Raw genomic sequence first — 57,671 nt, forward strand, 5'->3', positions numbered from 1 at the left:
GTTGTAAGATATATAAAGTTTCCCTTTTTGCAAGAACAAAAACCGAACTTGGCACCATATCCCTGTTCAATCCCCAGAATCCCGAGACCCAGACGGAGAACTCGTCCGATTTATGTCTTCGCGTTAACTTCCGATATCCACTTTGTTATGGCATCTATCGAATCTTTGGGATTCTCTACGCAGTCGTGTTTCGCCCCCGGTATATAGCGTAACGTCACATCTTCGTTGCCCGACTGATTCATTGTGTTCTTAAGTTCCTTGGGTTCCCACACATCAACGATGTCGTCATCTTCTCCGTGGATAAAGAGAACGGGAACCTTCACATTTTCTATAATTTCACAGGTTTTTGCATAGTAGGCCTGGGGTCCCCTCATATACCACCAAGTCCTGTAAGTAAACATCTCCCCGTCAACCGGGTTAAAAGAATCTCCCCAGGCTCTGTAGACGATAAATACCTGGTCGTTTTTCTTTTTCTCCGGATTCGGACCCAAAACCTCCCTGGCTTTCAGATAAATATCATCATAGGATGGAATACTCCTGTTTTTCTCAAGTCTTCTTTGCTGTGAATACGGCAGAGAATAGGAACACCCTTCCAGTATAAGGCCTTTTATCCCGAAAGAATCGGTCTGGGACGCATAGTAGACAGCCATGTTAGCCCCTAGACTGTAGCCCAGCATGAAAATGTTGCGAAACCCTTCTTTTTGAAGAATATCCACCGATTCTTTCATCTCATGAATCGTGTCAGGAAAAATCCCCTCGCCCATTATCTGGCCCATAAACGCCATACGGGTATTTACAGAAAGCGTGCTTATATTTTTTTCCCTGAGAAGAGGGGGAAGTCTAAGGGGGGTTCCTCTCGTGAGAAAATGCCCCAATACTCCGTAGAGATTTATTATTATGGGAGATTCGTAAAGGTCTTCTTCCGACGCAAACTCAGGGGTGACAAGGAGAGAGTTCACCTCGAATCCGTCTTCAGTCTTATAGGTAAGGAGACTCTTCTGTTCGTTTCCCATCGCAGAATCAGATGAATCTTCTGTCAAGCCATCTTATTATAATATCGCCCATTTCCTCTTCCTTTCCGTCGAGAGTATGGCCGGTATTGAGATAATATGCGGAAACATCGTCATTTCCGTTATCTATGGCTATTTGTGCAAGATTATGGGTCTCATCGGGTTTTACGAATTCATCGTTCCATCCCTGCATGAGAAGAATCGGCAGTTTTATGTTCTTTATCTGCTCGTGGCTTTTTACGGCCCCCGCCTCCGGACCGGCGAGAAACCACCACGTCTTGTAAGTATATATTTCGGTGTGCTCCGGCCGGTAGGAATTTCCTCTGGCCCTGAAAATAAGAATCGTTCTATCCTGCTTTGAATCATGGGGATTATCGCCAAGTATCATCTTCGCTTCCTCGTATACCTCATCGTAGGAAGGCTGGCTTTCCCACTTATTCCATCTCCTTCTTATCGAGTCCGGGATAGAATAAGGAGTAGCGAGGGCAATCACACCCTTTAGCAGCTCCGACTCGTCGGAATCCTGTTGGCCGCTTTTTACGGAGAGATACCTGAGAATCACTCCTCCACCCAGGCTGTAACCGGAAACAATGATTTTCTCGTAACCGATTTCTCCCAAATATCTCACTACGCCGTCTATCTGCGAAATAGTGTCGTCCACTATTCCAAAGCCGAAGAAAAGCCCGAAATTGGCCAGTCTGGTATTTATTGCAATAGACGAATAGCCTGCCTTGGCGAGGATCGGCGGTAAGAATCTCTGGCTTCCGTCAAGAAAGTTCCCCAAAAACCCATGAACATGGATAATTATAGTCTTTCTTTTTTCGGAGTCGTTATTAAGCGCTCTGTAGTAGAGGGCGTTAACCTTTCCTTTCCCGACCGGTACGGAAATCAGTTCCTGCTCTACATATTTCATTATTAGACACGGTTTTTTTAAGAAGTACTGATATTATAAAAGTCCTGCGGGCAAGTCAATAGCGGTGGCAATGAACTCCGATGATTGGTAAGAGCCTTAGCACTCGGAGATACCTCGAATCGTTTGCCTGAAATCGGTAAATTCAGCAATCCGCAGTTTCCATTGTGACTGAATCAGGGTTCCGCATCAGAAAATCAGCTTTTTTCTTTGCCTCCGCCCAGTCCGGAGCCTCTCCAATCTTTACGAGCGTGTTTTTTGTGGTGGCTTTGAGGAAAAGATGCCCCGTTTTCTTACTCCAGAAAATCTGCCAGTTATCCCCTTGGAAGTCTCTTAGCCATCCGAAAGGGAAAAATCCAGAATAATCACTGCTGGACTTCATGTGTTTTTTCTCCCCCTGCGTTCCGTAATTATTTTGAAAACCGGGTGGAAATACCCGGCGGTTTTGCGCACAAAGCGCTTTCCAAAAACCTCTTTAACGCTAACAGCTCTCACGATGCGTAAAGCTCCTCGAAATACAGGCATACATGGGATATTCCGCACTTCGAACATACGGGCTTTCTAGCCTTGCAGACATTTCTCCCGTGATCGCCCAGGGAATTTGAAAAAAATGTCCAGTCTTTTTCCGGAATGCACTTTCTAAGATCAAATTCAATCTTAACGGGATCGGAATTCGAGGTAAGACCAAGTCGGCGGCTTAACCTCATTATATGGGTGTCAACTATTATTCCGGGTTTTCTGAAATAATTGCCGATTACAACATTTGCCGTCTTCCTTCCGACTCCCGGAAGTTTGACTAGCTTTTCCATCTCACAAGGGACTTCCCCCTCGTGTTTTTCTATTATCTCCCTGGAACAGTTTATTATCGCTTTTGCCTTATTTCTGTAAAAACCCGTTGATCTCACATCGTTTTGGAGTTCTTCCTCTGATGCACAGGAAAATGCCCCTAGGTCCGGGTACTTCTTGAAAAGTCCCGGGGTTATCATATTTACTCGTTTATCCGTACACTGGGCGGAGAGAATAGATCCGACCAGAAGCTCCGATGCGTTCTTAAAAGCTAGATGACATTTTGCGTCCGGATAGGTTTTCTTCAGAAACTGAAGAATCTTCCGTGCTTTCTTTTTTACATCTTGGGTATTCATCCTGAATAACAAAATATATACGTGAAACTTTTTAAGCTACAAGCTGATGCAGTCTGAAGGGTAAGGGAGTCTCTTTTTAGCTTTTTCCACACTGCCATCTTGTCCGCATAAAAGTGCTTTCTCGAAGACATAAAAAAAGGGGGAAATGAAGCTCTCAAGTCCCCCTTTTTTCTCTTCAAAATACGTTCTTACTGAATTTTAGTCATTTCTGGCCGGTTCAAGACCCTCTTTGCCCTCGAAAAAGTCTTTGTTTATGTCAATGAACTTCTGCCATTTCTCGGGCAATTCATCTTCGTGAAATATGGCATCCACCGGACAGGGGTCTACGCACGCTCCGCAATCTATACATTCATCAGGATGTATGATCAGCTGATCATCTCCCTCATATATGCAATCGACCGGGCACGCTTCAACACAAGCCTTGTCCTTCACTCCGATACATGGTTCGGCAATTATGTATGCCATCTTTGAACCCTCCGAATTGGCACGCTACTACTTTACTAACTTATCATTTCTATACTAACTAAAGCACTTTCAAATAAAAGGCGTCCGGACAACTGACCCTTTATATTCATTCTCCTTCCTGAGAAGGTTCCAAAGGTTCTTCAACAGGCGGAGAGGTTTCTTCAAACATTTCAATCGGCGATTTCTCCACCACCGAACCCGATATTGATTTTACGGAAGTGTAACCGAGAAAAAGCGAGGTAATTACGAATATGAGCCCAAAGAGCCTGGTCATCTTCACAAGAAAAGGCATTGCACCGCTCGAACCAAAGAGCGACTCCGAACTTCCGCCTCCAAACATTGAACCTATGTCCGCGGACTTGCTCGGCTGAAGCAGTATGATCAGTACAAGAAGGATGCTGACAACAATATGAATAATTTTCACCGACGGTATTAAGAACTCCAATTTCTAACCCCCCACGGACTTTATTATTCTAAAAAAAGAGTCAGCTGAAAGACTTGCTCCTCCAACCAGAACCCCGTCAACTTCATCAACAGACATTATCTCTTCTATATTACCCGTTTTGACGCTTCCGCCATATAAAATTTTCACACTACCGCCTAAATCGGGGAACATCTCGGTTAAAAGCTCCCGTATATATCCGTGAACCTCAGCTATTTCCGAAGAAGTGGCATTTTTCCCCGTTCCTATGGCCCAAACCGGCTCGTATGCTATGACGATATCTGAAATCCGTTCCTCGTCCAGATCATGCAGCGCATTTTCTATCTGGGTCTTTGTCGGCGAGAAAAGCAGTTCTTTTCTCGACGAAATGTCTTCACTTCCACGGATTGCTTCTTCCCTCTGGACTTCGGTTTCTCCCACGCAGAGAATTATTTTCAACCCGCAGGAGATTGATAGCAGAAGTTTTTCACGGATTTGTTCATCAGTTTCCCCGAGGATGTGCCTTCTCTCCGAATGGCCAATAATAACCCAATTGCATCCGGCGTCTAAAAGCATCGGCGCGGAAATCTCACCAGTGAACGCCCCGCTTATCCTGCCGAAAACGTTTTGAGCCCCAAGATCTATGTTTGAACCCGAGATGCGTCTCCCTACCACGTCGAGAACCGTATAGGGAGGCACAAGCACTACCTGACATGCGTCGTAGTCTTCTCCAAGCAGGCTGACTATTGCACCGGATAACTCCAGTGCTTCCTCCCGAAGCAAATTCATTTTCCAGTTTCCAACGACAAGCTTTTTATCCATTTAATACCCCGTGACGAAAATTTCTCTTATCCAGAAAAAGCGAGAAAGCTACTTCCCGATCACAAGTAATGCAAGCTTTTCTCTCTCCAAAGAATACTGTATTTACTCACCCACCCATAAATCAGTTCCGTGTTCTCCATCATCATGGCTTTGAACTGATAAACTTTTTCCCTGAGTTCAGTATTTTCTCTTAGGCCTACAATCTTATTTACAGTAAACTACCGGCAGGAAAACTCATCTGGAAAATTTTCGTTCAAGTGTTTCTTTGTAGTTCCGGTGATCTTCCAAGAAGCGGTCCCTGAATTCTTCATCGTTTATAGAACTTGCGTGCACTTCTCCAGACTGCGCTCCTTTCTCTATGTTGTGACCATCATGAAGTACTTGCAGATTGTCCAAATCATTATAGATGGCAAGTTGTTCTTCTCGTGGGAGATCGTAGATTTCCGGATAGGATTCCACAATCTTGTTAAACGGCATGCGGTGATCTATGTCAAAATCCGCAGGATCAGAAGAAGTAAAGCCCGTGTGGGGATCTACCCAATTGCCGCTGAGAATCTTTCCTGAAGAATCTTTTTCAACCGGAACCTGAGAATGCTGTTCCAACAACCAATCCCGCGTGCTCTGTCCAGTATCCCCAACCTCGGTCCAGTACATCTCTTCACGAAAGGCGGTGTAATCCAAAGCGGATGAAGACAATCCGTTGTCAAGCTGTCCCGATTTCGGAGGGGTAGTCTCATCTGCTACCTCCCCCGTATCTGAATCGTCCAACAAGACGCTACCGGCTTCCCAGAGATCAACCAGATCGTCAATCACGGGAAGCTCGCGAAGAAAATCCCAAAGGCCCATAACCAGTTTCCCCCAAGTCTATTTTTTCCAGATATGATCGTAAAGTTTTTTCGCGCCATAGCCTCCGGCAACCCCTATTCCAGCAAGCACTATAACTCCTCCGGCTACTCCAAATCCCCCAGCAGCTAAGGCTCCCCCTCCAAGCCAAGCCAGAGTCGCATTCGTAGCCGCCGCACCGCTCAGAGTTGAGATCGCCGTGCCGGTGCTCGCAGCGCCAAATGTACTCACTAATCCTGTAGTCGCTCCAACTGCGCCAGCAGTTCCGGCACCTTTTGCCAAAATTCTACCCACAGGTCTAGCCAATGCTTTGCTCTTTCTGCCATGCTTGTTCATAAGTATCTCCTCCTTTTAAGGCAACCTGTCCCGCTTATCGTGGCGTTTGCTCTTCATCCTTGTCTTTTTGGTTTTCCTTTACTCCCCAATCATAATTTTACCCCTTCGTTGTATCCGTTTGCATATCCTTCCAACATAACTCTTCATCCTCGTAAAATACATTTTTACGGGGATGGGGGTGAGTAATTACAAAATACCTAACCCAAAAATTCACCCAGCCTTCTTATTCCCTCCCGTATGGAGTCAACCGACGTCGTATAGGAAAACCTGAGATAATCCCTTCCCCTGTCGCTGAAATCTATTCCGGGAGTTACGCCCACGTGGCAGTTCTCAAGAATATCAAATGCGAGGCTCCAGGAGTCTCGGCTCCATCGAGAGGAATTCACGAAAACGTAGAACGCCCCCTTGGGCTCAACCGAAATATCAAATCCAACCGAGGAAAGCCCTTTTATCATCTCCTTCCTTCTTCTGTCAAACTCAGTCACCATAGCCTCGCTTCGCCCACCCCTCTTCACTTCCTCAATAGCGGCAACTCCTGCTTTCTGAACAAAAGATCCGGCGGAAATAAAGAGATTCTGCTGAAGCTTCTGCACGTACCTTACAAGGTCTTCCGGAACTATCATGTAACCGAGGCGCCAGCCTGTCATGGAGTAGAATTTGGCGAAGCCGTTTATCGCTATGGCGTTTTCAGTGAATTCCAGAATGGAGTTAACGCACGCGCCATAGACAAGACCGTGGTAGATTTCATCTGAAATCACAAAAAGACCCATCTCGGACAGTTCCCGGAGAACTTCTCTGTCCATAACCGCCCCGGTGGGATTCGCGGGAGAATTTACCAGGATAGCCTTTGTCTTTTTGCCGATATTCTTTCTGATTTCCGCAGGGTCAACCTGATAACCGTCCCTTTCGTAAACAGGTATTTTCTTTGCGACTCCTCTCGCAACGCTTATTATCTGCGGATAACACGCGTAATGCGGATCCGTTATCAATATTTCATCCCCGGGGTTAAGAACGGTCAGCATTGCCAGCAAGAGCGCCGGGGAGCTGCCTATAGTTATTATTACCCTTTTATACCCCACTTCTATTCCATAAGTACGGCTGTAATCCTCCGCAACGCTCTGGCGGAGCTCATCAATCCCAAGACTGCTTGTGTACTTCGTGTAACCTTTTTCTATCCATTTCGCGGCGGCCGAACATATTTCATCGGGAGTATTGAAATCAGGTTCTCCAACCTCGAAATGTATCACGTCTCGACCTTCATCCTCAAGGCGCTTTGCCCTCTCGAGGATGTCCATTACGTAGAAAGGTTCTATGTTTTTAACCAAATCTGAAATCATGTTGTGAAATCGCTCTTGGAATCAAGCAAAACAAAAAATTAATCCTGTGTGGAGGCGAACCGCTGGTTGATCTGTTTTACAAGAAGTTCTCTTTTAAGTCGTCTTAGCCTGTCAAAAAACAATATACCATTAAGATGGTCAATTTCATGCTGAAGTACCCTTGACAACATTCCGTCCGCATCAATCGTGAAACGCTTTCCTTTTCTATTGAGGGCAGATACACGAACGCGGTTTTTTCTTCTTACGTCCGCAAAAAATCCAGGTACACTGAGACAACCTTCCTCTCCCACTTGGAATCCTTGAGAGGAAACAATCTCGGGATTTATAAGCTCGTAGAACTCCCTTTCTTCACTCTCAGGTAAAGGTACATCAACTACCAGGGCCCGGATATTCCTACCGACCTGTGGAGCCGCAAGTCCGACGCCATCTGCATCGTGGAGCGTCTCCGTCATATCATCCAAAAGACGTTCAAGGTCCTCACCTAGCTCCTCCACGGGCAGGGATTTTCTCTTTAACTCAGGGGCGGGATAAACAAGGATATCAAGCAAAGGCATCTGCGACGCTTATAATAGAAGGGTTGTTAGCAGACCTACGCCGTGGTCTGTCATTCATCACTGCTTTTTTCCGTAAGTTTCGGGGCAAGCCAGCTACTTACCCTAAACAGTGGAAGGGTTTTTTCGCCGATGTCTATTTTTTCGCCTGTTCTGGGATTTCTTCCTTCATAAGGCTCGTAATTTTTTGTAAAGAAACTTCCGAAATGTCTTATCTCTATTCTTTCCCCATCCCGAAGCATCTCGGTCATGGCGTTAATTATGGCGTCCAGAACCTTTCTAGATTCTACGGAATTAAGGTCAAATTTCCGCGAAAGCTCCTTTTCAATGTCCGATTTTTTCATGACGTTTTAAAAATCAGTAAGGTTAGGACCTGATTTCTCACTCTAGATATTTTAAAGCCGTTTGTCAAGTAAGCCCTCGATTTTGCGAAAAAAATTCTCAGTACCCGAGATTCGGCCGGAGCCATTTCTCCGCCTCTTCAAGAGCGATTCTCTTTCTTTCCGCGTAATCCAGGATCTGGTCTTCGAGTATTTTGCCAAGAAAGAAATATCTTGATTCGGGATGAGCCATGTAGAACCCTGAAACCGAACTTGGCGGAGTCATGGCGAAGCTCTCAGTAAGCGATACACCCGTGTGTTTCTCCGCCTCGAGAAGATCCCAGAGAATCTTTTTTTCCGTGTGGTCCGGACATGAAGGGTAGCCGGGAGCAGGTCTTATGCCTCTGTATTTTTCGTTTATCAGGTCTTCGGAACTGAGCTTTTCATCTTTTCCGTAACCCCAGAGATCCCTTACTTTTTTATGAATCATCTCGGCAAGAGCTTCAGCTATCCTGTCTCCGAGTGCGCTTGTCATAATCGAATTGTAATCATCCCCTTTTCGCTTGAAATCCTCGGAGAACTGCTCAACCCCCTCCCCTGCAGTCACCACAAATCCCCCCATATAATCTTTTCTTCCCGAGACTTTTGGCGCTATAAAATCTGAAAGACAGTAATAGCGACCCTCTTTAGAACGCATCTCCTGCTGTCTTAGAAAATGAAACGTTGCCAGAGCCTGTCTTTCTTCTCCATAGACTTCAACATCGTCTCCGACACTGTTTGCGCGGAAGATTCCGACAACAGCGCGGGGGGTGAAGACCTTTTCCAAGATTATCCGTTTAAGGAGTGTTTGACCGTCCCGGTAAAGTTTTTTTGCCTGATCTCCTCTTTCGGGGTGCTCAAGTATTTTCGGAAAAACTCCTTTAAGTTCCCATGCCCAGAAAAAAGGAGACCAGTCGATGTAACCGGCGACTTCTTCAAGAGAGATGCTGTCGAAGACAAAAACTCCAAGCCGCCCGGGGCACTCTATCGCAATATTATCCCAGTCGGTCGGAAACGCCTTTTCCCTGGCCTCTTCTATGGAAGCATATTCCGTCTGGCCGCGGGCTTTTTCAAAGCGCCTCTTCTGCTCCAAGTTGCTTTTTTTCAGTTTCTCCATGTAAAGCTGGGCTTTTTCCGGGTCCAGCATCTCGTTGCAGGCACCTACCACGAGCGAAGCATCAGCTACGTGATCAACTATGCCGCTGTATCCCGGAGCTATTTTTATCGCAGTATGAGCCCTGCTTGTGGTCGCCCCGCCAATAAGAAGGGGGATGGAAAACCCTTCCCGTTCCATCTCTTTCGCGTTATACACCATTTCGTCAAGAGAAGGTGTAATCAGTCCGCTTAATCCTATGAAATCCGCGCGATGCTCTTTTGCAACGTTGAGTATTTTCTCGCAGGGAACCATTACCCCGAGGTCTATCACTTCGTAGTTGTTACAGCCAAGAACCACAGACACTATGTTTTTTCCTATATCGTGGACGTCTCCCTTTACCGTCGCTATAACGAATTTCCCCTTGCCTCCCCCGCTTCCTTTTTTTTCCTCTTCCATAAAAGGCTGAAGGTGCGCAACGGCTCTTTTCATGACTCTGGCGCTTTTCACCACTTGGGGAAGGAACATTTTGCCGTCGCCGAAAAGATCTCCGACCACTTTCATGCCATCCATAAGAGGCCCCTCGATAACCTCAAGCGGGGCCCCGTACTTAACCCTTGCTTCTTCCGTGTCATCCTCGATGAAGTCCGCTATGCCGTTTACAAGGGAGTGCTCAAGACGTTTTTCAACCCCAAGCTCTCTCCATTGCTTGGTATCCCTCTCCGCGCTCCCGGACTTTACCCCTTCAAAATGTTTCGCGTATTCAACAAGCCGCTCCGTGGCGTCAGGGCGACGGTTAAGAAGCACGTCTTCCACTTTTTCGAGAAGTTCAGGTTCTATGTCGTCGTAAACGGCTAGCATTCCAGCGTTTACTATTCCCATGTCAAGCCCGGCTTTTACGGCGTGGTAAAGAAACGCGCTGTGCATGGCTTCACGCACTACGTTGTTTCCCCTGAAGGAGAAGGATATGTTGCTTACTCCACCGCTTGTGAGTGCTTCGGGACAGGATTTCTTTATCTCCCTAACGGCCTCGATGAAATTCACGGCGTAGGAGTTGTGTTCTTCGATCCCGGTTCCGACAGTAAGTATGTTCGGGTCAAAGATTATGTCGCAGGGGTCCATGCCTATTTTCTCAGTTAATATGCGGTAGGCCCTTTTGCAGATTTTGACCTTGTCCTCTTTCGAGGTCGCCTGGCCTTTTTCATCAAAAGCCATTACCACGACTGAAGCGCCGTAGCGCATTGCCGCTTTTGCCTGCTCACAGAACACTTCCTCGCCTTCCTTAAGACTTATGGAATTTACAATGCACTTGCCCTGAATACATTTAAGTCCCTCCTCAATAACGGACCACTTGGAGCTGTCTATCATCACTGGAACCTTGGTCACCTCGGGTTCCGAAGCGATAAGGTTGAGGAAACGCTTCATGCAGGCTTCAGAGTCAAGAAGCCCCTCATCGAAATTAACGTCTATTATGTTCGCCCCGTTCTCCACCTGTTGAAGAGCTACCGAAACAGCTCCTTCATAGTCTTCTTCCTTTACGAGTCTTGCGAACTTTGGAGAACCCGTAACATTGGTCCTCTCCCCAACCATTATGAAAGGTCCCTCGGCATCAGAGGTTATGGCAAGGGGTTCAAGGCCGCTTAGCCTGGTTGCGTCTTCGCGAACTGGGATTTCTCTCGGCGGAACATCCCTTAGTTTTTCAACCACCATTCCTATATGCTCCGGAGTGGTGCCGCAGCATCCGCCCACTATGTTGACAAAACCGCTTTCCGCGAAATCCAGAAGAAGAGTGGAAGTGATCTCCGGCGTTTCGTCGTATCCCGTCTCGCTCAACGGGTTGGGAAGTCCGGCGTTCGGGTAGCAGCTTATGCGGCAGTCGGCTATTCGAGAGAGCTCCTCTATGTAAGGACGCATGTCCTCAGCCCCAAGCGCGCAGTTTATACCAACGCTGAAAGGTTTTGCGTGGCGAACGGAGTTCCAAAAAGCCTCCACAGTCTGTCCCGAAAGAGTGCGTCCGGATCGATCCGTTATGGTAACGGAGATCATGACCGGAATCCTTTCCCCTCCACGCGAATCGAAAAAGCTCTCAATGGCGTATATGGCCGCTTTTAAGTTAAGGGTGTCAAAAGTGGTCTCAGGCAGAAGTATATCCACCCCTCCCTCGACAAGAGCTTCAGTTTGCTCGCGGTAAGCCTCAACCAGTTCTTCAAAAGAAACCGCCCTGTACGACGGATCGTTTACGTCAGGGGACATTGACGCTGTCTTATTGGTCGGACCCAGCGCTCCGGCAACAAAGCAAGCCCTCCCGGGATTTTTCTCCATAAAATCAGAAGCTGCTTTCTTTGCGAGTTTCGCCGACTCGACATTAAGGGCTCTCACCCAGTTCTCAAGGCCATAATCGGCCTGAGCTATTGAGGTTGAGCTAAAAGTGTTGGTCTCAACTATGTCGCAGCCAGCCTCAAAGTATTCTCTGTGGATTTCATATATAACGTCGGGTCTCGTGAGGGAAAGCAGATCGTTATTGCCCTTTAGATCCACAGGATGATCAGAGAACAGATCTCCCCTGAAGTCCTCTTCTTCGAGGTCGTGCCTTTGGATCATCGTGCCCATGGCGCCGTCGAGGAAAACTATCTTCTTTTTCGAAAGAGCCTCGAGCTGCGCGGAGATTTTTATGTCCTTATATTCCGTATTCATCACTCCCTAACCTTGTTGAGAGGCCTTGTCTTTTTCTTTTTCCCTGATGGCAAATACCGCTTTACGGGAACAAGGAAAAACACGGAGTCTACCATATGTTTCTGAGTTCTCTTAACTTTATAAAAACCGCCATCGGATCATCTTCCAAAGACGGGTCCTTTTTCCTGAGCGAGTCCAGAATGTGCGGATCATTCGTTCTCATAAAGGGATTATAAGTTCTCTCCTCCCCCAGAGTTGAACGGGGGAACTTGTCCTCGGGGACTTCCTTGAGCTTTTTCTTTGCGTCTTTGTTCTCCGGTGCAAGTTCAAGGGCGAACCTGAGGTTAGTCTCCGCGTAGTCATGACCACAGAACATCTTGAGGCTGTCGGGAAGACCGGAGAGCTTAAAGGCAAAGGTTTCGTATAGATCTTCGACTTTCCCCCTGAACTTTACGTTTCCACACCCTGAAACAAATACCGTATCGCCCAGAAAAATATTGTTCCCGACTACAAAGGAGACATGTTCCGGGCAGTGTCCCGGGGTATGAATCACCTGGAGTCGCTGCTTTCCGAAGTCTATCTCGTCTCCTTCCTCTATGCCTTCGCTTCTTGGGGCAACATAGTCAAGGGCCGTCGGATGAATAAGTATCTTCGAAGAGAGAAAAACCTTTATTATGGGGTTGTTTCCGTAAATGTGGTCTGGGTGCGCGTGGGTGTTCAGGACGTATTTAACCCTGTAATCCCTCTTTCTTATGATTTCAAGAAGAGTGATCGGATCAAGAGGGTCTATTACCACGCATTGCCCGGTTTCCTCGCACGCCACCAGGTAATTGTAGTTGCTGTCGCTCTCACCGACTTTGAAGCCATGTATTGAGAATCCATCCTCGCTAATTACGTCCATCGGGGTCTCCTTTTTGCGTGAAAGTGTACCTGAAAGGCTTATGGCGAATAAAAGACCGAAGATAGAAACTACGGGTTTGCTAAGCAAAAACCTTCTCAATATCTGTTGTGCGAATCACGAGGCCTTTACTCAGTTTCATTAAGGTGATTTCGTTCCACATCCAAAATTCCTTTCCATTATTCCAAGAAAATTTCACACTTGGGATAATCGATAGTCACTATATATATTCCTTCAGAATTAAGACGAATAGAAATCTAAATTATTCGGGAGGAGAGATATTTAGTCTTGCTTCCCTTCAACTTGATTTTTTAGTTAAACCACTTTCCCAGCTATATTTGACGCCTAGGTTTAGCCCTAACAGCAATCTCAAGGCTCAGAACCTGTTCAAGATCATCGGTCGTCCTCAGAATTTGAGGAACTAGATCTTAAGGTCTAAGCGGTTTATTTGATATAGCAATATCCAGTAAGAAGCAGAACTTATGGCTGGAGAACAAAAAGAAACAAAGCTCGACCATAATTCCCCGCAGGTCAAACTAACTTGGCTTGCAAAATTGCTGTTCGCATTCTTTCGTCGAAAAGATGTCAAAGCTGCCGTGTTGGGTGAGGACATCCTAACACTAATCTCTCTATCGGGGTCTATGAAGATCCCCTTTCAGGAAATTGAAACAGTTGAAGTAGAGAACGGATGGTTCTGGGCTGACATACGGGTTCGTTATACCTCAGGAGAAGAAGTCGTATCGGGACTATCGCGGCACAAAGCGCGGGCATTTGCTGATGCGTTGGAGTCTTTGAGAATCAACTGGTGGAGAAAGGTACTGGCTGAACATGTCGGGACGCTTAATTCCGTCCAGGATGATTTGGCACAGCTTGCAGACCCGCCCATGTACATGGCACGTAGTATCTTTTCGACCCTAGAGCGCAAGGCCAGAGACGTAGTTGCGCAATTTCCATCCCAGTGGCCCGACAAGCTTTCCGGCGTTGCGGAAATCCAGATGCTGAAGACGATACAGGACTTCTTGAAAGACCCCGAAGCTCATAGGACTCGAGCCAACGATATCTTTGTGGTCAACGAGCTGGGCCGTTCGCGGGAATTTTTCGACAAGATTGAGACAAGGCCACTCACAGACGAGCAAAGGAGATCAGTTGTTGTTAACGAGGATCGTAACCTAGTTGTTGCAGCCGCAGGTAGTGGCAAGACATCTGTCATTGTGGCAAAGGCTGGCTGGCTTCTGCATAAAAATTATTGGCGCCCGTCGGAATTGCTGTTGCTTGCCTTTGCAAGTGATGCTCAGAAGGAAATGCAGCAGAGAATCCGCGAACGCCTGGGCGACGAGGTGGTGGAAAAACTCACCGTTCGAACTTTCCACAGTCTAGGCATGTCGATTATTGGTGAGGTGGAGGGCAAACTCCCAACATTGGCCAAGGTGGCCACGGACGATAAAGCCTTGCGCAAACTGCTCAAGGACATTATTGCCGATCTGTTCGACGACTCAAAGTTCTCGAAAATCATGTCTACGTGGTTTCAGGAACATTCCACTCCTTACAAGAGCGAATATGAATTTAAAACCCAAGGCGAATACTGGGATTACATACGAGCGAACGAAATAAGGTCGTTGAAGGGTGACAGGGTCAAGAGCTTCGAGGAATGCGAAATCGCCAATTTTCTCTATCTCAATGGCGTGCCCTACGAATACGAGCGCGACTACGAGCACGACACTGCGACATCAGAGAGGAGGCAATACCAGCCCGATTTCTATCTCTCTGATTCCGGGATTTATATCGAACATTTTGCGCTCAATGAGTTAGGGGACACCCCTCCATTCATAGATAGAGAAGAGTATCTCCAATCAATGCTATGGAAGCAGCAAACTCATTCTAGATATGGCACCGTCCTCATTGAGACCTTTAGCCATGAGAAGGGTGCTGGCAAGTTGACTGAGAATTTGGCTGCTAAACTGGCCGACTATAATGTGACGTTATCTCCGATCTCCTCTGCCGAAGTCTTCGCGGCCTTGCAGGAGCAAGGTCGAATTGATCCATTCACACAATTGATTGCGACCTTCCTGCATCACTACAAGGAAGCGCAACTTTCTGCTGAGGAAATAGCCCGACGGGTTGCAAAGATTGAGGATTGCCCAAGGGCCGAAGCTTTTATTACAGTGTTTAAGCGAATATTTGAATGTTACCAAGAGCGGCTAGCTAAACTGCAGCAGATTGACTTCCACGACATGATTGGCAAAGCTACGGAACATGTGGAAAACCAACGTTACCATAACCCGTTCGGCTACATCCTAGTTGATGAGTTCCAAGACATTTCGCCAGGACGGGCACGCTTGTTGAAGGCGCTGCTGGACAGGTACGTAACCACCCAATTGTTTGCCGTCGGTGACGACTGGCAGGCAATTTATCGATTTGCCGGTTCAGATATCGCTATCATGCGCGAGTTCCGAGAACGCTTCGGCGAGAGCAAGCGTATCAATATGCAAACAACATTCCGGTGTGCCGATCGTATTGCCACCGTCGCAACGAAATTCGTCCTCAGAAACCCTGCGCAGATTCCCAAAGATGTCTCTTCCACACTCCAGTTGAAAGAACCTTGTGTACATGTTGGTCTAGGAGGGGAATCCCCCGATCTTTTGAGAGAAGTCATGAAAACGATTGCCGACGACACCGGCAAGAACAATGGAACTTCTACTGTTTTGCTGCTGGGCCGGTACAGACACTTGCAGCCGGAGAACATGTATCAGTTAAGCAATGAATACCCCGATTTACATCTCTCCTACAAGACCGTGCATAGCTCAAAAGGACTTGAGGCTGACTATGTTGTGGTGCTTGGCTTATGCTCCTGAAAACACGGTTTTCCCACCGAGATCGTCGATGATCCGTTGCTTAATATCGTCCTCGCGTCGCCCGAAGAGTACCCGAACGCTGAGGAGCGCCGTTTACTCTATGTTGCTATAACCCGTGCCAGACGTCGTGTCTTTCTCCTTAACGACAGCGAATTACTCTCCCCTTTTGTCAAAGAATTGATGGAGGAGGGCTATGACGTCACCATTTTTGGTCGGCTGCCGGAAAACAACGTTCTCTGTCCAGAATGCACCGAAGGACACCTAAAGCGCAGAAAAAGCAACCAAGGTATGTTTTACGGCTGTTCTTACTTTCCATTTTGCAGACATACCCAGTCCACTTGTCCCGATTGCGGAACTGGATTGCCAGTCAAGACCGATGGAGCCTTTCGTTGTCGTAACTGCGGGCAGTCAGTAGAGGAATGTCCTAGGTGTGACGGATGGATGCAAACCAAGAAGGGCAAACATGGTGAGTTCTTGGGTTGCTCGAACTGGCCTAACTGTAGCTACACTAGAAACATTATCGAACGAAAGAAATGAAACTTAAGAGTCTCTTAAAACAGTATTTGATACGGATTTGAAAAAGTATTAAACCTTTTGTGAAAAACTATTTGATCAAACCGTTTTTGCAACCACGATAGTCCGTGTATTCGAAAAAGAGTGCCAGATCGATATTTTCATCCTAGCTATCACTACCACCGCAATAACTTCCGGCAAGCTCGAAACAGAATATTCCTAATGCTCTTGACATGATGAAAAGCTCCTTTGCTCCGCACGATTGGTTCAGTAAGCTGCATTCTCCCCTCCTCTAATTCGCCGTTTGCTGACAGCAGCTTCGGCTGTTTTCCTTTTTCTTCCTCGGTTCTCGCTTTCTCTAACTTACCGTCTGTTGACAACAGGACCTGGACGATTTTAAACACTTCTGGGTGCGAGGAGCCTTGGATAACATCCCTAGCCTCGGCTTCCGAATAGCAGAGTCTCGCCTCGTTAAGTTCCGCAGATTCACCGTCAATCGTGGTGTAATTTCCGGCTTGATGCCGGATGACAAAGCATGTTTTGCCCTCTCTACTTAACGCGAAAAGCAAACTAATATCCCCTGCCCTAGCATCCTTTATATCTGTTACCGGATTGTATTCCTTCTCCGTCGAATCACTGTATTTCCATAACTCCCATTTATCCGAATCGCTCTCCCAAGCTTCCAACGCTTCGAGTGCCTCTAGTCTATCTCTTACCGGCTTTTTTCCTCGTCGTGTATCCTGATCCTTTTTTTCCCACCTATCAAAATAGAGAAGGTCGTACTTGCCGTTGAATGCTCTGTTTAAATCTGAAACTCCCATAATGCCTTTGCACTCCCCTTTGTGCTACACACAAGTTTGAATTATATCAAACCGTACAAGAGATTACAGTGCTAATGCTTCGTTAGAGAATTTCTTTGACATCAAAAGCCGTTAGGGTAATTTTTACTCCCAATTGATTTTTTGGAGACACCATGGGTTTCGTAGAATCTCTTAAATGCAAGGAATGCGGTGATCTTTATCCCAAGGAACCGAAGTATGTTTGTGAGATGTGCTTCGGTCCTCTGGAAGCGGTATACAACTACGACGAGATAAAAAAGCATATCTCAAGAGAAAAAATAGCTTCCCGTCCGCAGAACATATGGAGATACAAGGAGCTTCTTCCGATTGACTCAGAACCCACCCTCGGAACCCAGGTGGGGTACACTCCGCTTGTGCGGGCAAAAAACCTTGCAAAAGAGCTCGGGGTTTCGGAGATCTATGTGAAAAACGATGCGGTCTGCTACCCCACCCTCTCTTTTAAGGACAGGGTTGTATCCGTAGCCCTCTCGAAAGCAAAAGAGTTCGGATTCGATACGACCGGCTGCGCATCCACGGGAAACCTGGCAAACTCCGTGTCGGCGATTTCCGCTTCCGGGAATCTGAAAAGCATCATACTGATTCCCTACGACCTTGAACAGTCGAAAATACTCAACACCATAGTCTACGGGGCGAATCTCATAGGTGTAGAAGGCGGTTACGACGAGGTTAACAAGCTCTGCAGCGAAATTGCCAGCAAATACAACTGGGCTTTTGTGAACATAAACATGAGACCTTACTACTCCGAAGGTTCCAAGTCATACGCGTTTGAGGTGATGGAGCAACTCGGATGGAAAGCCCCAAAGCACATAGTGGTCCCTATGGCAAGCGGTTCTCTTCTCACCAAGGTCTGGAAAGCCATAAAGGAGTTTGAGTTGCTCGGGATCGTGGAGCCTCAGGGTTCGAAAGTATACGGGGCTCAGGCAACGGGATGTTCACCCATATCTACCGCATTTAAAAACGACTGGGAGATGTTCAAGCCCGTAAAACCGGATACCATAGCGAAATCCCTTGCTATTGGCACTCCGGCCGATGGTTACTACGCGATGAACATAATAAGGGAAAGCGGCGGAGCGGCCGAGGACGTAAGCGATGCCGAAATAGTGGACGCGATAAAACTTCTCGCAAGAACCGAAGGCATTTACACCGAAACCGCTGGTGGAGTAACCCTTGGAGTAACGAAAAAACTCATAGATCAAGAAAAAATTCCCCGCGACGAGCCTATCGTGGTATCGATAACGGGAAACGGTCTTAAGACCCAGGATGCTGTCGAGGGAACTCTTGGAAAGCCCGTGGTGATAAGACCTTCCCTCGAGGACTTCGAAGAGCTATACAACAATAAAAAACTCTAGCGTTACGTGTTATAGTCATAGTATCCGGTTAGAAGCAGATTTCGGATAAACCTAGGAAAAAACGGGAGAAAAACATGGTATCGGTAAGAATTCCAACCCCTCTTAGAAAGCTCTCAGGAGACAGGGACGAGCTTGACATAGAAGCATCCACGGTATCCGCACTCATAGAGGAACTTGAGAGCGAATGTCCGGGAATAAAGAACAGGCTCTGCGATGAGAGCGGAGACGTGAGGAGATTCATAAATCTCTACGTTAATGATGAAGATATAAGGTTTCTTGACGGAGTAGGGACAAAGCTTAGCGAAGGGGATGTCGTCTCAATCATCCCGGCGATAGCCGGAGGATAAGTCGGGCGTATACGGCAAAAGCTTTAAAGATATCAGATAATACTTCAGTTTAGTGAATTAAGTCTCTTATTTTATTGAAGTATTTTTCGATCAAAGGTTCTTTTTCTTTCTTGTAGCTTCCGGCAAACTCCATTAAAACCTCTTTTTGTTTTTTGGTAAGCTTTTGAGGTATTATCACTTTTACCACGACATACTGATCGCCAAGGCTCCCGGATTCCACATCCACGAGTCCTTTTCCTCTAAGCCTGAAAGTCTGCCCCGGCTGGGTTCCGGCCGGAATTTTCATTTTGGTAGTGCCCTTTAGAATCGGGACTTCCACCTCGTCTCCAAGAGCTGCCTGGGTGAAACTTACAGGAAACTCACATACGATGTCATTTCCCTCCCGCGTGAAAATAGGGTGTTCCCGCACCATCACCTGTATGTAGAGATCTCCCGGCGGACCTCCTTGTGCCCCGGGTTCCCCCTCCCCCCTTATCACAAGCCTCATTCCGCTGGAGATTCCGGCGGGTATGTTGACCTGTACCATCTTTTCGGTATAGGAAAGCCCGGACCCCCTGCAGCTCACGCAGGGTTTCGTTATAACCTTCCCGCTTCCCCCGCACGAAGGACATCCCTGACTTATTGAAAACGGACCCTGGGAGAAAGCAACCGACCCCCTGCCTCCGCAACGGTCACAAATCGATTCTCCCCCGACTGCGGCCCCGGAACCGGAGCAGTCATCACAGAGTTTTCTTTTCCTGACCTTTATTTCTTTCTGTGTTCCAAACGCAGCTTCGTCAAAATCCACTTCAAGATCATATCGAAGACTCTCCCCTTGCCGGACTCTGCCCCTTCTGCCCATACCTCCAGTGAAAACATCGTCGAAGAGATCGCCAAAAAGGTCCCCGAATCCGGAGAAACCGCCCATTCCATCACCCGACATATGGCCGAAACTGTCATAACGGGCCCTTTTTTCCCTATCGTTAAGCACTTGGTAGGCCTCGTTTATTTCCTTGAACTTCTCTTCGGCATCCTTATCCCCGGGATTGCGGTCAGGATGGTACTTGAAGGCAAGATCCTTGTAGGAACTCTTTATGTCTTCAGGGGAAGCGTTTCTTTCAACGCCTAGTATTTCGTAGTAATCCTTAGCCATTTGGGAATTGGGGGACGGGAGCTTTAGTCAGCTTCTTCTTCAGAATCTTTTTCAGGGGTTTTCTCCGGACCTTGGGACACCGATACCATAGAGGGTCGAAGCAGTCTTCCGTTTAGAAGGTAACCCTTCTGTACCTCCGAGATTATAGTCCCGCTTTCGTAAGTTTCCGAGTGCTCCTTGTAAACGGCTTCGTGGTAGCTGGGGTCGAAAACAGTTCCCTCGCCCGAATCTATTCCAGTAACGCCGAAGTTTTCAAGACCCGCAAGAAATTGCGCGTGAACAATCCTTATTCCGTCAAGAAAAGCTACGAAGTCCGTTTTTTCGCCGTGTGATTCTTCAGAAAGTTCGATGGCTCTTTCAATATTATCTAGAACGAAAAGCAGTTCCTTTAGCCTGTGCGCGTTTCCGAAATCAAGTATTTCCTGCTTTTCCTTCGCAAGCCTTTTCTTATAGTTATCAAAATCCGCTGAAAGTCTCAGGTATTTCTCCCTCAGGGCTTCAAGCTCGGCGGAAGTATCCCCTTCGGTTTCCTCCTCCCCCGCTTCAGCGCCGGAGATTCCAGGCTCTTCTGAGTCTTCCGCACCGTTTTTCTTGTTCTCTTCAATGTCTGCTGCTGTGTTCTCACTCATTCCGTAATTTCTCCGTTAACCCTCTTTGTAACCATTTTCGCCGTGTAGTTCACAAGCGGGATGATTTTTGAATAGTTCATTCGCGTGGGACCAAACACACCTAAGCTCCCGTAGCTGTTTCCCTTGTAATAAGGTGCCGCCACGAGGCTGAAACCGCGGGGCATTCCTTTCTCTGAACCTATAAAGACCTTTGAGTGGCCATCTTTTACAACCGACTTCAGAAAATTGGAAAGAAGCTCCTGATCCTCAAGTATCTCTATTATGGTCCTATAGAGGCTGGAATCTCCGAAATTCAAAGATTCGATAACCGAAACCTTCCCCTCTATGAATATCCCCGCTTTTCTTTCCTTCTCGAAAAGCTCGCTGCTTATCCTGAGCACCTTTTCGAGGATTTCATTGTATTCGGTCGTGGTTCTCTTTATTCTCTCAAGCACTACTTTGCGCACCTGCTCAATCGTCAGGCCCAGAATAAGGCGATTAAGGTAGCCCCCTATCCTCTCGACCTGGGAATCCCTAATGGGTTTGGCAAGCCTGATGTAGGTTTTTTCCGTAAGCCCGCCCTCAAACACGAGAAAGATAAGACATTCCCTCTCCCCCATCTTAATAAGCTTCGTGGATTTAACTCTGAGAGTGTTCCTCTGGGGAAGCATCGCAAGACCCGCAAGCTTAGTGAAATCGGAAAGTATCGAACTTGCAGCACTTATCACGTGATCAAGCGTGCCGTCAATACCTTCATATTTGTTCTCAAGGAACTGCAGACCGAAGTCCGGCGAGTTTTCCACGTTGAGAATGTTCTCCACGTAATAATTTATTCCCTTCTCCGTGGGAAATCTGCCGGAAGAAACATGACTTTGGGTGAGAAAACCCGCTTCCATGAGCGAATTAAGCTCTTGGCGAACGGTGGCCGGGGACCATTTTATATTATATTTCGATATAAGAGTCGAAGAACCTATAGGACTCCCTGTCTCAATAAAGTGGTCCACTACAAAGCTCAGAAAAGCCTCATTTCTTGGAGAGATTGGCTGTGTCATATATTTCTGAAATATAATTTCCGCCTCCTATATTGTCAACGGAGTTATAAGTAAACTCTGCACCCTGCAAACTACCCATTGACAATGCTAAATTAACTAGTTCGTAATTACCGGAATACAACTCCGGTAGTTTACGTAAATTAAGGAACAATGCTCTTATTTCAAATTGAGGCAACCTTTGACGATACGTCGATTATAAATATAATTACCCCGAAATGGAAAAATTTGACCTCACAGTTATAGGATCCGGTCCCGGGGGATACATCTCGGCAATAAGGGCTGCGCAGATGGGGATGAAAGTTGCCGTCATCGAGCGAGACAAACCAGGTGGCGTATGCCTTAACTGGGGATGCATACCTTCAAAAGCAATTCTCAAGTGTGCAGAGATGTACTCGCACTTTCTTGACTCGAAACGTTACGGAATCACTCACAAGGGGTTATCCTTTGACTACTCAGAAGTAATAAAAAGCAGCAGGAAAGCCTCAACCTCTCTTAACAAAGGTGTGGAGGGACTTTTCAAGAAAAACAAGATCACCCTTATAAGCGGCACGGGAAGACTCACCTCAAAACATGGAATTTCCGTTATCGGAAAAGAATCACAGGATATAGAGAGTGAACGCATACTTCTCGCCACGGGATCTGTCCCTAGGACGCTTCCCGGCCTTAAGATTGACGGAAAAGTTGTGATGACAAGCGACGAAGCGATAATGCATCCAGAGGTTCCCCGCTCTGTCGTGATAATAGGCGGAGGATACATAGGAATGGAATTTGCCTATGTCTACAACTCTTTCGGCAGCAAGGTAACCATAGTGGAAATGGAAAAACAGGTCCTGCCGGGGGCTGACGAAGAAGTAGCGAAAGAGGCAAAGAAGATATTCACGAAGCAGGGAATGACTATCCTAAACGAGACTGTGTACAAATCCCTTAAGAAAACCTCGGGTTCCGCGACCGTGACAGTGGAGAGCACGGTTTCGGGTGAACAGAGCACTCTTAAGGCCGACATGGTGCTTGTGTCAGTTGGAAGAAAAGCCATAGCGAATGCGGCACCGACCTCTTTTGCCTTCTACGGCACGGGCGACAGCATGGGCCTTGAAGATGTGGGAGTAGAACTTGATGAAAGAGGATTTATAAAGACAGACGAGAACTACATGACCACCTGCGCCAATATCTACGCGATCGGGGACGTGATCGGAGGTCCCATGCTTGCGCATAAGGCTTCAGAGGAGGGAGTGGTTGCTGTTGAAAGAATGAACGGCCTTAACTCTAAAGTCCATTATGACTCAATTCCCGGATGCGTTTACTGTCAGCCGGAAGTTGCCATGATCGGCCTTACGGAAAAGCAGGCAAGAGACCAGGGATATGATGTGGATATAGGAAAATTTCCTTTCAGGGCTGCCGGAAAAGCGGTCGCCGTCGGAGAAACAGACGGTTTTGTAAAAATGATTTTCGACTCGAGGACAAAAGAACTTCTCGGAAGCCACATAATAGGCCACGGGGCAACCGAGATGATTGCGGAAATCGGAGTGGCGAAAACCTTAGAGACGACACCTTATGAAATAGCCACCACCCAGCACGCTCACCCCACACTCTCCGAAGCCGTAATGGAAGCAGCCCTTGACGCGCTTGGAAGAGTAAGGAACTTCTGAGGTACAAGACAGAACACTTGGCCACTGCTCCAATGAGCACCCTAGATATATACGAACTCGGGACTGTCCCCTACGAAAAGGCACTTGAATATCAAGAGAATCTTCTCGCCAAAAGAATCGCGGAAGAAATACAGGATTCCCTTATTCTGCTTGAACACCCGCCGACGATCACCACTGGAAGAAAGGGGAACACTGGGAACCTGCTTGTAAGAGAGGAGTATCTTAAAAAACACGGAATCTCCTTCGTACACGCATCGAGGGGCGGAGACATAACCTTTCACGGTCCGGGACAGATCGTGGGCTATCCCATACTGAACCTTAAAAATCACGGGATGGATATTCGCAAGCACCTAAGAATGATCGAAGAAATGATCATCCGGACGCTTCGTGATTTTGAGATTGAGGGCAGAAGAATAGACGGGGTGACCGGAGTCTGGGTAAAAAGAAGCAAGATAGCCTCCATAGGGATAGCCATCAGGAAATGGGTGACCTACCATGGGTTTGCCCTTAACGTCAGCACTAATCTCGATTATTTCGAGCTGATACTCTCGTGTGGAATAACGGATGTGAGAATAACGTCTATCGGAAGCTGGCTTGGAAACGAAGAGGAAGTTAAAATGGATGACGTCACACGCTCTGTCATAAAGAACTTCATGGGTGTCTTCGGTTTCGAAGACTTCATCCTGAGAGACGAAAAAGGTATAGGTTAGAAATTTTCAAAATCGGAATTCCCAGTTAAAAATGTCAGAAGAAAGAATTCAAAAGTTTAAGAAGTTACTTGAGAAAAATCCCGCAAACCCCCTTGTTCACTATAGTCTTGCAAATGAATACTTCAAGCTTAACCGCTACGAAGAAACCATAGAGACAATTAACACCTACCTCAAACTTAAAGACGATGAAGGGGCCGCTTATAGAATACTTGGCCATTGCTACACTGAACTTGAGATGCCATATCAAGCAAAGGATACCTATGAAAAGGGCATCCAGGCGGCATCAAGACATGGACATCCGGACATGGCTGAAGAGTTCCGCAATTACATAGAATCCTTGGACATCTAGGCACCTCAGTCCGCAAGCAGATTCCACTCAATCAGGATAGAACCGATAACTATAAAAGCGATTCCCGTAATCCTCATAGGTCCTGGGGCTTCTCCCAGAAAAAGATAGGCGTAGATGGCCGTAAACATGGGAAAGGTGGCCACTATCGCAACAATTTTTGAAGTATCGGCCATCTGAAGAGCCGTGAAATAGAGAAAAAGACCGATCAATCCCCCGATCAGTCCCGAAAGAAGTATCCAGAAAAGCGTCCGGCCGTCGACATCAATGACCTGAGCGAATTTACCCGTTGCCAGCACTAAACACACAAGACACAGTGAAGTAAAAATAAACCTTATAGTGATCACCGAAAGCGGGGAAGCATCCTTCAGACTCAGTTTTTCAAAGATCGGGTTAATACCGAATATCATAGCCACGAGAAAAGCAATCAAGGTAGCTTTCATCTTATTCTCCTTACGGTTTTTGGATTCCTCTATTATAACCTACACCATGCGTATTCAGCTTTATTCAGAGTTCGTAGGATCAATAACATCTACAAAAACTGTTAAAATTTAAGGAATTGATATACTTATTTACACTAATCCCTTGATGCTATAGTTGAAATCGTGTAGCAGATGTCCTATGGAAAAGTGGATATTAGGTTTAGGGTTTTTAGCGTTCTTCATAGTGTTAGCACTCGGCATAGAATCGAAAAACGAGAGGTTTATGCGCCTGTCCGTTTTTCTTTCGTTTGGCTACATTCTCTTTTTCTTTGTGGGGACGATCGTCTTGCTGACATACTTTATCTTCTTTCGGGGGTAAATGATGGAAAAGATAAAAAAGGCTTTGGAGTTGTTTTTGATGAGCAAGCTTGAAGACATCGAAGACTATGAAGAAGCCTACAGATCTTACAGGGAATTCATCGCTTCCGGAGAAAAATTAATTCCTTTTTCCGAAATAAAGAAGGAATATGACCTCTAGGCGTATGTGGGAAGTGAGGTTTACGGGTAAAGCCAATCACCACCATAGATGACTGCCACGAAGCCGGATTGGAATCCGCCAATCTTTCTTTCATGCAATGAGAAACTCGCGAAAAACAATTTGTGTAGTAGCTGACGACATCTTTTTCTCGTCAAAAATTGAGAACACGGCCAAAGACCTTGATATAGGTGTGATAAAAGTAAAAAGCTGCGAGGAACTTCTAGACAAAATCGAAGGAAAAACAGTTGACCTCGTAATTATTGATCTCGCCTCAAAGAGAATTGATGCCGAAGATATCTTCACCAAGCTTAAAAGCTTTCCAGAACATCAGGGAACTTTTTGCATAGGATATCTGCCACACGTAGAACGGGAGCTTGCCAGCAAATTCAGGGAAAAGGGGTGGATCTCGTCATTCCAAGATCGAAATTCTCTCGGGAAATGGGACAGATAATTGAAGAACATCTAGAGTCAAAGTGAAAACACAGATCTCCAGCCCTGAAAATATTCTTCTAGTTTAAGCGGTAGCGACTCGTACTCACGCAAAAATCCGCGGAAACTCATATCACGTCTGTAACCAAACCCCAATCATAACCTGGCTTGACAATGAAAAGGGGAATAATAATAATGTTTCCAAAGTTTTTTCCCCAACACCTTGGTAGCAACTTATGTCAGACGACCAATCCAAAATATGGTTTAACGGAAAAACAGTGCCTTGGGATGAGGCGAACGTGCACGTACTCACCCACACTCTTCACTACGGCCTAGGCGCCTTTGAAGGCATAAGAGCCTATAAATGCTCTAACGGAAAATCAGCCGTCTTAAAGCTTGCCGAACACATGGAAAGGCTTTATACCTCGGCGCACGTGGCCGGCATAGAGATTCCATATGAAATGCAGACCCTTTGCGACGCGGTGGTGGACCTTCTGCGTGAAAACGGACTTGATGAAGCTTACATTAGGCCAATAGCCTTCATCGGACCGGGGAAAAAAGGGATACTTCCCGGAGACAACGCCGTGAACGTGGCTATAGCTGTATGGCCCTGGGGAACATATCTGGGAGATGATGCTATTGCCAACGGAATCAGGGTAAAAATATCCTCCTACACGAGAATGCACGTTAACTCCTTTATGACCAAGGCCAAGATATGCGGGAATTACGTAAATTCAGTAATGGCCAGGCAAGAAGCCGCCGACCTCGGTTTTGATGAGGCAATATTGCTCGACTCAGAAGGTTACGTGGCCGAAGGAAGCGGGGAGAACATCTTCATCGTAAGAAACGGGATTCTCAAAACTCCCCCTCTAACCTCTATACTGGAGGGAATAACCAGAAAATGCGTTCTTGATCTCGCCGACGACGAAGGTCTTTCGGTAAAGGAGCAGCGTTTCACAAGAGACGAGCTATACATCGCTGATGAAGCTTTTTTCACAGGCACCGCCGCCGAAGTAACGCCTATAAAGGAAGTTGACGGTAAGAAAATAGGTTCCGGAAAACCTGGAGAAATAACAAAAAGACTCCAAGAAAGGTATTTCGCCGTGATAAAAGGAGAGGATGAGAAATTCAGGCACTGGCTTGATTACATCCCTTGAACCGGCCTCCCAGACTGAAACTATAGTTTGCTTGCCTCGTCCATGGCTATGAATCCAGGAATATTCTCAACGCGCTTAATCCAGGCACGGATTGCGGGATATCCGTCTAGAGCGAATCCGCCTTCCTCGGCAACATGAGTGTATGCGTAGAGCGCAATATCAGCAATTGAGAAACTCTCGGCGACCAGAAAGACATGAGAAGTCAGGCGCTTTTCCATAAGCGCCAGCGCGGCTTCACCGGGCACCTTTTTGGCTTCCAGCATAGCCAGCACGTCCTCTGTCAGCTCACGGTGCTGACGCAGAAAACGTGAGGTGGCGATATTTGGCTCATGGCTGTATTGCTCCCAGAATAACCACTGCAGAACCTGAGCTCGCCTAAAGGGCTCGGACGGCAAATAATCGGTTCCCTCGGCAAAGTGAAAAAGAATTGCGTTTGATTCCGAGAGCACGCGACCATCCTCAAACACCAAGGTCGGGATCTTTCCATTCGGGTTGATCGCCAGGAATTCTGGGGTTCGGGTCTCACCATTCAGGATGTCTAGATTGATTACTTGAAAAACCTTCCCAGTTAGCAGAAGGATCAACCGGACCTTGTAGCCATTGCCGGAAATCGGGTCATCGTAAAGTGTCAACATAGATATTCCTCAGTACATTCAGGATTGGGGAAGATATGCTAGCACAACAAATGGTTGGGCACAATAATAAGGGGAGACAAGATGCCTGATTACATCCCCTATATCGTCTTTTTCCTTCAAGAAAACGGTAACTGGCGAAGAACCTAATCTTTTAGAACTTATATATATAACTAGACAAAAGGAATTTGATTTGTGGCTGAGCTTACCGAAGGACTATTTCTTTCTTAATTTAAAGGTTGTGAGTTTGGAATAGCCACGCATCAATAGTTTCAGTTACCTGTTTAAGACCAACGACATTTAAACTAAAAATTATTGGAAGAAGATTGTTGCGAAGGTAAAGAATTTCTTGGACTCCTCCCTCTTTCCTTGCGATATTTTCGAGAATTTTCTCAGTGATAATCTTTCTGCTTTCAGGCAGAAGCAGTTCTTGATACAGTAGGTTTAAAAACTGCGCCGCAAGCATGACCACTTGCGTTAAGTCAACAGGCTCTTCGGCAAGAAACGAAAGTACTTGCGAGAAAGGCCATTTGTCTATCTTCCACTCCGCAATAATTCCAGCTTGTCTGATAATATTCGGGTTCAGTCTGGTGAAAAAATATCCATACCCGAAAAGTTTTGCGCTTGCATCAAAGAACACCTCTGGTTCAACTATGCTCAATTCAACACATTTTTCTATGACGACCTGTGTCCATACACGCGATACGCCGTATTTACTTTTAGCTAGCTTGGCTTGCACGAGATCGTCGGTCCAAAGCACCGCTCCCGGCATACGGGCCAACAAGACCGCTTCCGCTCCATAGCGACCAAATACCTGAAGCAGTTCATCTCTTTCTTCCGGTTCTAGTTCCGCAAGAGCTATGCAAGATTCGACCCTGCAGGTGGTCTCCAGGGTATCAACAAGATTACGCAGTTTCTCAACAAAGAACTTTTTTTCCTCACTGCTGCTTTCCGAAAGTGCGTGTCCAGTATCTGTTTTTAGCAGCGTTGCTGATTCCCAGCTCCCAAGTGGTGCTTTGTTTGCTATCATACGACGGAGTTCGTTCACGGTGTTTGTGGAAACCACAAAGTCAATTGACCAGTTTTTCAGGATGTCGAGTTCGTCAAGCAGAAGCAACGAAGAAATTGCACTCATGTCTAAAACGACTGTACTGCACGACCCGAGTGTTTCTGCTGCACTGTTATACTCTTCCCTAGAACCTTCACAACACTTCACTAGACCACTCGGAGATGTAGCCAGATTCAGAACTGCTTCGAACGCATTGCCGCCGAAATGTTCGCCGAAAACATGGAGCGGGAGCGGACCCTCTTTATATGCCTGTTCAAACTTGAGCATTTCTTCATGGAGCTTGTCTACAAGATCCAAGATCGTGCTAATGTCCAGCTCCGGTTCATCTGATCCAGTCTCCTTGGGCACCATCCTTATAAGCTGTACATCCGTCAATCCCGGAAATCTCACCTGCCTTTGCTCTATACAGTCCTGAAAACGATAGACATACTTGTTCTGGATTTTCTTGATTTCACCAATACGATCTTGGATGCCTTCGGCAAGGACGAAAGTGTCTCCCTCTTTTTTCCCCATCATAGCACTGCATATTTTGTTATCGGGTGAGAGTTCGCGTTCAGGGAACTGTGAACTTGAATCTGGAATATCTTTGACAACAATTTGGTGAGTGGTAGGGTTTCCCTGTTCAACGTAACATACAACGGCTCCAACTTCGACGCAGTCCGGATCTTCCAACTCCGGCTTCTTTTCATTGAGATATAGTGAAGCTCTTATGAACGCCATATGTGCATCAGGATCCTGAAAATTACGGCGAAGGACACGGTAGGCGTACTGGATTCCCAGCAGTTTTTGGTTTATCGCCTTTAGAACATGGACGACCATGAGAGCCGTTTGCGGACTTGCTTGATCGGCTTCCGGTATGCTTGAAGGATCATCATCTATCAGTTCGGGTCGGTCAAGTTCCACTCCTAGGAAGGAGCGCCTGAGACTGAGTTCCTTGTCCTCTGGACACCGCTTGATTTCCTTGTCAAGAATTTCTATCGCTTTCTCAATGTCGTATTCTATAAGGAAAGAGAACTCTGCTTCAAACAGAGTCTTGTTGACTACTCCTGCTTGGCGCAGTTCTTCGAAAATGCTGAGCATAATGTCATGTCTTTCCAAGCGATTTGCGCATTCCAAAAGATATTTTGTGTCGGAACCATACGTAGTTGGATCGGCAACCCGCTTCCAGAGCGGGAGAGCATCTGAAAAACGCTTCAGCTTGAAAAGCAGTAACGCGAGCCGCCGAATTTCAAATACCGTCGTCGCATCATTCGTGAGCGCAAGCGCGTCATCCGCACAATCTGAAGCTTTATCATTTTGTTCTTCCAGCAAATGGAGTTTTGCGGTAAGTGTCTTGAGATTGACATCCGATACACTTCCGGCAGGAATTTCATTCAGAAGTTTATAGCAGGCATCGAATTGTTTTTCCTTTGCAAACACCTGCAGTCCGAGTTCAATTGCATTTTCCCGAAAATCCTCCCGCAGTTTTGCCTTGCTTTTTGCTAACTGCGAGAACAGCTCTCCTGCGTCAGAATAATCGCCAGGGTCTCCGCGGTCTATGAGCATCATGCCAAAGATCATTTGACCTTGGTCCGACAATACCTCCAACGGTATGCGACGCATCAAGTCAATTGCTTCGTCAAGTTTTCCCTCAATACGGAGCGACCCGCTATAGGCTTCAATGACTAAAGTATTCTGAGGGGCAATTCTCTTTGCCTCTTCCAAATCCTCACGGGCCTCCACATTTTTTCTAAGAGCCGTTCTCACTCTTTGTCTGGTAAGCAGAGCTTCTGCTTCTCCCGAAACAAAATGATTTTCTTTGGCAAACGCAATCGCTTTGCATAGGGCGTCTTCGGCTTCCAAGAGTTTTTCCTCATCACAGAAAAGGTCTTTGGTTCCATATCGCTCAATGCTTCTTGAAATTTCCATCTGAAGGACGATTTGTCCCAGATACAACCAAGTTTCTGACGCGCGGCTCTCGGCGTCTACTGCGACTTTGATAAATTCCTCGGCTTTCTGCAAGTCACCACAGTTCAGTGCTCTACGAGTCAAAGGAACCGCTACCTCATCTTTTTCAAGCAAATCTTTGGGTATGGAATCTTTTAGTTGCTCAAGAGTTACCGAATCCGGCGCACTTTGAATAAAAATCAACAGCACACGTTCTGAGCGGGGAAATTCTTGCTTTAGTTCGCAGGCCAGTTCGTAAGCCCGTTCGCGCTGTCCAATCATAAGATAGCCTAGCGCTTCGTTGGTCCGGGCTACTTCGTCATCCGACTGGTACTCTTTTGCTTTCAGATACAAATCGGCTGACCCCTTAGGGTTGTCGGTCGATACTTCAACATCACCGAGAGATGTAAGCAATCTGAACTTCTGCCGCGCTGTGAGTCTGTCCCAACTCCTCCTCCTTATTCGCCGGAGCAGAAATCTCGCTATTTGATAATCGTGTTTTTCCAGAGAACTTCGTGCATCATCAATCTCGGCATCAAGTTCATTCTGATTGTCCCTACCGAGGCTTTGCACGAGAGATCGCTGTATCTTAAGAGACTCGTCAAGTTTCGAGTCAATTTTTTGGAAATAAGAGGCCGACGCTCCGTCTTCGTACCAATCACGGACATCCGTATGCTTGTCCAGAAGCTGCTCGATACGACTCCAACCAAAGATCTCTACTTTAAACAAATTTTTTTTCTTATGTTCACGATTTATCTTTACCAGAAAGTCCTGCACTTCACTGCCCACTTTATCCGTCGTCATGATTACGTACCGGTTAATGGGAAGTTTGAATTTCTTCGCTTTCTCGATTTCGGTTTCTACTTCGGTTGGAGTAATCCTTTTTCCTTCTTCTCGCAGTTTGCACTGCGCAGCACGTAGTAGATATTCCCCGCTTAAGTCAAGGATATCCACTCCTTTCTGGGCCTGTCCCCTGAGTGCGTACAGGTCTAATTCCGGGCATTCCCAATGAACTTTTAGCAGTTCTAAACAGAGAATTTCGAAATCTTCTGAGTTCTTCGGTTTTTTGTAACTCTTGCGCATGTTTTTCTGGTTGACGGTTAAGATAATTTAAATTAGCTAAACTCAGCCTTCATTTTGTCAACACCCGGTTTTTATCTTAACACCGCATAACGTTCTTCCTCTACTCTCTCCGCCTGCCCAAGCGCTTCTAGGCTTTCCAATAGCGGCTTCACACTCGTCACCCGTGCGCGTTTGAAGCAGCGGGCGATTTGTTCAGGGGTGGCTTCGCCCAATTCAGACAGTGCCTCGCGGACGGCAGCAATCTGATCGGGTAAGGCCTTGGGCCAAGGGAGCTTTTCCCCTTTGGCTTCTACACCTAGGTCCATCTCTATAGTCTTTCTTATCGCTGCTTGTTTGTCCTCGGGGGTTTGATATTCGGGGCGGAGCCAACGGATTTGACCCGCTGTTTCTTCCTCGGCACGTTCCTTGTTAAGGGCCACAAGGCGAATCAATATCTCTTCATCACTCAGGCTCGCGGACCAACCATAAGCCTCTGCCACGGCGACGTCGATCTGGTCGTGCAAATCTTTGAGTATGCTGACCAAACCCTGATCATATATTTCGCGGTCTTTACCCTTGATTGTCTCACCAGCGCGGAGCTTTTCTAGTACGTTGTACACTTGGTTTAGGGTTAGCTTAGGATATGTTTCCTGCTGGCGTTTGCGGTGGGTATCCAGCTTCTCCCCCAGTTCACAGAGATGAGCTTTTTGGGTTTCGGTTTGGTCGGGAAAGGGGAAGGGATCAAAACAGCGGGATTTGTTGTAACGGGGGACAGCCCCCAAGCGTCCTCCTGCCGCGAATGACCAAACCATATGTACCCTACTCGAAAGCACAGCAAGATGGTTTCCATCGGCAAGAGCTATGGCAATCAACATGTGATCGGGTCGCGTACCGACATCCAAATACTGGAACACTCGGTGCTTGGATGTCTCTATGGTCGCGACAAATCTTGGGAGTCCATGGAGAGCCGGTCGAATCTCGCTGCGAACCCGTCCAAATAGCCACCATTTTTCCCTAAACGCCTTTTCTTTCTTCACCGAGCGTTCGGGCCACACATTGTCAAACAGATACTGGTAAGCCTCTGGAAAGCGGTTCTTGACTTCATCCTCCGTCAGGTCACAGAAGTCCAGCACCCAATTGTCGCCGCGTATTTGGTTGAATTCTTGGCCCTTCACATATGGGCCGACGAATTTGTCAAGATCCTTCCTTACACCGTAGCCTAGCTTAGTCAGTTGCTCCTTTGAGACGACAAATCCTTGCCCGGCCAACATCATTCCGTTTGAAGAAAGGCCAGAATTTGCCAAGAGCGGGCGAGCACCAACAACATCAATGCCAATTTTTAGATCTGAAAAGATCTTTCCAATTTGGCGATTGAAGGTCACAACCTGCCCATCCATTGCGCTGTTCACCTTGCTCTCGGTAGCTATGGTCAGCAGCAGCCCAGTTCGGTTACCCGCTGCCGCTACTGTAATTGCAATTCGAACCGCCGCACTATGGAGTGTGTCCACCCAAGGGTGGTCTGGAATGGCGAAGAGGAGCGAGAGTGGCTTTTTTTGATCGTTCAGATGTGGCTCCAGCACGCGGCGGTTGAATGTCTGGCGTAAGCTGTTTGTGGTGATCAGGCCAAAGCGGCGCGTGCCAATACCCTTTTTAGGATTATAGGCACGGGTCATCAATGCCGCCTTTTCCCACCAAAACATCACAAAGTCGGCGCTTTTTGGCATCTTGGGATAGGCTTTCCAAAGTGCTTCAACATAACCGTCCCCCAAAGCATCCCTAAGGATTGATCCTTTTCCAATGAAGGGCGGGTTACCTACAATGAAATCGGCCTCCGGCCATTTTGTCGGCCGCGGATTCGTATAGCTATAGACCTGTTCACGATATGACGGATCAGGGACTTCTTTACCTGTTACTGGATGCGTGTAAGTCGTGATCTTGTCCCAAACTGTCACTGGCTGGCCGTTCTCGTCCAGAAGAGGTTTTCGTTCTTCCCATTCCAGCACGGCGTCGGCGTTCCGGATGTTCTTGAAGTCTCGCAGTACAGGTTCAGAGGGTGCGGCCTGCCCGTGGGTGCGGAAGTGCCATTGCAAATAGCCAATCCAGAGGACCAATTCGGCTACATTTGCGGCCCATGGGTTTAGCTCGATACCCTGAAACTGGTGCGGGTCTACGGTGATGAAGCTGATCTGCGTCTCGCCCAGTTCGGTAAGCAGTGCTATCACTTCCCCCTCAAGCCGTTTCATCATCTCCAATGCGACATAAAGGAAGTTGCCCGAACCGCAAGCAGGATCGAGCACACGAATTTCACAGAGCTTACGGCGGAAGTTACGAACCAAATCGCGAGCTTTTTCCTCTTTTCCATCGGCAGTTAGACGCTGCACAGCGGTCTGCACATCGCGCCAGTCTTCGCGAAGGGGCTCCATAATCGTCGGTGTGACCAACCGTTCGACATAAGCACGCGGAGTGTAATGGGCACCGAGCTTGCGGCGCTGACGCTTATCAAGTGCGCGCTCAAGGAGTGTGCCGAAGATGGCCGGTTCGACCTGTTTCCAGTCTGCCTCGGCAGCTTCAATCAGAAGGTTGAGTTGGAGTTCGTTGAGTGGCAACGCATCGGCATCCTTGAAGAGCCCACCGTTGAAGTGCATGAGGTCTTGCATTAGTACCTGAGAAAAGCCGCCGGTATTCATTACCTCCCAGAGGCCCTTGAGCATGGGTTCAGCGTATTCGGTATGGCCACGAAGTTTGACGAGAAGTTCGGTGAAGCTGTTTTTAGGAATCAACTCTACATCTTCGGCAAACATGGAAAATAGACAGCGCATGAGGAAGCGGGCAACAGTTTCGCTGTCGTGGTCTTGATCTTCGAAGCTTTTACCTAGTTCGGCCAGATGAACGGCAATGTCCCGCGTGACTTCGGCCGCTGTGAGTGCCGGGTCGAGGCTGAAAGGATCGGACCAGATGGTACGCAAAAGGTTGCGGGTTTCTTCGTTACGCAGGTCGTCGAGAAAGATTCGGTAGCTGTTGCCATCTGGAAACTGGTTGTAGCCCTGCCCCTGCCGCGAGAAATCAGCATAAAGTCTATCACATGTCCTATGTCCACGATCAAGAGGAAGGGCGGCCAGCCGTCTTCCTTGGATACCGCGCGGGCATAATTATCAGCTTGGTTGCGGGCCTTGAGCATGGTGCCGTCCCAGCCGGCAGTACCCCGCACCCCGTGGCCGGTGCGCTTTTGCTTGCGGTCAGGAATCCCCTTGGTCAGATCGCCCTGGCGATTTTTCTTTTGGTCTACGCCCTGCTTTGTCTCCAGCACGAAATGACCGCTGCGATAGACGTCGATGAAGCCAGTGCTAGGCTTGTGGGTGTGGGTAAAGGTAACGGGTCGTTCAAATCGATAATGGTCGTTTGCGTCATCGTCCGTTGCAGGGAATGGGCGATCCAGCCCAAGCATGTCGGTCAGCTCGATCACGAAAAGCTGGTAGTTGGCTTGCTCACTGCCACCGGATGGCTTCCAGCGTGCAATGAACTCGTTGATTTGTGTGTCAGTTGTCATTTAGAAGTCGATTTTTCTAAGCAGGAAATTGTGTTGTTAAAAAAGGTTTAGAACATACTGTTTATTGCCATTATAACGAAAGAAATGGAGAACGCTAATTAAAGAAAAGGGGATTATATACAAGGTGAGTATCCATGGACTGATAGAAGCCCCCTTTCCTTCTACTGAAGATGTCTTAAAAGGTCAAGGTATCTAATCGCCTACCTGTTCATCAGGTAGTTAACCATGGTTCTCACGCCGAATCCGCTCGCCCCGTACTGATACCAGTCAGAAGATTTCTCCACGTACGAGGGACCGGCTATATCTATATGGACCCACGGAACATCCGAAACGAAATTCTCAAGGAAAAGCGCCGCGGTTATCGCCCCGCCCCACCTGCTCCCGACATTCTTAACGTCTGCAACGCGACTTCTTATTTCCTCTCTTAGCTCCGCATCAAGAGGAAGTTCCCACATCTTCTCGCCGACATCGTCCGCGGAACCTAAAATCGATTTCACGAGATTCGCGTTATTACCCATAACCCCGGCGTTATGGAGGCCAAGTCCAACTATGCAGGCACCGGTAAGGGTTGCGAGATCCACTATCTCGGAAACTCCAAGGCGGACTGCGTAACTGAGTGCATCAGAAAGCGCCACCCTGCCCTCCGCGTCGGTGTTTATAATTTCTATTGTCTTTCCGTTAAGAGCTGTTACCACATCATCCGGTTTGTAGGCAGAAGCGCCGGTCATATTTTCGGTGGCCGGGACAATTCCGTGAACGTTAACGCTGGGAGTCAGTTCCCCGAGCGCTTTCATGGTCCCTAGTACTACCGCCGCACCCGCCATATCCATTTTCATCGTTCTCATACTGTCTGCGGGCTTAAGGCACAGACCTCCCGAATCAAAAGTTATACCCTTGCCCACGATAGCAACTTTTTTGCGGGATTTTACGGGAGGTGAGTAGGAAAGGTGTATGAACCTCGGGGGCTCACTACTTCCAAAGGAAACCGCTGAGAGTCCTCCCATTCCCATTTGCCTTATCTCATCCCTATCAAGGACCTTGCAGCTGATGTGTTCTGATCCTTCGGAAATCGAAAAAGCATGTTCTGCGAGAATCGAGGGGGTAAGGATATTCGGAGGATCGTTAACAAGATCCCTTGAAAAAGCTACGCTACTTGAAACAGCGCTGGCATATGCGGCCTCACCGCTGAAATAATTGGCCGAAATCTTCCTTGACGCTATGCACACTTTCTCTATCCGGTTTTTCCTTCTTCCTGAAGACTTAAACTTCCCGTATTCATAGGTGCCGCAAGCCATGCCCTCGAGAAAAATCTTAAGAAACTCCCTATCCACGTTGGAAAAATCAACGGAGACGGTGCGGGAATGCTGGCCGGTTCTTGCAACCGCAATATTTGCGGCGCGAAAAGCCTCAAGTGCCCCGAAATTTTCTTTTTTCCCAAGCCCAAGGAGAACGACTGTTTTCGTATTGAAATCGCCCGGGGTATCAACTACAACCGTTTTTCCGAAAGCGCCTTTAAAATCAGACGACTTCACTTTGTCTGAAAGGAATCCTCCGAGTTTACTATCGATTTTTCTAGCGGCAGCTGGAAGCCTCTGCCCCTCATAACAGAAAAAAACAACTGAATCCGACTCGACGTCGGCGATATTATCCTTTATCAGAAAAAACTCCATTTCTTCACCATTCAATCCAGATTTAAAAATACAGCCCAAATACAGATGTTTAACAAGAAGGTAATTCTACACTACCAACACCCGGTAAAACAAAAAGAATCTTTTAATATGGGGGTTTTTCAAATATGATTTAACCGTCTAATCCAACTAAAAAGAGAAAATCACCCATGATTCAAGAAGAAAGAATGACCCGTCATCTGATGGATATCATACAAATAGACAGTCCATCAAAAAAGGAAAAAGATGTAGCCCTAAGGCTTGAGGAAGAAATGAGGGACCTAGGCGCTGATTGTTTCTACGACGATGCAGGAGACAAGGTCGAGGGAAACATTGGCAACCTGATAGTAAAACTTCCCGGAACGAAAAAAGACGTCCCGCCGTTTTTTCTCTGCTCTCACATGGACACCGTAAGTCCCGGAGAGGGAATAAAACCAAGAGTGGAAGACGGTGTAATGAGAAGCGATGGTACAACGATACTAGGAAGCGACGATAAAAGCGGCGTATCCATAATAGTTGAAGTACTTCGAGCGCTCAAGGAAAACAACATTCCCCACGGGGATATAGAGGTCGCATTTACTATATGCGAGGAAATAGGTCTCCTCGGAGCAAAATTCCTTGACCCTTCAAGCTTTAAAAGCCCATACGGAATAGTTCTTGACAGCAGCACACCAGAGAGACTCGTCCTCAGGTGTCCGTGCTCGGATATAATGGATGTAAAAATACACGGCGTTGAAGCACATTCGGGGCTTTGCCCCGAGAACGGGATAAGCGCCCTAGAAATATTAAGCGATGCGATCTCGAGAATGAAACTCGGAAGAATAGACCACGAAACAACAGCAAACATAGGAAAGGTAAAGGGAGGATCCGCGATAAACATAGTTCCCGGTCTTGTTGAAGTGAAGGCCGAGGCTCGAAGCCACGATGAAGGGAAACTTGACGCGCAGATACGGCACATGCAAAAGTGCTTTCTGGAAGCGGCCCAAAGCAGGGAACTTTTCCTAGACGGGGAACGACTCGGCGCACGTGCGGAGGTCGAGATAGAACGCGTGTATCCCGTAATGAATGTTTCTCCGCAGGCAACCGTGACTAATCTTGTACTTGAAGCCGCTACGAACCTGGACCACAACATAGAACTCCATACAAGCGGCGGAGGATGCGACGCAAACTTCATAAACGAGAAGGGAATCGAATGCGTAAACCTTGGAACGGGAATGTACGAGCTTCATACTGTAAACGAATATCTTCTGATCGATGAATTCCGCAGGTCAGCGGAGATAGTCCTTGAAACCATAAAACTCCATTCGGAAAGCAACTGAGCGATGAAGGCTCTAATTCTGGTTGATCATGGAAGCACTGTAGAAGAAGCAAACGCCCTTCTCGAAGACGTAGCCGACAAGGCAAGAGCCTACCAAGACTCACCGTTTGATATGGTTGAGCACTGCCACATGGAACTCTGCGAACCGTCAATAAAAGAGGCTTTTCGCAAATGCGTCGCGGCCGGCGCGAGCGACATAACGGTCCACCCGTACTTTCTTGTACCGGGAAGACATTCAAAATCCGATATACCCAGGATGGTGGCGGAGGCAGCGCAAGATTTTCCACAAGTAAGCTACAGGGTAACAGAACCACTGGGGCTTCACGACAAGATAATAGAAGTCATATTTGAAAGATCTCTTGGATAATCCTCGTATAAGATCTGATGAAAAAATATTCGGCGCTGCTTTTTGATCTTTTTGACACACTTGTCATGTTCGAGCCGTCCCGTCTACCAAAGGTAACGCTTAATGGAGAAACCTGGAACTCCACCGCGCAGCACGTTTTCACACGAATGCGAAGCAGTCTCGGTGAAATGGAATTTACGGATTTCTACGAACCTTTTGTCGAAAGCCACAGAGAACTTCTGGAACTCAGGAAAAAGGATTTAAGAGAGTATCCAAACAGAAAGAGATTTGAGATATTCATGGAGAAAATAGATTTAGAAGGAGACGACGGCTTGCTTGAGAAGTTCGTATTCTCACACATGGAAGGCCTCTGCGGAGCCATGGTATACCCGGAGCATCATACGGAAGTTCTTCTGTATCTTAAAGAGAAAGGATACAGGCTTTCGGTCGTATCAAATTTCGATCACGCTCCTACGGCACGAGAGCTGCTTAGAAAATTCGAAATTGCAGGTTTCTTTGAACATATAGTGATATCAGAAGAAGTAGGCTGGAGAAAACCTCACAGGAAAATATTCGAATTTGCTCTTGCCAGTCTCGGCGAGAATCCATCAGACGTCATTTTCATAGGAGACAACCCTGAAGCTGACATAATGGGATCTTCAGGCTGCGGGATTGACTCTGTGTGGGTAAGAAGAAGAGAACAGTTCACCCGGGCAAAACCGAATTTCATCATAGAAGATCTGAAAGATCTGAAGGGAATAGTCTAGAAAGACACCGCTTAGATGAAAAGATTGGGAATTATAGCGATGGCTAGACGGTTGAGTATAACACAGCGATGATAAGGACTTACAAGTGTCGTGCCAAGCTAACAAGGTCTGGGCATGAGGCGTTATCCCGGGTATTCGGGATGTGCACCACGCTCTACAATGCCTGCCTTGAGGAGCGTATTGACTGCTACAGGAAGACGGGCGAATTCCGTTCATATTACAACCAGTGCAAAGCACTGACCGAAGTGAGGGCGGATGATCCTGAGTATGCCAATATCAGCGTTCAGGTGTTCCGTGGGGTTGTGGGTCGCATAGACAAGGCGTACAAGTCCTTTTTCCGCAGGGTGAAGACCAAAGAGAAAGCTGGTTTCCCTCGATTTAAGAGTTCCAGGCGTTGGCGAACAATAGAGATAAACGACCAGTGCTGGAAGGTATTGAAGCGTGAAGGGCAGAAGCTGGTTCTCAAGATAAAGGGACTTCCCCACATCGAAGTAAAGACCGAGCGGGAACTACCCCCAAACACATTGCTGAAAGCGATACGAATTACAAGAAAGCCCTCGCGGACGGAAGTCGCGTTATCGTATGAGCTACCGACTTCCGAGCTAAAACCAGTCGGAAATCCCGTTGGGATAGACATGGGGATATCTAAGCGTCTTACCTTGAGTAATGGGGAAACTGTGGAGAAGAGGGAGATGGATAGGCGGAGGTTAATACGGTTGCAGCGTTCCGTATCTCGCAAGAAAAAAGGAAGTAATAATAGAAAGAAAACGGTTTCGTTGCTTGCTAAGGAATGGCAGAGACTTACGGACAAAGAGAGGAACTATCTCCACAGGCTAACTTCGGAAATAGTAAGGATGTACGATTTTATAGCGGTAGAGAAGCTTGAAACGAAAAAGATGCTTGGCAACAGGCAGTTGGCAAAGAGCATATCTGAGCAAACTTGGGGGAAGTTCGCTGCGCTACTTAACGAGAAGGCTGAGAGTGCTGGCGTTACAGTAGTGGAAGTGGACCCCAAGGGAACTTCTCAGGAATGCTCAAGTTGCGGAGCAACAGTAGAGAAATCCCTGTCCGTCCGGACGCATAGGTGTAGTTGCGGATATGAAGCGGACAGGGATGTAAACGCAGCAATAAATATCCTTCATCGAGGCATCTCGATTGCGGGTGGGAAACTCAAGCAGTCCCGCATGGCCGGGAGGATGAGAGAGAAGCAAGACAGCGGTCTTGCTCGGCCAAGAACAGTAGAGGTAACTGTCTAGTTATGACTATAAGTCCCAAAAGATTCACCCGCACGGAAAGAAGACTCCCCGCAACAAGAAGCAAAAATCAAATAGCCACAATACAGAGGATGCTTGAGAGAAAATCCTCTCTTTACGCAGACAAGATTGCGTATTCCATAAGAAAAGATGATCTATCCGTAAGTTCTTTCACCTTCAGCGAAGTTTTCACTCTTTTCACCCAGTTCTCAGCGCATCTCATCTCTCTAGGTCTTAAGAGAAGGGAACATGTGGCAATAGTGGGGGAGAACAGTCCACAGTGGGCGATTTCCTACTTTGCGGTAATCTGGGCAGGCGCCATAGCCGTCCCACTTGACGCAAGGTCAAGAACAGAACACATAAAACAGGTGCTCGCGCTCTCAGATTCAAGGTTTCTCATCGCCTCTGCGGGGTTTACGGAAGCTTTGAGTAACACGGGGGCAGTCGAGCACATAATACAAATGGATGAGGCTATTGAGGTTCGGTCACACACCGAAAAAACCGTGCCCGCGGAAAAACTAGAACCCGAGGAGATAGCCGATATAGTTTTTACCTCGGGAACAACGGGCAACCCCAAAGGCGTAATGCTCTCCCACGCGAGCATAATGTCAAACCTGGAGACACTATACAGCGCCTTTCCCATAACAGTGGAAGACACGGCTTTTTCCATACTGCCCATTCACCACGTATATGAAAGAATAGGTGGAATACTGCTGTCCTTTTACTGTGGACAAAGGGTGTTTTTCTCAAGAAGCATAAAACCGAGGGAAATGCTCTCCGACCTTAAAGTCGCAAGGCCAACCGTATGGCTTAACACCCCCTTGATACTCGAGAGACTGCTTCAGAGAATCGAACAGAACAAGGCAAAGAATTTCCTCACAAGAGCCCTCCCCCCCAAGTTTTTCGGGAAAATGGCAAAAAAACGTCTGGGTCTTGACCGCCTCAGAATTATAGTAAGCGGCGGAGCCGCCCTCTCGGAACCGGCTTCCGAGGGACTTGAAAAATACGAATTTCCCCTCTTGCAGGGATACGGAATGAGTGAAACGGCTGCGGTTATATCCGCAAATCCCTTTTCGAAACCGAAGAACGCAAGCGGCGGCATGGTGCTTGAGAACTGCGAGGTCGAAATAAGAGATGTAGACTCCGAGGGAATCGGGGAAATATGCGTTAGGGGCTCGAACATAATGAACGGCTACTACAAAAACCCCGGTGCGACGAAAGAGGTCCTCTCGGATGACGGCTGGCTTAGAACCGGTGACCTCGGTTATTTTGATCACGAAGGTTACCTCTACATAACGGGAAGAAAAAAATCGGTTATCGTAACTAAGGGAGGAAAAAATATTTCTCCCGAGGAAATCGAGGAAAAGCTCACCCCGCTTGAAACGGTTGAAGAAGCGATTGTATTCAGCCCGGATGATGAAAGGATACAGGCCGTGATATTTCCAGAGGCGGAGGGAATTTCCAAAAAGCTAGGACAGCCCCCGCAACACGGAGACGATCAGAGAATCTGGGATATCCTTAAAGGCGAGATAAGTGAACTTAACCGCCGGCTTGAGCCCCACAAAAGAATCAGTCATTTTGCAGTTGCCACAGAAGAATTACCAAAAACGACTACAAGAAAAGTAAAAAGATACCTCTTCAGAGACATGGACATATCCAAGACAACAAAGTTCATCCAGCCCCCGGAGGACAAATGAAGAATAAAGAATCTCTGCAGTTTGCCTTGGATCACGGCCTTACCGAAAGCGAATACGAAAAGATAGTCGAGACCTTGGACAGAGAGCCAAACTTAACAGAAGTTGGAATTCTCGGAGCTATGTGGTCTGAACACTGCTCCTATAAAAGTTCCAAGGTGCACCTTAGAAAATTTCCCACAAAGGGAAAACAGGTTATACAGGGTCCCGGAGAAAACGCCGGAGTAGTGGATATAGGGAACGGCGACTGCGTCGTTTTTAAAATGGAAAGTCACAACCATCCTTCCTTCATAGAACCTTATCAAGGCGCCGCGACTGGAGTCGGGGGAATACTCCGGGATATATTCACCATGGGAGCAAGACCCGTGGCGCTTTTAAACTCTCTTCGATTCGGAAATCCACATCTTCAGAAAACAAAATTTCTGGTTGAGGGGGTCGTATCGGGAATAGCCGGCTATGGAAACTGCATGGGTATTCCCACTATAGGAGGAGAGATATATTTTGATGATTGCTACAATGGAAATCCTCTGGTAAACGCCTTTGCCCTCGGGGTCACCAAAAAAGATAATGTTTTCCGTGGATATGCGTCGGGCGAGGGAAACCCCGTAATATATGTCGGATCAAAGACTGGAAGAGATGGAATACAGGGAGCCATCATGGCATCGGACACCTTTACTGAGGAAACCGAAGAAAAAAGGCCCGCGGTACAGGTGGGAGACCCGTTTACGGAAAAACTTCTTCTTGAAGCCTGTTTGGAGCTGTTTAAGACTGACTGTGTTGTCGGCATACAGGATATGGGAGCCGCAGGACTTACATCCTCTTCAACAGAGATGGCTGATCGTGCAGGAACCGGGCTTGAGATTGAAATTGGCAGAGTTCCCAGGCGAGAAGAAAGAATGACTCCTTATGAAGTGATGCTTTCTGAATCGCAGGAGAGAATGCTTGTAGTCTTGGAAAAGGGCAAGGAAGATACAGCCCGAGATATTTTCAGGAAGTGGAACCTTGATTTTTCGATTATCGGCAAGGTGACCGATTCGGGAAGATTGACGATTGTAGAAGAAGAAACCACAGTTGCGGATCTGCCCGTAAATCTCATAACCTCGGGCGCACCGACTTATAAAAGACCCGTAAAAAAACCCGGCTACCTGAAAGAAATAAAGAGGCTGGATTCGGAGAATTTCCCTGAACCTGAAGATATTCAGAGAGTTTTTCTCGAAATTCTGTCTTCGCCGACCGTATCGAGCAAGAGATGGGTTTACGAGCAGTATGACCACATGGTAAGAACCGACACCGTTTTGGGACCAGGAGCGGATTCCGCGATAATAAGGCTCAAGGGAACTCAGAAAGGAATCGCAATGACGTCTAATGTTAATTCTAGATATTGTTATCTAAGTCCTCGTGAAGGAAGTAAAATAGCTGTCGCCGAAAGTGTCAGAAATCTGGCCTGCTGTGGTGCCTCTCCCCTTGCAATCACCGACTGTCTTAATTTTGGAAATCCTGAAAATCCCGAGATAATGTGGCAGTTCTCAGAAAGCGTTGAAGGCATGTCGGAAGCCGCGAGAACGTTCAATACGCCGGTTGTAAGCGGCAACGTCAGTCTTTACAACGAAACCGAGGGTGTCGCAATATTCCCTACTCCGACTGTGGCAATGGTGGGCCTTATAGAAGATATCGCCAAAACCGTCACTTCTTGGTTTCAAGATCCTGGAGATCTAGTGATACTGCTCGGAGGAACCATAGAAGAAGATATAGGAGGAAGTGAGTACCTCAAGATCCAACACGGCTTGATTGACGGGAAACCACCTTCAATTGACCTTGATAAAGAGAAAAAGCTTGCCGAAATGTTGATTGCATGCGCTTCTCAAAGTATACTTAAATCGGCGCATGATATATCTGAGGGCGGCTTTGCTGTAGCGCTCGCGGAATGCTGCTTTAGTCCAGACGGCACAAGGGGGGTCGTGGTAAAAGCACCCGACATAAATGAAAACTCTCTTAGGGGCGATCTGTTTCTTTTCTCCGAAACGCAATCCAGAGTAATAGCTAGCATAAGCGAGACCAATTGGGAAAGAATAAAAGAGATGGCGAGCAATTACGGCGTTCACGCGCTGCGTGCCGGAGTAGTCATTGATAACGATAGGTTCTGCGTTGAAGATTTAATCGACATGAAAATCTCAGCAGTTCACGATGCATGGTCTATGGGCTTTCAGAGGGGTCTTTCGGTCTCAGAGGGGTGAAAATGGCAAAGCTACGCGAAGAGTGCGGAGTCTTTGGAATATATGATCATCCAGCCGCTGCCAACTTTACCTATCTCGGCCTCTACTCCCTCCAACACAGAGGTCAGGAAAGCGCTGGCATAGTGTCAACCGACGGGGAGAAGCTTTACTCTCACCGAGAGATGGGGCTCGTAACCGAAGTTTTTGATGAAGAGTCCATATTGAAGCTTAAAGGCACTACCGCAATCGGCCACGTAAGGTATTCCACAACAGGCTCAAGCAACAATAAGAATACCCAGCCTCTGATTATGAATTACGAAAAAGGAGAGCTAGCGGTCGGACACAATGGCAATCTCACAAATGCGAGAGTGCTGAGACACAAGCTTGAGAAAGAAGGTTCCATATTCCAGTCAACAACAGATACCGAGGTAATCGTACATCTCATAGCGAGATCAAAGGAAAAAACCTTCCTGGGAAGAATCATCGAAGCCCTTACCGAATGCAAAGGAGCTTATTGTCTTTTATTTCTTACCCCCAAAGGGCTAGTAGCTGCACGTGATCCCCACGGATTCAGGCCCCTTGTTCTCGGAAAGATTGATAATTCTTACGTTGTGGCCTCCGAGTCATGTGCTTTTGAACTAATAGGAGCCGATTATATAAGGGAAGTAGCCCCAGGGGAAATAATATTCATAGATGAGAAAGGAATCAGGTCATTTGATCCGCTTCCGAAAAACCAGCACAAAAACTGCGTGTTTGAAAACATATATTTCTCGAGACCCGATTCGTTTGTCCAAGGAAAAAACATCTATCAGATGAGGAAAAACATGGGGAAACAACTCGCAATTGAATCTCCTGCCGACGCAGACATCGTCGTGGCCGTACCAGATTCGGGAACGCCGGCAGCCATGGGATACGCCGAGCAGTTGGGAATCCCCTTTGAAACCGGCTTCCTGCGGAGTCACTATATCGGAAGAACCTTTATTGAACCTCAACAATCAATAAGAAATTTCGGAGTGAAACTGAAACTCAGCGTGATAAAAGAGGTCATAAACGGAAAAAAGATAGTAGTGGTTGACGACTCCATAGTTAGAGGGACAACCAGCAGAAAAATTGTCAAGATGATACGCGATGCCGGAGCCAAGGAAGTTCACATGAGAATAAGTTCACCTCCGATGAAGTTCTCATGCTACTACGGCATAGATACTCCTCTCAAAGAAGAACTCATAGCGCATTCTCTTGAAGTAGAAAAGATAAAGGACTACATAACTTCCGATACTCTGGGATACTTAAGCAGGGAGGGGGTAGCAAAAGCGGTCACCAACGGTGACAAGTCCTTTAATGGAAAATCAAACTACTGTTTTGCGTGTTTTGACGGAAATTATCCGGTGGAAATAACAGACGAGAAAGTGTCGCATCAACAAATGGACCTTTTTTAGTCCTATCGGACCGTATTAAAATCAAGGGTTCCGGCTATATAGCCGAGAGTTTCCCGAGAATCTCTTCAAGCTTTTTCTTGTGGTTTTGAAATTCATCCAGTTTCCCCTTTTCTTTTTCCACAACGTCTTCGGGAGCACGTTTGATGAAATCCCTGTTCGCAAGTTTACCTTCGGTTTTTTTAAGTTCCTGCGAAACTTTTGCCAAATCCTTATTCAGTCTGGAAATTTCCTTCTCAAGATCAAGCAGGTTCTCAACCGGCATAATTATCTCTACCCCCGAAACAACTTCCGAGACTGTTTTACCCTGAATCTCCTCTCCGCAAACAACGCAATCTCCAAGAGAAGCCATACCCAGGATAATCTCAAGGTTCTGCCTTAAAACATCCCCTACCTCGCTGCTTTCGGAATTAAGGTGGATTGAGACCTTCTCCGAGGGATGAATTCCCATAATGGCACGCAGGTTTCTTATTCCAGTTACAACACTTTTTACAAGCTCAATCTGCCCCGACTCCTCTTTAAATATCTCGCTTTCGTTCGGTTTTGGATACTGGGCTTCAAGAATGCTCTTTGAATCAAGACCCTCTCCTCTAGGAAGATCGACTCCCTTTTCCCTGAATATTCGGAATATTTCCTCCGTAATATAGGGCGTAAAAGGATGGAGCGCCCTCAGGGAGCGTACCAGGACCCGCACGAGTACATTGAGAATGGTTTTTTTAGATTCGTTATCGTCTCCATAAAGCGAAAACTTGGATATTTCAAGATACCAATCGCAGTAATCATCCCATATAAAGTGATAAAGGGCTTGGGAAGCCTTGTCGAATTCGTAGTTTTCAATGAATTCTTCAACTTCGCCGAGGGTAAAGTTGAGCCTGCTGAGAATCCATCGGTCAGGAACACTTAGACAAGAGTTCTCGAGATCGGAGTCGTGAATCATCTCCGGTTCAAGGTTCATAAACACAAATCTGGTAGCATTCCATATCTTGTTCATGAAGTTCCTGTATCCCTCGATAACAGGAAAGGTAAGCTTTATATCCCTTCCCTGGGCAGCAAGCGCCGCGAGCGAGAAACGAAGCGCGTCGGCACCGTATTTTTCGATCACGTCGATAGGATCAATTACATTGCCCGTCGTCTTGCTCATCTTGCGACCTTTTGCGTCCCTTATAAGGCCATGCACATAAACATCCCTGAAAGGCACATCTTTCATGAACTTAAGTCCCAGCATTATCATTCTCGCGACCCAGAAGAAAATAATGTCAAATCCGGTAACCAGGCACGAGGTCGGATAGTAATGCCTGAGCGCTTCGGTCTCCGCTGGCCATCCAAGGGTGGAAAAAGGCCAGAGCCCGGAAGAAAACCACGTATCCAGCACATCCGGATCCCTAACGAGTTTGACCTCTTCACCATAATGCTTCTTTGCAGAAGCGGCAGCTTCGCGCTCATTCACGGCAACGAAAACTTCCCCGTCAGGTCCGTACCATGCGGGTATTCGGTGACCCCACCAAAGCTGTCTCGAGATACACCAAGGCTCTATATTTCTCATCCACTCAAAGTAAGTGTTTTCCCAGAACTCCGGATAAAAACGTATTTCACCTCGTTCTACGTATGAAATGGCTTCAGCGGCAAGTTCTTTTGTGTTTACGTACCACTGGTCAGTCAACCAAGGTTCTACGACCACCCCGGAGCGGTCGCCGTAGGGAACCGTGTGGGTGGTTTGCTCAACCTTTACCAGAAAACCCCCTTCCTCAAGGTCCTGGATTACGGCTTTTCTAGCCTCAAATCTTTCAAGTCCCAGGTATTTTTCGGGGACATCACCTCTTACGTGTGCCCGCTCATCAAGAATGTTTAATATATCAAGATCGTTACGTTTTCCGACTTCAAAATCGTTAAAATCATGTCCCGGAGTTATCTTTACGGCTCCCGTACCCTTCTCTGGGTCGCTGTACTCATCAGCTATTACCGGGATCTTCCTTCCAACAAGAGGCAAAACAGCATTTCTGCCCACTAAATCGGCGTATCTCGGGTCTTCAGGATGAACTGCGACTGCAGTATCTCCAAGCATGGTCTCAGGACGTGTTGTAGCTACAGTAACGAACAGGCCATCATCTCCCTCTATCGGATATCTTATATACCAGTAGTTCCCTTGAGTCTCTCTCTGCTCCACTTCCAGATCCGATATGGCCGTACGGAGCTTGGGATCCCAGTTGACAAGCCTTTTGTCCTTGTAAATAAGTCCTTGAGAGTAAAGATCGACAAAAACTTCTCTCACCGCTTCTGAAAGTCCCTCATCAAGGGTGAACCGCTCCATTTCCCAGTCGGGAAGCGCTCCGAGTCTTTTTAACTGTTCTGTTATTCGGTTGCCGGAGTTCTCTTTCCATTGCCAAATTCGTTCAAGGAATTTTTCCCTGCCCAAATCGTTTTTCGTGCGTCCTTCGGAGGCAAGATCTTTTTCAACCATCATCTGGGTAGCAATACCCGCGTGGTCGGTCCCTGGAACCCAGAGAACATCGAAATTATTCATTCTCTTGTACCTGACGAGAATGTCCTGAATGGTGTTGTTAAGAGCGTGGCCTATGTGCAACGATCCCGTTACGTTGGGTGGGGGGATGACAATTGAGAAAACCTCAGCCGAGTCTTTTATTTCGGATTTGTGAAGTCCCGATGAGATCCAGAAATCATAAACTCTCCGTTCAACCTCGGCAGGGTTGTAGCTTTTCTCCATGGCTACTGATCAAAAGAAAGAATAGACCGCAGGGGAAATATTAGCTTTCCAGCAATACGTCTTCGCTTTTCTCTTCGACTTCCGGTACGGGTACAGGTATTTCCGGTGCCTCGGTCTCTATGCTTATATCCCTGTACATGGGAAGGCCGGTGCCAGCCGGAATCAACCTGCCCACGATAACGTTTTCCTTGAGTCCTCTGAGATCGTCCTCCCTACCCTCGCAGGAGGCCTCGGTAAGAACCCTAGTGGTTTCCTGAAAAGATGCGGCGGAAAGCCAGCTGCGAGTGCTAAGCGAGGCGCGGGTTATACCCAGAAGAAGCGGCTCGGCCGCTGCCGGGGTTCCGCCTTCTTCGACGACCTTCTCATTTTCTTCAAAGAAAACATTTTTCTCTATAGCCTCGCCGACAAGCATGGTGGTGTCACCTGGGTCTTTTATCTTCACCCTTTTTAGCATCTGCTTGACTATAACCTCGATATGCTTGTCGTTAATCTTCACACCCTGAAGTCTGTAGACTTCCTGAATTTCGTTAACCATGTAGTTGGCGAGTTCTTTTTCTCCCATGATATTCAGAATGTCATGGGGATTAACCGCACCGTCGACAAGCTGGTCACCGGAAGAGACGAATTCCCCTTCCCTGACCAAGATATGTTTTCCCCTGGGAACAGTATATTCTTTAGGCTCTCCCATCTCTGGAGTTACCACAACCCTCTTCTTCCCCTTTAGATCTTTTCCGTAAGATATAAGTCCGTCGATTTCGCTTACAACGGCCGGATCTTTGGGCACTCTGGCTTCAAAAAGCTCGGCAACTCTGGGAAGACCTCCGGTAATGTCTTTTGTCTTCGAGGTCGCTCTCGGAATCTTGGCAAGCACATCCCCCGCCTCTATGCTATCTTTGTCGCCGACTTCTATTATAGCGCCTACAGGAAGCGAGTAAGGCACCTTCTTATCTTTCGGCAAGGAATCGATTTCCAGAGATTCCAAATCCTCTGTTCTCACCTCGACATCCAGAGTGGGATGCATTTCCAGATCCTTGGTCTCAACCACCACCCTCATGAGAACACCCGTGACTTCATCGACCTGTTCCTTGTACGTAACTCCGGCTTCAAGGTCCCTGAACTTTACAGCACCCGGAACTTCTGAAATTATTGGGGTCGTGTAAGGGTCCCATTCAGCGAGTATTTTTCCTTTCTTTACTTTGTCCCCTTCCTTCACGTTAAGTCTGGCCCCGAGCACAACGGGATATTTTTCCCTTTCATATCCCTTGCTGTCCTCAATTGAAAGGACGCCGCTTCTGCTGATAACAACCAATTTGTTACCACGTCCCTTGACGGCTTTTATGTTCTTAAATCTGACTATCCCCTCGTGCTGATTCTCAAGGGTGCTCTCGGCTGCTCTCTGGCTCGCGGCACCACCTATATGAAACGTTCTCATGGTAAGCTGAGTTCCGGGTTCCCCGATTGACTGGGCCGCGACAATACCTATGGCTTCGCCCATGTTCACAAGCTTTCCAGTGGAAAGGTTCCTTCCATAGCAGAGTCTGCAGACACCGCTTCTGGTTTCACAGGTAAGAACGGAACGGATACTCACCTCGCTTATGCCCGCTTCGTCCATCTTAGCAACCGCGGTCTCATCAACTTCCTCGTTTGCGTGAACAATCACCTCTCCAGTCTGGGGATCTTCTATATCTTCAAGCACCACCCTTCCAAGCACCCTCTCCCCTACTTTTTCAATTATTTCTCCACCTTCCACCAGATCACTGACTTTAATTCCCTCTATGGTGGCGCAGTCAAGTTCGGTAATCATTACGTCCTGAGCGGCATCAATCAGCCTTCGCGTCAGGTAACCGGCATTTGCTGTTTTTAGTGCCGTATCCGCAAGCCCCTTCCTCGCACCATGGGTAGAAATAAAATACTGGAGCACCGATAACCCCTCACGGAAATTGGATGTGATAGGAGTTTCTATTATTTCTCCCGAAGGCTTCGCCATAAGCCCCCTCATACCCGCAAGCTGCCTTACCTGCGTCTGGCTCCCTCTCGCCCCAGAATCAATCATCATATATATTGGGTTCGAACTCGGTCCCGCAACTGTAGTGTTTTTGCCCGTCTGGACTTCCTCTGAAGAAATCTTTCTCATCATTGCCTGAGCGACTTCATCGCTTGTTTTTGCCCAGATATCTATTACCTTGTTGTACCTCTCTCCGTCGGTTATAAGCCCTTGGGAATACTGGTTCTGCACTTTCATAACTTCCTCTTGGGCATTTTCCAACAGATCCTTCTTTGATTCAGGAATAATCATGTCCGTGATCGAAATAGAAGCTCCGGACTTCGTCGAATACTTGAATCCTAGAGTCCTCAGGCTGTCAGCCAGCAAAACCGTGCTTTTGCCGCCGGTTTTCCTGAAACACTCATCCACAAGAGCTTCTATAGCCCTTTTAGTCATTGGCTTGTTGATAAGTTCAAAGGAAACACCGTCGGGAATAACCTCGTACATCAACACTCTTCCGACTGTCGTCAGATAGCTCTTCCCGTCAATCCTCACTGTTACGCTATCATGCAAACCGATCTTCCCCAGTTCATACGCAAAAACCACCTCACGCACTGAAAAAACACGGCCCGGCTCGGAACTTTTATCCGAAGCCGTATCCCTTGTGAGGTAGTAAAGCCCCAGAACTATATCCTGAGTGGGAAGTATTATCGGCTTTCCGTGCGCGGGAGAAAGAATATTGTTCGTCGACATAACAAGCGAGCGGCATTCGGTCTGGGCCTCAATTGAGAGTGGAACATGAACCGCCATCTGGTCGCCGTCAAAATCCGCGTTGTAGGCAGGGCATACAAGAGGATGAAGCTGAATGGCTTTATCTTCAATAAGCACCGGTTCGAAAGCCTGTATGCTAAGACGATGAAGAGTCGGGGCTCTGTTAAGAAGCACCGGATGCTCTTTTATCACTTCGTCAAGAGCGTCCCACACCACCGGAGCTTCGCTGTCAAGCAGCTTCTTCGCTATCTTTATCGTTGCCGCCTCACCCCATCTTTCAAGCTTCTGGTAAATAAAGGGCCTGAAAAGTTCAAGTGCCATCTGCTTGGGGATTCCGCATTGGTGAAGACGCAGATCGGGACCTACGGTAATCACCGACCGACCTGAGTAATCAACTCTTTTCCCCAGAAGGTTTTGTCTGAATCTGCCTTGTTTACCTTTTATTATGTCACTCAGACTCTTAAGTGGTCTGTGGTTGTGACCCAAAACCGGTCTTCCCCTTCTCCCGTTCTCCAAAAGTGCGTCGACAGACTCCTGCAGCATCCTCTTTTCATTCCTGACTATTATGTCCGGAGCACCGAGCTCAAGGAGTTTTCTCAGCCTGTTGTTTCTGTTAATCACTCTTCTGTAGAGATCGTTAAGATCAGAAGCGGCAAACCGCCCTCCATCAAGAGGAACAAGGGGTCTGAGATCAGGTGGCAGAACAGGAATAGTGGTCAGGATCATCCATTCCGGACGATTTTTGGACTTGCGAAACGCTTCACATATTCTCAGTCTTTTTGCAATACGGGCTTTTTTGATTGGAGACTTGGTCTCTTTCATACTCGTCCTGAGTTCCTGAGAAAGCTCGTTTAAATCTATGGTTTTCAGCATTTCTCGTACCGACTCGGCCCCCATGCCGACGACAAATTCGGAACCGAAGCGCTCGCGCTCGGCTCTGTACTCATCTTCGGTTATTACCTGGGCAAACTTGAGGTCGGAAATTCCCGGATCCATAACTATGTAAGCCTCGAAATAAAGCACTCTCTCCAAGTCTTTCAAAGTCATGTCAAGGAGCATTCCTATTCTGCTGGGAATGCTGCGAAGAAGCCATATGTGTGCAACGGGAGAAGCGAGTTCTATATGACCCATTCTCTCCCTTCTTACTTTAGAGGAAATTACTTCCACGCCGCATTTCTCACAAGTTACTCCTCTGTGCTTAAGTCTTTTGTATTTTCCGCAGGTGCATTCGTAATCTTTCACGGGCCCGAATATTTTGGCACAGAAAAGACCGTTTCTCTCGGGTTTGAATGTCCTGTAGTTTATAGTTTCAGGTTTTTTTATTTCTCCGTTTGACCATGACCTGATTTTTTCCGGAGAAGCTATGGAAATTTTTATGGTCGAGTAATCAGAAGGGTTTTTCGGCTTTTCAAAAAGCGTGTCTATATCCATGGTATGATTCCCTCCAAATTAATATTTCGGAAGCGGTTCAATTTCCACTTCCTCTTCAATAAGATCCACATCAAGTCCCAACGCCTGCAGTTCCTTGCGCAACACTTTGAAAGATTCAGGGAGACCTGGTTCAAAATTCATATCACCTCTTACGATCGAGTCGAATATTCTCGTCCGTCCCGCTACGTCGTCTGATTTTATGGTGACAAATTCCTGAAGGGTGTAGGCGGCCCCGTAGGCTTCAAGCGCCCAGACCTCCATTTCTCCAAGTCTCTGTCCACCGAAGTGGGCCTTCCCGCCAAGGGGCTGCTGCGTTACTAGGGAATAAGGCCCGATTGCCCTCGCATGAATTTTCTCTTCAACAAGGTGATGGAGCTTTAACATGTACATTATCCCAACGCACACTTTCTGATCAAAAGGTTCACCGGTCTGACCATCAAAAAGAATAGTCTTTCCATCTTCGTCGATGCCGGCAAGCTCCTGGATACGCGCAATTTCAGTCTCGTGGGCACCGTCAAAGACCGGGGATTTTACCGGCACTCCGTCTTCAAGCTCTCTTACCAACTTTACAAGACCCTCTCTGTCCAGCGACTCTACAAGCTCCCGTGTCTGCGAAGAATCCGAGTATATTTCCAGAAGCTTCTTTCTTAGGGCTTCGTCGCTAAATTCCTGTTCGATATACTCATTAAGCTGCCTTCCCAGTTCTCTGCCGCCCCACCCCAGATGGGTCTCCAGTATCTGGCCAACGTTCATCCTTGAAGGCACGCCGAGCGGGTTAAGAACCATGTCAACCGGCCTCCCGTCGGAGAGATAAGGCATATCTTCCTGCGGAAGTATTTTCGATACGACACCCTTGTTGCCATGCCGTCCCGCCATTTTGTCACCAACCTGAAGCTTCCTTTTAACCGCAATGCGGACCTTAACCACTCTCAGAACCCCGGGAGGCAACTCATCGGGCTTTTTCAATTTTTCTATGCGCTGCTCATAAGTAGCGGTCACGTAATCAATGCGTTTGAGAACTCTGCCAATTATTCCAGTCAGTTCTTCACCCGCTTCGGGAAGGTTCTTTATCCTAACATCAACAAGCTTTTCTAAGGGAATAGCATCAAGAATCTCTTCAGTAATTTCCTGTCCGCTTTTAAGAATGGTTTTTCTGTTAACCGTTATTTTGGAAAGCGAAGTTTTGCCGAGAACAATATGCTTTACTCTGTCAACCGCATCCCGCCTGAGAATACTTACCTCGTTCTCTTTCTCTTCCATCAATTTTGAGATTTCTTGGTTCTCAATGTCTTTACTTCTCTCGTCCTTATCCACGGAGCGGGACACAAGAGTTTCAACATCTATCACGGTACCGTATACCCCGGAAGAAACCTTGAGGGAGGAATCCTTGACATCCCCGGCCTTATCTCCGAAGATCGCCCTTAAGAGCCTCTCTTCCGGAGAAAGCTGAGTTTCGGCTTTTGGAGAAATTTTTCCAACCAGTATGTCTCCAGGCTCAACCTCGGCACCTATCATTATTATTCCGCTTTCATCCAGATACCTAAGGGACTCTTCGGACACATTAGGTATATCTCTGGTTATATCTTCTCTTCCGAGTTTCGTCTCCCTTGCCGTACACTCAAACTCCTCAATATGAATTGAGGTGAATGCATCGTCCTTTACAACCCTCTCGGATATCAAGATTGCGTCTTCAAAGTTGTATCCTCCCCATGGCATAAAGGCGACAACCATATTCTGTCCGAGCGCCAGTTCGCCACGGTCCGTCGAACACCCATCCGCTATTACCTGTCCTTTCCTCACCCGCTGCCCTTGGCAAACTATAGGCGTCTGATTCCAGCAGGAACTCTGGTTTGAGCGGTGGAACTTTATCAAGTTGTAGATATCCACCCCACCTTCGCGACTTCTTTCCGTGGATTTAACCACAATCCTAACCGCATCTACGGACTCCACTACGCCATCTCTGCGTGCGACGACCGTAACCCCGGAGTCCTTGGCCACCTTGCTTTCAAAACCTGTCCCCACAAGCGGCGAGGCACTCTTTATGAGTGGCACGGCCTGGCGCTGCATATTAGAACCCATAAGGGCCCTGTTCGCGTCATCATGCTCAAGAAAGGGAATAAGAGAAGCCGAAACCGAAACAAGCTGCGAAGGGGACACGTCCATAAACTCAACCTCCTCCCTCTCAACCATCATAAATTCGCCATTTCCCCTGGCGGAGACAAAAGGTAGTTTGAAAGACCCGTCCTCTTCAAGGGGGGCGTTTGCCTGAGCTACAATGTAATCCTCTTCCATAAGCGCATTCATATAAATTATTTCGTCCGTAACACGCCCGTCCTTCACTTTCCTGTAAGGAGTCCGGATAAATCCGGATTCATCTATCTTCGCATAAGTGCTCAAGCTGGATATAAGTCCGATATTAGGACCTTCCGGAGTTTCTATAGGACATATTCTCCCATAATGGGAAGAGTGAACATCTCTTACCTCGAACCCCGCCCTCTCTCTGGTAAGACCGCCCGGACCAAGTGCGCTCAGCCTTCTTTTATGAGTTATTTCCGACAGAGGGTTGGTCTGATCCATGAACTGGGAAAGCTGACCCGTGGTGAAAAACTCCTTGAGAACCGATGTAACGGTTTTCGGAACCAGTACTTCATTAGGCATGAGGTTTTCTATGGTCTGGTATCCCATTTTTTCCTTCACAAACCGTGCAAGCCTCTCAAGGCCGTGATAAAAACGGTCCTCTATAAGTTCCCCAACGGTTCTTACCCTTCGGTTGCCGAGATGGTCTATGTCGTCGGTAGATCCCCTGCCACCTTTCAAATCAAGCAGGTATTTCACGGTCAGAAGGATATCTTCTCTGTCCAAAGTAAGATGATCATCGCTCACGCCCTTCCTCTTGAGCTTATAGTTGATTTTGATCCGACCCACTTTCGAGAGTCTGTATGCATCCTGGGTGAAGAACATGTTTTCAAAGAAAGTCCGCGCGACTTCATCGGAAGGAGGGTCCGTCGGCCTGAATTTCTTGTATATCTCCGTTATGGCTTCCTCACATGAATCCACCTTATCGGAAAGAAGTGTGGTCCGAAGAGAACTCACGAACAGGGTCTTGTCTATGTAGTAGACTCTGAGGGTTTTTTTACCGACTCTGCGGAGTTCGTCGAGTTTCTCTTCCGTTATTTCCTCATTGAAATCTAGTATTACTTCCCCAGTTTCGGGGTCGGAGACCACTTCGGCCGAGGGTTTTTCCATTATCTCTTCATCTGAAACAGGTATGGAACTCATGCCAACTTCTTCGAATCTTGAAAGAAGATTTTTCAGCCTTCTTCCCTTTCTACCTATAAGGTCACCTGTTTCCGGATGGTTTATATCCACAGTCACTTTCTGATAGGAAATTATTTCGGTGGTCTTTTCTTTCTTAAAACCCTCCGCTCCCACCTCGAAAACTTCCGCGGTTACTTCTTTTCGAAGTTCTTCCGGTTCTATATGGAAAGTCTCCACGGGATAGAAAAAATCCATTATCTGCTGCTCATCATAACCCATGGCCTTGAGAAGAACGGTGACGTGGAATTTTTTCTTTCTGTCTATGCGCACATGGAGCATGTCTTTCAGATCATATTCAAAATCAAGCCAGCGACCGTTTTGAGGAACGATTCTCGCTATAAAAGATCCTTCCTTTCCGGACAGCTGGTTCTTGCTTTTGTCCCGATCAAAAAACACTCCGGGAGATCTGTGGAGCTGGTTTACGATTACTCTTTCGGTTCCGTTTACTATAAAAGAACCGCTGGGGGTCATAAGCTGTACTTCCCCAAAGTATATCTCTTGCTCTTTAATGTCGCGGAACTGTCTCTCGGTATCTTTCTGTCCTTTTTCACCTTCAGGAATGTCCCAAATTATAAGACGGAAAGTTACATAAAGAGGAGCAGTGTAGGTATAGCCCTTAAGCCTGCATTCGGCGAAATCATACTTGGGTTCGTCCAGCCTGTAGCTGAGATATTCCAAAGAAGCCTTGCCATTATAATCCTCAAGAGGAAAAACAGCCTTGAAGGCTCCATGAAGGCCGGTGTCCGAACGCTCATCTGGAGGAACATCGGCCTGCAGAAAATCTTCGTACGATTTTATCTGTACATCAAGCAGGTGGGGGATATCCAGAACCTGGGGGATCTTCGAAAAATCTTTCCTTAATTCCTGAGACTCTATATTCTCTATGGTCAACGCGCACCCCCTCGTTTTTTAATTTAAGTGAAAATAACCGAAGAAAATTATGGTCAGTTAACTTCAACGGTTGCCCCGGCGTCTTCAAGCTTTTTCTTGATGTCTGCAGCCTCATCCTTGCTAACTCCCTCTTTTACAGGTTTGGGAGCTCCTTCAACAAGCTCCTTGGATTCCTTGAGTCCAAGACCCGCAATTTCCCTTACTGCTTTTATGACCTGTATTTTCTTGTCTCCGAAAGAACTGAGAATTACACTAAACTCAGTTTTCTCTTCGGCCGCAGGAGCGGCTTCGGCACCGGCAGCAGTGGCAACAGCGACTTGTGGCGCAGCGGCCTGAACACCGAACTTTTCCTTTATTTCCTCTATCAGTTCGGAGATCTCAAGCATGCTAGCTTGTTCAAGATAGGTGACAACGTCTGTTCTACTAATATCGGGCATTTTATTCCTCCTTGATAAAACAGTTCTACAGCTTTTTATTTAGTTTTCTTTTCTTTTAAACCTTCTAACACATTGACAATATTTGAGCGTGCCTGCTCCAAGACTCCCACAAGGTTGCCCATCGGAGCACTAAGCAGGCCTACAAACTCGGAGATAAGCTCCTGTCTTGACGGAAGCTTTGCTATCTGCTCTATTCTGGATACATCTACTACTTCTCCTTCGAATATACCGCCCTTTATCTTGATTTCCGGGAAATCTTCGCCGTAATCAACAAAAACCTTCGCTGCCGCGGAAGACTCTCCGTCACAGATAGCAATCGCTGTGGGACCCGAAAAAAGATCTTTCATTTTTTCTATGTCCGTTCCTAGT

Annotated in this window: 42 protein-coding genes and 2 pseudogenes (1 of these 44 running past the window's edge); 16 read left to right on the forward strand and 28 right to left on the reverse strand. The window is 47.2% G+C overall.

Annotation, left to right across the window (positions count from 1 at the left end):
• Positions 1–110: 110 nt before the first annotated feature.
• From F4Z13_02515 to F4Z13_02580, 14 genes and pseudogenes are all read right to left on the reverse strand, one after another.
• Complete coding sequence (locus F4Z13_02515) at positions 111–1,013, reverse strand: alpha/beta hydrolase (GenBank protein MXZ48120.1); 903 nt, start codon at positions 1,011–1,013, stop codon at positions 111–113.
• A gap of 7 nt (positions 1,014–1,020) precedes the next feature.
• A complete protein-coding gene (locus F4Z13_02520) occupies positions 1,021–1,923 on the reverse strand; it encodes an alpha/beta hydrolase (GenBank protein MXZ48121.1) in 903 nt (300 codons plus the stop codon).
• A 142-nt stretch (positions 1,924–2,065) separates the two neighbouring features.
• Positions 2,066–2,302 (reverse strand): hypothetical protein, encoded by a 237-nt coding sequence (locus F4Z13_02525; GenBank protein ID MXZ48122.1) that lies wholly within the window; start codon positions 2,300–2,302, stop codon positions 2,066–2,068.
• A 109-nt stretch (positions 2,303–2,411) separates the two neighbouring features.
• The gene (nth, locus tag F4Z13_02530) at positions 2,412–3,062 is read right to left on the reverse strand and encodes an endonuclease III (protein ID MXZ48123.1); all 651 of its coding nucleotides are present in this window, start codon (positions 3,060–3,062) and stop codon (positions 2,412–2,414) included.
• A gap of 198 nt (positions 3,063–3,260) precedes the next feature.
• Complete coding sequence (locus F4Z13_02535; GenBank protein MXZ48124.1) at positions 3,261–3,527, reverse strand: ferredoxin family protein; 267 nt, start codon at positions 3,525–3,527, stop codon at positions 3,261–3,263.
• Between the two features lie 106 nt (positions 3,528–3,633).
• Positions 3,634–3,972 (reverse strand): preprotein translocase subunit SecG, encoded by a 339-nt coding sequence (gene secG, locus F4Z13_02540; protein ID MXZ48125.1) that lies wholly within the window; start codon positions 3,970–3,972, stop codon positions 3,634–3,636.
• A gap of 3 nt (positions 3,973–3,975) precedes the next feature.
• A complete protein-coding gene (locus F4Z13_02545; GenBank protein MXZ48126.1) occupies positions 3,976–4,770 on the reverse strand; it encodes a triose-phosphate isomerase in 795 nt (264 codons plus the stop codon).
• Between the two features lie 234 nt (positions 4,771–5,004).
• Positions 5,005–5,616, reverse strand: coding sequence for a hypothetical protein (locus tag F4Z13_02550; protein MXZ48127.1), 612 nt, complete (start codon positions 5,614–5,616; stop codon positions 5,005–5,007).
• A 66-nt stretch (positions 5,617–5,682) separates the two neighbouring features.
• Positions 5,683–5,871, reverse strand: a pseudogene (locus F4Z13_02555) (hypothetical protein).
• 275 nt (positions 5,872–6,146) lie between these two features.
• A complete protein-coding gene (locus F4Z13_02560) occupies positions 6,147–7,286 on the reverse strand; it encodes a pyridoxal phosphate-dependent aminotransferase (protein ID MXZ48128.1) in 1,140 nt (379 codons plus the stop codon).
• A gap of 38 nt (positions 7,287–7,324) precedes the next feature.
• Positions 7,325–7,840 carry a peptide deformylase gene (def, locus tag F4Z13_02565; protein ID MXZ48129.1) on the reverse strand — a complete coding sequence of 172 codons (516 nt, stop codon included), beginning with the start codon at positions 7,838–7,840 and terminating at the stop codon, positions 7,325–7,327.
• 50 nt (positions 7,841–7,890) lie between these two features.
• Positions 7,891–8,181, reverse strand: a complete 291-nt coding sequence (locus tag F4Z13_02570) for an integration host factor subunit beta (protein MXZ48130.1) — start codon at positions 8,179–8,181, stop codon at positions 7,891–7,893.
• A 97-nt stretch (positions 8,182–8,278) separates the two neighbouring features.
• Positions 8,279–11,983, reverse strand: a complete 3,705-nt coding sequence (gene metH / locus F4Z13_02575; protein MXZ48131.1) for a methionine synthase — start codon at positions 11,981–11,983, stop codon at positions 8,279–8,281.
• Between the two features lie 88 nt (positions 11,984–12,071).
• Positions 12,072–12,863 (reverse strand): MBL fold metallo-hydrolase, encoded by a 792-nt coding sequence (locus F4Z13_02580; GenBank protein ID MXZ48132.1) that lies wholly within the window; start codon positions 12,861–12,863, stop codon positions 12,072–12,074.
• Positions 12,864–13,342: 479 nt separating this feature from the next.
• On the opposite strand from F4Z13_02580, the gene F4Z13_02585 reads away from it, so the two are divergent.
• Positions 13,343–15,712 (forward strand): AAA family ATPase, encoded by a 2,370-nt coding sequence (locus tag F4Z13_02585; GenBank protein MXZ48133.1) that lies wholly within the window; start codon positions 13,343–13,345, stop codon positions 15,710–15,712.
• Positions 15,713–15,748: 36 nt separating this feature from the next.
• Entirely contained in the window at positions 15,749–16,249 is a 501-nt protein-coding gene (locus F4Z13_02590) for a hypothetical protein (GenBank protein MXZ48134.1), read from the forward strand.
• Between the two features lie 152 nt (positions 16,250–16,401).
• On the opposite strand, the gene F4Z13_02595 is transcribed toward F4Z13_02590, so the two are convergent.
• Entirely contained in the window at positions 16,402–17,046 is a 645-nt protein-coding gene (locus F4Z13_02595) for a hypothetical protein (protein MXZ48135.1), read from the reverse strand.
• A 152-nt stretch (positions 17,047–17,198) separates the two neighbouring features.
• Between F4Z13_02595 and F4Z13_02600 the strand changes: the two genes are divergently transcribed.
• Entirely contained in the window at positions 17,199–18,434 is a 1,236-nt protein-coding gene (locus tag F4Z13_02600) for a threonine synthase (GenBank protein ID MXZ48136.1), read from the forward strand.
• A gap of 74 nt (positions 18,435–18,508) precedes the next feature.
• Positions 18,509–18,781, forward strand: a complete 273-nt coding sequence (locus F4Z13_02605; protein MXZ48137.1) for a MoaD/ThiS family protein — start codon at positions 18,509–18,511, stop codon at positions 18,779–18,781.
• A gap of 49 nt (positions 18,782–18,830) precedes the next feature.
• Here F4Z13_02605 and dnaJ read toward each other — a convergent pair whose 3' ends face one another.
• From dnaJ to hrcA, 3 genes are read right to left on the reverse strand one after another with little or no spacing between them, the layout of a single operon-like run.
• A complete protein-coding gene (gene dnaJ, locus F4Z13_02610; protein ID MXZ48138.1) occupies positions 18,831–19,913 on the reverse strand; it encodes a molecular chaperone DnaJ in 1,083 nt (360 codons plus the stop codon).
• 23 nt (positions 19,914–19,936) lie between these two features.
• Positions 19,937–20,542 carry a nucleotide exchange factor GrpE gene (gene grpE, locus F4Z13_02615; protein ID MXZ48139.1) on the reverse strand — a complete coding sequence of 202 codons (606 nt, stop codon included), beginning with the start codon at positions 20,540–20,542 and terminating at the stop codon, positions 19,937–19,939.
• A complete protein-coding gene (hrcA, locus tag F4Z13_02620; GenBank protein ID MXZ48140.1) occupies positions 20,539–21,573 on the reverse strand; it encodes a heat-inducible transcription repressor HrcA in 1,035 nt (344 codons plus the stop codon). Before hrcA ends, grpE begins: the two co-directional genes overlap by 4 nt.
• Positions 21,574–21,788: 215 nt before the next feature.
• Here hrcA and lpdA point away from each other — a divergent pair, with 215 nt between their 5' ends.
• Genes lpdA through F4Z13_02635 form a run of 3 tightly spaced genes read left to right on the forward strand, consistent with a single transcriptional unit; the run spans position 21,789 to position 24,278 of the window.
• Complete coding sequence (gene lpdA, locus F4Z13_02625) at positions 21,789–23,219, forward strand: dihydrolipoyl dehydrogenase (protein MXZ48141.1); 1,431 nt, start codon at positions 21,789–21,791, stop codon at positions 23,217–23,219.
• Between the two features lie 32 nt (positions 23,220–23,251).
• Positions 23,252–23,929 (forward strand): lipoyl(octanoyl) transferase LipB, encoded by a 678-nt coding sequence (gene lipB / locus F4Z13_02630; protein ID MXZ48142.1) that lies wholly within the window; start codon positions 23,252–23,254, stop codon positions 23,927–23,929.
• Between the two features lie 31 nt (positions 23,930–23,960).
• Positions 23,961–24,278, forward strand: a complete 318-nt coding sequence (locus tag F4Z13_02635; GenBank protein ID MXZ48143.1) for a tetratricopeptide repeat protein — start codon at positions 23,961–23,963, stop codon at positions 24,276–24,278.
• 5 nt (positions 24,279–24,283) lie between these two features.
• Here the strand turns inward: F4Z13_02635 and F4Z13_02640 are convergent, their stop codons facing one another.
• Complete coding sequence (locus tag F4Z13_02640) at positions 24,284–24,718, reverse strand: EamA family transporter (GenBank protein MXZ48144.1); 435 nt, start codon at positions 24,716–24,718, stop codon at positions 24,284–24,286.
• A gap of 614 nt (positions 24,719–25,332) precedes the next feature.
• Here F4Z13_02640 and F4Z13_02645 point away from each other — a divergent pair.
• Together F4Z13_02645 and F4Z13_02650 are read left to right on the forward strand one after the other, a co-directional pair.
• Positions 25,333–25,686, forward strand: a complete 354-nt coding sequence (locus tag F4Z13_02645; protein MXZ48145.1) for a response regulator — start codon at positions 25,333–25,335, stop codon at positions 25,684–25,686.
• A 214-nt stretch (positions 25,687–25,900) separates the two neighbouring features.
• Entirely contained in the window at positions 25,901–26,821 is a 921-nt protein-coding gene (locus tag F4Z13_02650) for a branched-chain amino acid transaminase (protein MXZ48146.1), read from the forward strand.
• A gap of 20 nt (positions 26,822–26,841) precedes the next feature.
• On the opposite strand, the gene F4Z13_02655 is transcribed toward F4Z13_02650, so the two are convergent.
• The 4 genes and pseudogenes from F4Z13_02655 to F4Z13_02670 all read right to left on the reverse strand — a co-directional run bounded on the left by F4Z13_02655 (position 26,842) and on the right by F4Z13_02670 (position 36,727).
• Positions 26,842–27,456, reverse strand: coding sequence for a glutathione S-transferase family protein (locus F4Z13_02655; GenBank protein ID MXZ48147.1), 615 nt, complete (start codon positions 27,454–27,456; stop codon positions 26,842–26,844).
• A gap of 229 nt (positions 27,457–27,685) precedes the next feature.
• Complete coding sequence (locus tag F4Z13_02660; protein ID MXZ48148.1) at positions 27,686–31,531, reverse strand: hypothetical protein; 3,846 nt, start codon at positions 31,529–31,531, stop codon at positions 27,686–27,688.
• A 71-nt stretch (positions 31,532–31,602) separates the two neighbouring features.
• Positions 31,603–35,057, reverse strand: a pseudogene (locus tag F4Z13_02665) (class I SAM-dependent DNA methyltransferase).
• A gap of 200 nt (positions 35,058–35,257) precedes the next feature.
• Complete coding sequence (locus F4Z13_02670) at positions 35,258–36,727, reverse strand: leucyl aminopeptidase (protein MXZ48149.1); 1,470 nt, start codon at positions 36,725–36,727, stop codon at positions 35,258–35,260.
• A gap of 167 nt (positions 36,728–36,894) precedes the next feature.
• Between F4Z13_02670 and F4Z13_02675 the strand changes: the two genes are divergently transcribed.
• From F4Z13_02675 to F4Z13_02705, 7 genes are all read left to right on the forward strand, one after another.
• A complete protein-coding gene (locus tag F4Z13_02675) occupies positions 36,895–38,043 on the forward strand; it encodes a M20/M25/M40 family metallo-hydrolase (GenBank protein ID MXZ48150.1) in 1,149 nt (382 codons plus the stop codon).
• A 3-nt stretch (positions 38,044–38,046) separates the two neighbouring features.
• Positions 38,047–38,409, forward strand: coding sequence for a cobalamin biosynthesis protein CbiX (locus F4Z13_02680; protein ID MXZ48151.1), 363 nt, complete (start codon positions 38,047–38,049; stop codon positions 38,407–38,409).
• 17 nt (positions 38,410–38,426) lie between these two features.
• Positions 38,427–39,155: an HAD family hydrolase gene (locus F4Z13_02685; protein MXZ48152.1), complete on the forward strand. Its 729-nt coding sequence runs from the start codon at positions 38,427–38,429 to the stop codon at positions 39,153–39,155.
• A gap of 68 nt (positions 39,156–39,223) precedes the next feature.
• Positions 39,224–40,411 (forward strand): IS200/IS605 family element transposase accessory protein TnpB, encoded by a 1,188-nt coding sequence (locus F4Z13_02690; GenBank protein MXZ48153.1) that lies wholly within the window; start codon positions 39,224–39,226, stop codon positions 40,409–40,411.
• 2 nt (positions 40,412–40,413) lie between these two features.
• A complete protein-coding gene (locus tag F4Z13_02695; GenBank protein MXZ48154.1) occupies positions 40,414–42,105 on the forward strand; it encodes a long-chain fatty acid--CoA ligase in 1,692 nt (563 codons plus the stop codon).
• Positions 42,102–44,336 carry a phosphoribosylformylglycinamidine synthase subunit PurL gene (gene purL / locus F4Z13_02700; GenBank protein MXZ48155.1) on the forward strand — a complete coding sequence of 745 codons (2,235 nt, stop codon included), beginning with the start codon at positions 42,102–42,104 and terminating at the stop codon, positions 44,334–44,336. Before F4Z13_02695 ends, purL begins: the two co-directional genes overlap by 4 nt.
• The gene (locus tag F4Z13_02705) at positions 44,333–45,751 is read left to right on the forward strand and encodes an amidophosphoribosyltransferase (GenBank protein MXZ48156.1); all 1,419 of its coding nucleotides are present in this window, start codon (positions 44,333–44,335) and stop codon (positions 45,749–45,751) included. The genes purL and F4Z13_02705 overlap by 4 nt, the downstream gene beginning before the upstream one ends.
• A gap of 34 nt (positions 45,752–45,785) precedes the next feature.
• Here the strand turns inward: F4Z13_02705 and F4Z13_02710 are convergent, their stop codons facing one another.
• The 5 genes in view from F4Z13_02710 to F4Z13_02730 are tightly spaced (at most 53 nt apart) and all read right to left on the reverse strand, a layout consistent with a single transcriptional unit that may run on beyond the window.
• Positions 45,786–48,470 (reverse strand): valine--tRNA ligase, encoded by a 2,685-nt coding sequence (locus F4Z13_02710; GenBank protein ID MXZ48157.1) that lies wholly within the window; start codon positions 48,468–48,470, stop codon positions 45,786–45,788.
• Between the two features lie 40 nt (positions 48,471–48,510).
• Positions 48,511–52,656, reverse strand: a complete 4,146-nt coding sequence (rpoC, locus tag F4Z13_02715; protein ID MXZ48158.1) for a DNA-directed RNA polymerase subunit beta' — start codon at positions 52,654–52,656, stop codon at positions 48,511–48,513.
• A gap of 18 nt (positions 52,657–52,674) precedes the next feature.
• A complete protein-coding gene (rpoB, locus tag F4Z13_02720) occupies positions 52,675–56,865 on the reverse strand; it encodes a DNA-directed RNA polymerase subunit beta (protein MXZ48159.1) in 4,191 nt (1,396 codons plus the stop codon).
• A 53-nt stretch (positions 56,866–56,918) separates the two neighbouring features.
• A complete protein-coding gene (locus tag F4Z13_02725; GenBank protein ID MXZ48160.1) occupies positions 56,919–57,302 on the reverse strand; it encodes a 50S ribosomal protein L7/L12 in 384 nt (127 codons plus the stop codon).
• Positions 57,303–57,337: 35 nt separating this feature from the next.
• A protein-coding gene (locus tag F4Z13_02730; GenBank protein ID MXZ48161.1) for a 50S ribosomal protein L10 crosses the window boundary here: on the reverse strand, positions 57,338–57,671 show its 3' portion. Its footprint extends 188 nt past the window's final position; 334 of the gene's 522 nt are visible here — the last part of the coding sequence; the start codon falls outside the window, past its right edge; it ends in the stop codon at positions 57,338–57,340.

The organism is Candidatus Dadabacteria bacterium, from assembly GCA_009837205.1.
GTDB lineage: Bacteria > Desulfobacterota_D > UBA1144 > Nemesobacterales > Nemesobacteraceae > Nemesobacter.

Coding starts and splice junctions, on each gene's coding strand:
- F4Z13_02670 (MXZ48149.1), bottom strand. CDS start 36,727: ATGGAGTTTTTTCTGATAAAGGATAATATCGCCGACGTCGAGTCGGAT.
- lpdA (MXZ48141.1), top strand. CDS start 21,789: ATGGAAAAATTTGACCTCACAGTTATAGGATCCGGTCCCGGGGGATAC.
- F4Z13_02580 (MXZ48132.1), bottom strand. CDS start 12,863: ATGGACGTAATTAGCGAGGATGGATTCTCAATACATGGCTTCAAAGTC.
- F4Z13_02525 (MXZ48122.1), bottom strand. CDS start 2,302: ATGAAGTCCAGCAGTGATTATTCTGGATTTTTCCCTTTCGGATGGCTA.
- F4Z13_02680 (MXZ48151.1), top strand. CDS start 38,047: ATGAAGGCTCTAATTCTGGTTGATCATGGAAGCACTGTAGAAGAAGCA.
- dnaJ (MXZ48138.1), bottom strand. CDS start 19,913: ATGGCTAAGGATTACTACGAAATACTAGGCGTTGAAAGAAACGCTTCC.
- F4Z13_02560 (MXZ48128.1), bottom strand. CDS start 7,286: ATGATTTCAGATTTGGTTAAAAACATAGAACCTTTCTACGTAATGGAC.
- F4Z13_02515 (MXZ48120.1), bottom strand. CDS start 1,013: ATGGGAAACGAACAGAAGAGTCTCCTTACCTATAAGACTGAAGACGGA.
- purL (MXZ48155.1), top strand. CDS start 42,102: ATGAAGAATAAAGAATCTCTGCAGTTTGCCTTGGATCACGGCCTTACC.
- F4Z13_02585 (MXZ48133.1), top strand. CDS start 13,343: ATGGCTGGAGAACAAAAAGAAACAAAGCTCGACCATAATTCCCCGCAG.
- lipB (MXZ48142.1), top strand. CDS start 23,252: ATGAGCACCCTAGATATATACGAACTCGGGACTGTCCCCTACGAAAAG.
- F4Z13_02550 (MXZ48127.1), bottom strand. CDS start 5,616: ATGGGCCTTTGGGATTTTCTTCGCGAGCTTCCCGTGATTGACGATCTG.
- F4Z13_02640 (MXZ48144.1), bottom strand. CDS start 24,718: ATGAAAGCTACCTTGATTGCTTTTCTCGTGGCTATGATATTCGGTATT.
- F4Z13_02710 (MXZ48157.1), bottom strand. CDS start 48,470: ATGGAGAAAAGCTACAACCCTGCCGAGGTTGAACGGAGAGTTTATGAT.
- F4Z13_02635 (MXZ48143.1), top strand. CDS start 23,961: ATGTCAGAAGAAAGAATTCAAAAGTTTAAGAAGTTACTTGAGAAAAAT.
- F4Z13_02545 (MXZ48126.1), bottom strand. CDS start 4,770: ATGGATAAAAAGCTTGTCGTTGGAAACTGGAAAATGAATTTGCTTCGG.
- F4Z13_02660 (MXZ48148.1), bottom strand. CDS start 31,531: ATGCGCAAGAGTTACAAAAAACCGAAGAACTCAGAAGATTTCGAAATT.
- F4Z13_02655 (MXZ48147.1), bottom strand. CDS start 27,456: ATGTTGACACTTTACGATGACCCGATTTCCGGCAATGGCTACAAGGTC.
- nth (MXZ48123.1), bottom strand. CDS start 3,062: ATGAATACCCAAGATGTAAAAAAGAAAGCACGGAAGATTCTTCAGTTT.
- F4Z13_02520 (MXZ48121.1), bottom strand. CDS start 1,923: ATGAAATATGTAGAGCAGGAACTGATTTCCGTACCGGTCGGGAAAGGA.
- F4Z13_02725 (MXZ48160.1), bottom strand. CDS start 57,302: ATGCCCGATATTAGTAGAACAGACGTTGTCACCTATCTTGAACAAGCT.
- rpoC (MXZ48158.1), bottom strand. CDS start 52,656: ATGGATATAGACACGCTTTTTGAAAAGCCGAAAAACCCTTCTGATTAC.
- F4Z13_02595 (MXZ48135.1), bottom strand. CDS start 17,046: ATGGGAGTTTCAGATTTAAACAGAGCATTCAACGGCAAGTACGACCTT.
- F4Z13_02695 (MXZ48154.1), top strand. CDS start 40,414: ATGACTATAAGTCCCAAAAGATTCACCCGCACGGAAAGAAGACTCCCC.
- F4Z13_02570 (MXZ48130.1), bottom strand. CDS start 8,181: ATGAAAAAATCGGACATTGAAAAGGAGCTTTCGCGGAAATTTGACCTT.
- F4Z13_02690 (MXZ48153.1), top strand. CDS start 39,224: ATGATAAGGACTTACAAGTGTCGTGCCAAGCTAACAAGGTCTGGGCAT.
- F4Z13_02685 (MXZ48152.1), top strand. CDS start 38,427: ATGAAAAAATATTCGGCGCTGCTTTTTGATCTTTTTGACACACTTGTC.
- metH (MXZ48131.1), bottom strand. CDS start 11,983: ATGAATACGGAATATAAGGACATAAAAATCTCCGCGCAGCTCGAGGCT.
- F4Z13_02535 (MXZ48124.1), bottom strand. CDS start 3,527: ATGGCATACATAATTGCCGAACCATGTATCGGAGTGAAGGACAAGGCT.
- F4Z13_02605 (MXZ48137.1), top strand. CDS start 18,509: ATGGTATCGGTAAGAATTCCAACCCCTCTTAGAAAGCTCTCAGGAGAC.
- F4Z13_02650 (MXZ48146.1), top strand. CDS start 25,901: ATGTCAGACGACCAATCCAAAATATGGTTTAACGGAAAAACAGTGCCT.
- def (MXZ48129.1), bottom strand. CDS start 7,840: ATGCCTTTGCTTGATATCCTTGTTTATCCCGCCCCTGAGTTAAAGAGA.
- grpE (MXZ48139.1), bottom strand. CDS start 20,542: ATGAGTGAGAACACAGCAGCAGACATTGAAGAGAACAAGAAAAACGGT.
- hrcA (MXZ48140.1), bottom strand. CDS start 21,573: ATGACACAGCCAATCTCTCCAAGAAATGAGGCTTTTCTGAGCTTTGTA.
- F4Z13_02645 (MXZ48145.1), top strand. CDS start 25,333: ATGAGAAACTCGCGAAAAACAATTTGTGTAGTAGCTGACGACATCTTT.
- F4Z13_02600 (MXZ48136.1), top strand. CDS start 17,199: ATGGGTTTCGTAGAATCTCTTAAATGCAAGGAATGCGGTGATCTTTAT.
- F4Z13_02675 (MXZ48150.1), top strand. CDS start 36,895: ATGATTCAAGAAGAAAGAATGACCCGTCATCTGATGGATATCATACAA.